General features: G+C 71.7%; 46 protein-coding genes and 1 tRNA gene (1 of these 47 running past the window's edge). 28 read left to right on the forward strand and 19 right to left on the reverse strand.

The annotated features are described in order from the left end of the window. A protein-coding gene (locus ABIC30_RS11025; protein WP_020090599.1) for a NupC/NupG family nucleoside CNT transporter crosses the window boundary here: on the reverse strand, positions 1-851 show its 5' portion. The gene continues 397 nt to the left of window position 1, outside the view; only the first 851 of its 1,248 coding nucleotides appear in the window; the start codon lies at positions 849-851; its stop codon lies beyond the left edge, outside the window. Between the two features lie 57 nt (positions 852-908). Next, entirely contained in the window at positions 909-1,568 is a 660-nt protein-coding gene (locus ABIC30_RS11030) for a TetR/AcrR family transcriptional regulator (protein WP_354454933.1), read from the reverse strand. Between the two features lie 102 nt (positions 1,569-1,670). On the opposite strand from ABIC30_RS11030, the gene ABIC30_RS11035 reads away from it, so the two are divergent. From ABIC30_RS11035 to ABIC30_RS11045, 3 genes are read left to right on the forward strand one after another with little or no spacing between them, the layout of a single operon-like run. After that, complete coding sequence (locus ABIC30_RS11035; protein WP_056531794.1) at positions 1,671-2,516, forward strand: SDR family NAD(P)-dependent oxidoreductase; 846 nt, start codon at positions 1,671-1,673, stop codon at positions 2,514-2,516. A 1-nt stretch (position 2,517) separates the two neighbouring features. Then, on the forward strand, positions 2,518-3,420 hold the full coding sequence (locus ABIC30_RS11040) for an alpha/beta hydrolase (RefSeq protein WP_354454935.1): 903 nt from the start codon (positions 2,518-2,520) through the stop codon (positions 3,418-3,420). After that, positions 3,417-4,883 (forward strand): flavin-containing monooxygenase, encoded by a 1,467-nt coding sequence (locus tag ABIC30_RS11045; protein ID WP_354454937.1) that lies wholly within the window; start codon positions 3,417-3,419, stop codon positions 4,881-4,883. Before ABIC30_RS11040 ends, ABIC30_RS11045 begins: the two co-directional genes overlap by 4 nt. A gap of 69 nt (positions 4,884-4,952) precedes the next feature. Here ABIC30_RS11045 and ABIC30_RS11050 read toward each other — a convergent pair whose 3' ends face one another. Next, entirely contained in the window at positions 4,953-5,606 is a 654-nt protein-coding gene (locus ABIC30_RS11050) for a protein-L-isoaspartate O-methyltransferase family protein (RefSeq protein ID WP_020090604.1), read from the reverse strand. A 317-nt stretch (positions 5,607-5,923) separates the two neighbouring features. Between ABIC30_RS11050 and ABIC30_RS11055 the strand changes: the two genes are divergently transcribed. Beyond that, on the forward strand, positions 5,924-7,198 hold the full coding sequence (locus ABIC30_RS11055; protein ID WP_187299647.1) for a PQQ-dependent sugar dehydrogenase: 1,275 nt from the start codon (positions 5,924-5,926) through the stop codon (positions 7,196-7,198). Next, on the forward strand, positions 7,198-7,788 hold the full coding sequence (locus tag ABIC30_RS11060) for a c-type cytochrome (protein WP_234082073.1): 591 nt from the start codon (positions 7,198-7,200) through the stop codon (positions 7,786-7,788). Before ABIC30_RS11055 ends, ABIC30_RS11060 begins: the two co-directional genes overlap by 1 nt. Positions 7,789-7,932: 144 nt before the next feature. On the opposite strand, the gene ABIC30_RS11065 is transcribed toward ABIC30_RS11060, so the two are convergent. Then, a complete protein-coding gene (locus tag ABIC30_RS11065; RefSeq protein ID WP_042671271.1) occupies positions 7,933-8,703 on the reverse strand; it encodes an MOSC domain-containing protein in 771 nt (256 codons plus the stop codon). Between the two features lie 198 nt (positions 8,704-8,901). On the opposite strand from ABIC30_RS11065, the gene clpB reads away from it, so the two are divergent. The 4 genes from clpB to ABIC30_RS11085 all read left to right on the forward strand — a co-directional run bounded on the left by clpB (position 8,902) and on the right by ABIC30_RS11085 (position 15,162). Further along, complete coding sequence (gene clpB, locus ABIC30_RS11070; protein WP_020090608.1) at positions 8,902-11,526, forward strand: ATP-dependent chaperone ClpB; 2,625 nt, start codon at positions 8,902-8,904, stop codon at positions 11,524-11,526. A 182-nt stretch (positions 11,527-11,708) separates the two neighbouring features. Beyond that, positions 11,709-12,158: a hypothetical protein gene (locus ABIC30_RS11075; RefSeq protein ID WP_020090609.1), complete on the forward strand. Its 450-nt coding sequence runs from the start codon at positions 11,709-11,711 to the stop codon at positions 12,156-12,158. Between the two features lie 334 nt (positions 12,159-12,492). Beyond that, positions 12,493-12,954: a hypothetical protein gene (locus tag ABIC30_RS11080; RefSeq protein WP_020090610.1), complete on the forward strand. Its 462-nt coding sequence runs from the start codon at positions 12,493-12,495 to the stop codon at positions 12,952-12,954. 258 nt (positions 12,955-13,212) lie between these two features. After that, on the forward strand, positions 13,213-15,162 hold the full coding sequence (locus ABIC30_RS11085) for a DUF4139 domain-containing protein (RefSeq protein WP_042671285.1): 1,950 nt from the start codon (positions 13,213-13,215) through the stop codon (positions 15,160-15,162). Positions 15,163-15,256: 94 nt separating this feature from the next. Here ABIC30_RS11085 and ABIC30_RS11090 read toward each other — a convergent pair whose 3' ends face one another. From ABIC30_RS11090 to ABIC30_RS11105, 4 genes are all read right to left on the reverse strand, one after another. Continuing rightward, a complete protein-coding gene (locus ABIC30_RS11090) occupies positions 15,257-16,153 on the reverse strand; it encodes an inositol monophosphatase family protein (RefSeq protein ID WP_026604536.1) in 897 nt (298 codons plus the stop codon). Then, positions 16,150-16,725, reverse strand: coding sequence for an NUDIX domain-containing protein (locus ABIC30_RS11095; protein ID WP_354454942.1), 576 nt, complete (start codon positions 16,723-16,725; stop codon positions 16,150-16,152). Before ABIC30_RS11095 ends, ABIC30_RS11090 begins: the two co-directional genes overlap by 4 nt. Before the next feature lie 7 nt (positions 16,726-16,732). Continuing rightward, on the reverse strand, positions 16,733-17,440 hold the full coding sequence (locus ABIC30_RS11100; protein ID WP_020090613.1) for a glutathione S-transferase N-terminal domain-containing protein: 708 nt from the start codon (positions 17,438-17,440) through the stop codon (positions 16,733-16,735). A gap of 115 nt (positions 17,441-17,555) precedes the next feature. Continuing rightward, entirely contained in the window at positions 17,556-18,494 is a 939-nt protein-coding gene (locus tag ABIC30_RS11105; RefSeq protein WP_020090614.1) for an SMP-30/gluconolactonase/LRE family protein, read from the reverse strand. Positions 18,495-18,852: 358 nt separating this feature from the next. Between ABIC30_RS11105 and ABIC30_RS11110 the strand changes: the two genes are divergently transcribed. Further along, positions 18,853-18,929 (forward strand) — tRNA-Pro (locus tag ABIC30_RS11110). Between the two features lie 25 nt (positions 18,930-18,954). Then, positions 18,955-19,266: an ETC complex I subunit gene (locus ABIC30_RS11115; RefSeq protein WP_020090615.1), complete on the forward strand. Its 312-nt coding sequence runs from the start codon at positions 18,955-18,957 to the stop codon at positions 19,264-19,266. Between the two features lie 16 nt (positions 19,267-19,282). Here ABIC30_RS11115 and ABIC30_RS11120 read toward each other — a convergent pair whose 3' ends face one another. Next, the gene (locus ABIC30_RS11120; protein ID WP_020090616.1) at positions 19,283-19,741 is read right to left on the reverse strand and encodes a nucleoside deaminase; all 459 of its coding nucleotides are present in this window, start codon (positions 19,739-19,741) and stop codon (positions 19,283-19,285) included. 93 nt (positions 19,742-19,834) lie between these two features. Next, positions 19,835-20,902, reverse strand: a complete 1,068-nt coding sequence (locus ABIC30_RS11125) for a spore photoproduct lyase family protein (RefSeq protein WP_020090617.1) — start codon at positions 20,900-20,902, stop codon at positions 19,835-19,837. Positions 20,903-21,208: 306 nt separating this feature from the next. On the opposite strand from ABIC30_RS11125, the gene ABIC30_RS11130 reads away from it, so the two are divergent. Further along, on the forward strand, positions 21,209-23,122 hold the full coding sequence (locus ABIC30_RS11130; RefSeq protein ID WP_020090618.1) for a putative bifunctional diguanylate cyclase/phosphodiesterase: 1,914 nt from the start codon (positions 21,209-21,211) through the stop codon (positions 23,120-23,122). Positions 23,123-23,143: 21 nt separating this feature from the next. Here the strand turns inward: ABIC30_RS11130 and ABIC30_RS11135 are convergent, their stop codons facing one another. After that, positions 23,144-23,368 carry a hypothetical protein gene (locus tag ABIC30_RS11135; protein WP_020090619.1) on the reverse strand — a complete coding sequence of 75 codons (225 nt, stop codon included), beginning with the start codon at positions 23,366-23,368 and terminating at the stop codon, positions 23,144-23,146. A gap of 279 nt (positions 23,369-23,647) precedes the next feature. On the opposite strand from ABIC30_RS11135, the gene ABIC30_RS11140 reads away from it, so the two are divergent. The 4 genes from ABIC30_RS11140 (at position 23,648) to ABIC30_RS11155 (ending at position 30,002) form a co-directional block, all read left to right on the forward strand. Then, positions 23,648-24,397: a collagen-like domain-containing protein gene (locus ABIC30_RS11140; RefSeq protein ID WP_234082070.1), complete on the forward strand. Its 750-nt coding sequence runs from the start codon at positions 23,648-23,650 to the stop codon at positions 24,395-24,397. Positions 24,398-24,808: 411 nt separating this feature from the next. Beyond that, a complete protein-coding gene (locus ABIC30_RS11145) occupies positions 24,809-26,422 on the forward strand; it encodes a TolC family outer membrane protein (protein WP_020090621.1) in 1,614 nt (537 codons plus the stop codon). 197 nt (positions 26,423-26,619) lie between these two features. Continuing rightward, the gene (locus ABIC30_RS11150; RefSeq protein ID WP_020090622.1) at positions 26,620-27,171 is read left to right on the forward strand and encodes a PopZ family protein; all 552 of its coding nucleotides are present in this window, start codon (positions 26,620-26,622) and stop codon (positions 27,169-27,171) included. A gap of 113 nt (positions 27,172-27,284) precedes the next feature. After that, positions 27,285-30,002, forward strand: a complete 2,718-nt coding sequence (locus ABIC30_RS11155; RefSeq protein ID WP_103984918.1) for a valine--tRNA ligase — start codon at positions 27,285-27,287, stop codon at positions 30,000-30,002. Positions 30,003-30,072: 70 nt separating this feature from the next. Here the strand turns inward: ABIC30_RS11155 and ABIC30_RS11160 are convergent, their stop codons facing one another. Further along, positions 30,073-30,438: a hypothetical protein gene (locus ABIC30_RS11160; RefSeq protein ID WP_103984919.1), complete on the reverse strand. Its 366-nt coding sequence runs from the start codon at positions 30,436-30,438 to the stop codon at positions 30,073-30,075. Positions 30,439-30,764: 326 nt separating this feature from the next. Here ABIC30_RS11160 and ABIC30_RS11165 point away from each other — a divergent pair, with 326 nt between their 5' ends. After that, positions 30,765-32,291, forward strand: coding sequence for a Do family serine endopeptidase (locus ABIC30_RS11165; RefSeq protein ID WP_020090625.1), 1,527 nt, complete (start codon positions 30,765-30,767; stop codon positions 32,289-32,291). A gap of 115 nt (positions 32,292-32,406) precedes the next feature. On the opposite strand, the gene ABIC30_RS11170 is transcribed toward ABIC30_RS11165, so the two are convergent. The 6 genes from ABIC30_RS11170 to hpnA all read right to left on the reverse strand — a co-directional run bounded on the left by ABIC30_RS11170 (position 32,407) and on the right by hpnA (position 39,449). Next, positions 32,407-33,105, reverse strand: coding sequence for a phosphorylase (locus ABIC30_RS11170; protein ID WP_103984920.1), 699 nt, complete (start codon positions 33,103-33,105; stop codon positions 32,407-32,409). 233 nt (positions 33,106-33,338) lie between these two features. After that, positions 33,339-35,336 carry a squalene--hopene cyclase gene (gene shc / locus ABIC30_RS11175; RefSeq protein WP_020090627.1) on the reverse strand — a complete coding sequence of 666 codons (1,998 nt, stop codon included), beginning with the start codon at positions 35,334-35,336 and terminating at the stop codon, positions 33,339-33,341. Between the two features lie 42 nt (positions 35,337-35,378). Next, positions 35,379-36,680 (reverse strand): hydroxysqualene dehydroxylase HpnE, encoded by a 1,302-nt coding sequence (gene hpnE, locus ABIC30_RS11180; protein WP_091679133.1) that lies wholly within the window; start codon positions 36,678-36,680, stop codon positions 35,379-35,381. Beyond that, the gene (gene hpnD, locus ABIC30_RS11185; protein WP_020090629.1) at positions 36,680-37,531 is read right to left on the reverse strand and encodes a presqualene diphosphate synthase HpnD; all 852 of its coding nucleotides are present in this window, start codon (positions 37,529-37,531) and stop codon (positions 36,680-36,682) included. The genes hpnE and hpnD overlap by 1 nt, the downstream gene beginning before the upstream one ends. Then, entirely contained in the window at positions 37,528-38,424 is an 897-nt protein-coding gene (hpnC, locus tag ABIC30_RS11190; RefSeq protein WP_103984922.1) for a squalene synthase HpnC, read from the reverse strand. Before hpnC ends, hpnD begins: the two co-directional genes overlap by 4 nt. Further along, on the reverse strand, positions 38,421-39,449 hold the full coding sequence (gene hpnA / locus ABIC30_RS11195; RefSeq protein WP_354454949.1) for a hopanoid-associated sugar epimerase: 1,029 nt from the start codon (positions 39,447-39,449) through the stop codon (positions 38,421-38,423). The genes hpnC and hpnA overlap by 4 nt, the downstream gene beginning before the upstream one ends. 519 nt (positions 39,450-39,968) lie before the next feature. On the opposite strand from hpnA, the gene rpsF reads away from it, so the two are divergent. The 10 genes from rpsF (at position 39,969) to ABIC30_RS11245 (ending at position 48,828) form a co-directional block, all read left to right on the forward strand. Further along, complete coding sequence (gene rpsF, locus ABIC30_RS11200; protein WP_020090632.1) at positions 39,969-40,430, forward strand: 30S ribosomal protein S6; 462 nt, start codon at positions 39,969-39,971, stop codon at positions 40,428-40,430. A 3-nt stretch (positions 40,431-40,433) separates the two neighbouring features. Then, complete coding sequence (gene rpsR, locus ABIC30_RS11205) at positions 40,434-40,685, forward strand: 30S ribosomal protein S18 (RefSeq protein ID WP_007561044.1); 252 nt, start codon at positions 40,434-40,436, stop codon at positions 40,683-40,685. A 128-nt stretch (positions 40,686-40,813) separates the two neighbouring features. Continuing rightward, complete coding sequence (locus ABIC30_RS11210) at positions 40,814-41,863, forward strand: DUF2232 domain-containing protein (protein ID WP_234082062.1); 1,050 nt, start codon at positions 40,814-40,816, stop codon at positions 41,861-41,863. A 41-nt stretch (positions 41,864-41,904) separates the two neighbouring features. Beyond that, positions 41,905-42,477, forward strand: coding sequence for a 50S ribosomal protein L9 (rplI, locus tag ABIC30_RS11215; RefSeq protein WP_020090634.1), 573 nt, complete (start codon positions 41,905-41,907; stop codon positions 42,475-42,477). Positions 42,478-42,789: 312 nt separating this feature from the next. Beyond that, entirely contained in the window at positions 42,790-44,277 is a 1,488-nt protein-coding gene (locus ABIC30_RS11220; RefSeq protein WP_020090635.1) for a replicative DNA helicase, read from the forward strand. Between the two features lie 226 nt (positions 44,278-44,503). Continuing rightward, the gene (locus ABIC30_RS11225; RefSeq protein WP_354454952.1) at positions 44,504-44,953 is read left to right on the forward strand and encodes a cupin domain-containing protein; all 450 of its coding nucleotides are present in this window, start codon (positions 44,504-44,506) and stop codon (positions 44,951-44,953) included. Positions 44,954-44,963: 10 nt separating this feature from the next. Next, a complete protein-coding gene (locus tag ABIC30_RS11230) occupies positions 44,964-45,866 on the forward strand; it encodes an SMP-30/gluconolactonase/LRE family protein (RefSeq protein WP_354454954.1) in 903 nt (300 codons plus the stop codon). Next, positions 45,863-46,777 (forward strand): VOC family protein, encoded by a 915-nt coding sequence (locus ABIC30_RS11235; protein WP_103984924.1) that lies wholly within the window; start codon positions 45,863-45,865, stop codon positions 46,775-46,777. Before ABIC30_RS11230 ends, ABIC30_RS11235 begins: the two co-directional genes overlap by 4 nt. Before the next feature lie 81 nt (positions 46,778-46,858). Next, positions 46,859-47,761: a prolipoprotein diacylglyceryl transferase gene (gene lgt / locus ABIC30_RS11240; protein WP_091977746.1), complete on the forward strand. Its 903-nt coding sequence runs from the start codon at positions 46,859-46,861 to the stop codon at positions 47,759-47,761. Continuing rightward, positions 47,758-48,828 (forward strand): class I SAM-dependent methyltransferase, encoded by a 1,071-nt coding sequence (locus ABIC30_RS11245; protein ID WP_354454957.1) that lies wholly within the window; start codon positions 47,758-47,760, stop codon positions 48,826-48,828. The genes lgt and ABIC30_RS11245 overlap by 4 nt, the downstream gene beginning before the upstream one ends. 41 nt (positions 48,829-48,869) lie before the next feature. Here the strand turns inward: ABIC30_RS11245 and ABIC30_RS11250 are convergent, their stop codons facing one another. After that, entirely contained in the window at positions 48,870-49,061 is a 192-nt protein-coding gene (locus ABIC30_RS11250; RefSeq protein WP_012322302.1) for a hypothetical protein, read from the reverse strand. A gap of 144 nt (positions 49,062-49,205) precedes the next feature. On the opposite strand from ABIC30_RS11250, the gene pgeF reads away from it, so the two are divergent. Then, on the forward strand, positions 49,206-49,973 hold the full coding sequence (gene pgeF / locus ABIC30_RS11255) for a peptidoglycan editing factor PgeF (RefSeq protein ID WP_103984926.1): 768 nt from the start codon (positions 49,206-49,208) through the stop codon (positions 49,971-49,973). The last annotated feature ends 425 nt before the right edge of the window (positions 49,974-50,398 follow it).

Here is a 50,398-nt window from a genome sequence, read left to right on the forward strand (position 1 = left end):
GTGCCGAACAGGCCGTCCGCCAGCGCGATCAGCCCGACGAAGGCGATCAGCATGGCCCCCACCGAGACCGCCACCGCGAGCCCCTTCTGAGTGCCGTCGGCCGCCGCCTCGATGATGTTGGCCGCCCGTGTCTCGCCGAACTCTACCCGGGTGGTGGCGATCCGGGTCGGCTCCGTCGAGGGCATCAGGATCTTGGCGTAGACGAGGCCCCCCGGGATCGCCATCACGGAGGCCGCGAGCAGGTAGGTCATGGGCACGCCGAGCGCCGCGTAGCCGGCCAGGATCGAGCCCGCCGTCGACGCGGCGCCGCTCGACATGACGGCGAACAGCTCGGCGCCGGTCAGCAGGGCGAGGAACGGGCGCAGGGCGACGGCGATCTCGCTCTGGCCGATGGCGATCGTGATCACCGCCGAGAACGACTCGATCGGCGAGGTGCCGAGGATCCGCCGGAGCACGGCGCCGAGCCCGCGGGCGAGCACCTGCATCACGCCGAGGTGGTAGAGCACGCCGATCAGCGCAGAGACGTAGAGGATCTGCGGCAGGACCCGCAGCGCCAGGATGAAGCCTGAGCCGCCGAACAGCTCGAACATCTTCGGCTCGACGAGGCCGCCGAACAGGAAGGCCGTGCCGCGGTCGCCGTAGGACAGCACGGTCACGACCGCGTCCGCGGCGGCGCGCAGCGCGGCCTGCCCGGCGGGTAGGAACAGGACCAGCGCGCCGAGGCCGACCTGCAAAGCCAGTCCCGTGAGGACCACGCGGGGACTGATCGCCCGCCGGTTGGTCGAGAACAGGAACGCGACCGCGAGCAGCACGAGCAGGCTGAGGCCGGCATGGGTCAGGCGGTCGAGCATCGCGTCCTTCGGGTCCGAGCTTGGCCGGAGCGCATGGAAGGATCGGGCCAGTGGCCGTCAAGTAGGGCTCTCGGGCGCGAGATAGGGCGCGAAGAGGTCGCGGACCTGCGCGAAGCCCCAGTCCCGATCCGCTTCCGTCAGGGCGGTGCCGCCCTGGAGACGGTGGCTCATCCAGTGGCTCGACACGATCCAGGCGTTGTCGATGAGTCGCCCGAGCGCGTCCGGGGAAACGCGCAGCCGCCCCGCCCGCACGGCCGCCTCGAACACGGCGCGGGCCAGCGCCTGGGTCTCGGCCCGCAGCGCGTGCACCCGGGCGCGCAGGGCCGGCGCGATCTCCACCATGGCGATACCGTCGCGGTAGACGCAGCGGTAGCGCCACATCAGGTCGAACCACGCCCTCTGGTAGGCGAGCAGCGCCTCCGGCGCCGCGGGATCGTCGGGCATCCGGCCCGCCACCGCCACGGCCTCGGTCTCGAAGGCCGCGAACAGGGCTTCGACGAGGCCGCGCTTGCGCGGGAAATGGTACTGCAGATTGCCCTCGCGGATCCCCGCCGCGGCCGCGATCTCCGCCGTCGTGACGTGGCCGAGACCGCGGGCGTTGAACAGCGCGAGGCTGACCGCGAGGATACGCGTCCGCGTATCGGGAGACGCGACCGCGGGATCGGCGTCCAGGCCGACCTCCTCGCGTTCGCTCCTCCGACCTTCGCCCCGCGACATCAACCCATCCCCATCTAGGGTGTTCACCCTAGACAATCCGGCCGGCCGGGCCTATCCCCCGAGGACGGTCCGATGCAGATCGGCGGAACGGGGAGGCGCGGTTTGGCACAGCGGTTCCAACTCGCGGGCGCGGTGGCCCTGATCACCGGGGCGGCGAGCGGCATCGGCGCGGCGCTGGCCGAGGGCCTCGCCGCGAAGGGCTGCACCCTTCTCCTGGTGGACCGAGACGAGACCGGCCTCGCGGCCGTCGCCGCGAAGATCCGCGGCGTCACGGTGGAGACGCGCGTCCTCGACCTCACGGATGCCGAGGGGATCCGCGCGCTGCCCGCCTGGGTCGCGGAGCGGTCCGGGCATCTCGACCTCCTCATCAACAATGCCGGCGTCGCCCTCGGCGGCCGGTTCGACGAGACGCATCTCGACGATTTCGAGTGGCTTCTCGACATCAACCTGCGCGCCGTCGTGCGGATGTGCCACGCCTTCCTGCCGATGCTCCGCGCCCGGCCGGCGGCGCAGATCGTCAACCTGTCGAGCCTGTTCGGTCTGATCGCGCCGCCGGGCCAAGTCGCCTACTGCACCAGCAAGTTCGGCGTGCGCGGCTTCTCGGAGGCGCTGCGGCACGAGTACGCCGGCACCGGCCTCGGGGTGACGGTGGTCCACCCGGGCGGCGTCGCCACCGCCATCTCCCGCAACGCCCGCGGCCGGCGGCCGCCGAGCGATCCGGAGGCTGCGAAGCGCGCGGCCGTAGAGGACGAGGAGGCGCGGGAGGCGTTCGGCAAGCTCCTGACCCTGGCGCCCGCCGACGCGGCCGCCGCCATCATCCGCGGCATCGAGGCCCGGGCGCCCCGGATCGTCATCGGCAAGGACGCGAAGAACGCCGCGCTGATCCAGCGGCTGATGCCGGTGGGCTACTGGAAGACAATCGTGCGCCTGTCCGGCGGGACGCTCTGAGATGGCGAGCCTGCGCGCGTATCTCGGGGCCTACATGGTCCGCAGCCGGGTCCGCGGCCCCCTGTCCCGGGCGCGGGACGCGGCCGCGTTCCGCCGGATCTTCGAGGCACCGACCTTCCCCGACCCCAAGGGCGTCACCTACGAGCCGGGCATCGTCGGTGGCGTGAAGGGCGAGTGGGTCCGGCCGAAAGCGGGCCCCGGCCGGCGGATGCTCTACATTCACGGCGGCGGCTTCATCGCCTGCTCGCCGCGGACGCACCGTCCGGTCACCGGCGCGCTGGCGAACCGGGGCTTCACGATCTTCGCGCCCGAGTACCGCCTCGCCCCCGAGCACCCGTTCCCCGCGGCGGTCGACGACGTCACGGCGGCCTGGGCGGCGTTCAGCGCCGAGGGCGCCGCCTGCGTGGCGGGCGAGTCGGCCGGCGGCAACCTCGCCCTCGTGCTGATGGGCGAGGCCCGCGCCCGCGGCCTGCCGATGCCCTGGGCGGCGGCCCTGTTCTCGCCGGCCACGGACTTCATGTCCGAGGACGGATCGCGGGTGACCAATGCGTGGCGCGACGCCATGTTCGACCCGCAGGCGCTCGCGGCGATCCGGCCGATGTATCTGGGCGCCGCCGATCCGGCCGATCCGCGGGTCTCGCCGCTCTACGGCGACCCGACCGGCTTCCCGCCGCTGCTGTTCCATGTCGGCGCCCGCGAGGTCCTGCGCGACGATTCCGTGCGCATGGCGGAGCGGGCCCGCAGGGCCGGCGTCGAGACGGAGCTCAAGCTGTTCCCGGTCGTGTCCCACGCATGGCAGTTCGCCGCCAGCATGCTGCCGGAGGCGCGGACCTCCCTCGACGAGGCCGCGGCCTTCCTGACGGCGCACGCGCCGCACACCCTGTCCGGGAGCACCCAGCGATGACCGAGCCCGCGGACGAGACCCTGGCCGTCCTGATCGTCGGCGCCGGATTCTCGGGGCTCGCGATGGCGATCCGCTGCCGGCAGGCCGGCATCGGCCCGCTGCGGGTGATCGAGAAGGCCGACGGCATCGGCGGCACGTGGCACGACAACACCTACCCGGGGGCGGCCTGCGACGTCCCCTCGCACCTCTACTCGCTGTCCTTCGCGCCGAAGGCCGACTGGAGCCGGATGTACGCGCCGCAGCCGGAGATCCTGGCCTATCTCCGGGACACCGCCGAGCGGAACGGCCTGACGCCCCTGATCCAGCTCGGGACGACCTTCACCGGCGCCACCTGGGACGCGGCGCGCGCCCTGTGGCACGTGGAGACCGACCGGGGACCGATCACGGCGCGCGCGATCGTCGCGGGCATGGGCGGGCTCCACCATCCGGCCTACCCGGATATCCCCGGCCGCGACGCGTTCGCCGGCCCCGCCTTCCACACGGCGGCCTGGGACCACTCCGCGGTGCTGGCCGGCAAGCGGGTCGGGGTGATCGGCACCGGCGCCAGCGCGATCCAGGTGGTGCCGGAACTCGCCGCCGTCGCGTCGCACCTGACGCTGTTCCAGCGCACCCCGCCCTGGATCATGCCCAAGAACGACCACGCCATCACGGAGCGGGCCCGGGAGCGCTACCGGCGCCTGCCGCTCAGCCGGCGGCTCGAGCGGGCGCGGCTGTTCTGGCTGCACGAAGTGCGGGCGCTGCTCGGCTTCACCAAGGTCTCGAAGCTCACCGGCCAAGCCGAGTCCCTGGCGCGGCACCATCTCGCCAAGGCGGTCCCCGACAAGGCCCTACGGACGAAGCTGACGCCGAATTACCGCCTCGGCTGCAAGCGGGTGCTGATCTCCGACGAGTACTACCCCGCGCTCCAGCGTCCGAACGTCACCCTGGAGACGGACGGCATCGCCCGGATCACCGAGACCGGCGTGACCACCGAGGCCGGGCGGCATCACGACCTCGACGTGATCGTCTACGCCACGGGCTTCGATGTGGCCGCGACCTTCGCGCGGATGCACCTCGTCGGCCGCGACGGCCGAAGCCTGACCGAGGCATGGTCCGGCGGCGTGGGCGCCTATCAGGGCATCACGGTCGCGGGATTCCCCAATTTCTTCATGCTGCTCGGGCCCAATACCGGGCTGGGCCACAACTCGGTCGTCTCGATGATCGAGATCCAGGTGCAGCACGTCCTCGACTGCCTGAAGGCGCTGCGCCGCGGGAGGCAGACCATCGAGGTCCGGCCGGAGGCCCAGGCCCGGTTCGTGGACCGGATCCACAGCCGCATGGCCGACAGCATCTGGCAGGCCGGCGGTTGCCGCAGCTGGTACCTCGACGCGACCGGGCGCAACAACACCCTCTGGCCCGACTCGGTGATGGCCTATCGCCGGAGCGCCCGCCGGGCCCGGCTGGGGGATTACAGGCTCGGCTGATCGGGGCCTGCGGCGCCGTCACGGATCCGCCCGCGCCGACGGGGGGCGGACGCGATCCGGCGCGCGCTGTCAGAACGCGAAGCCCGCCTCCGCCGCGAAGGCCTCGAGACCGGGCAGCGACGCGTCGAACAGCGGCCGAGCGCCGAACGCGTCGCCGGCGCGCACGAAGAGCGTGACCTTGGCGTTGCGGTGCGGACCGAACACGCAGACCAGGCGACCGTCGTCCTTGAGCTGGTTCAGCAGCGCCTGCGGCCGGACCTCGACCCGGCCGTTGATCAGGATGACGTCGAAGGGGCCCTGCTTGGGCGCACCGTCGGCGATCGGGCCTTCGATCACCTGGGCGGAGGCGCCGAGCCGGGTGCGCGCCGCCGCGGCGAGATCGGGCACCGATTCCAGCGCCGTGACCCGCGCGCCGAGCTCCGCCATGACGGCGGCGGCGTAGCCGTAACCGGTGGCGACGTCGAGGGCGGCGACGCCCGGCCGGACCCGCAGGGCCTGGATCATCCGGGCCACGACCATCGGGGCCGGCATGCAGCGAGTTTCGCCGCCGGCCTCGCCGAGGTTCAGGGTCTGGTCGATATACGCGAAGGGCTCGCGGCCCTTCGGCACGAAGGCCTCGCGCGGCACGGTGTCGAACGCGTCGAGCACCGTGTTGTCGTTCACGTCGAAGGTCCGCAACTGGCAGTCGACCATCATCCGCCGCGCCTGCGCGTAATCGATCATCGATACGTGTCCTCGAACCGGATCGGAACGCCGCGTCGGCCGGGCTCCAGCGGACGGCCGGCAGCCCCGGCCAAGCCTAAGCTTCCCGGACGGGGGGCGTTTTCGGAGATCATTGCCCAAAACGCAAGGTGAGCCGACGCGACAGCCGAAGATGGCCCCGGAGGACGCGGCGGCGCACCGAATCCCGGCCGACGTTACGGCGGCCGCGGAGTGTCGCCTCCCTGCCGCCCGGGCCGGTCACACTCCCCGGCGGACCGTTGAATAAAGAGTGCAGAGCGAGCGGGCGGTCCGCGAGGCCGCCGCCACCGGGAGACATCATGACGCCGATCAACCAGCCGATCCTGACCCGCGGCCTCGCCGCCGCCCTCGCCGGACTCAGTCTCGGCCTGATGGGATCCGGCCCGGTCGTCGCGCAGGAGACGCCCGCGACCGCCGCCCCGCCGCCCAGCGTCCAGGTCGATCGCGGCTCGGCGCTCTACGGCCGGCCCGAGGGCGGCGCCGCGGCCAAGCTCGCGCCGGTGGCCGGACCGCCTCTGGCGACCGCGGCCGCCAAGCTGCCGCTCGACAAGCTGAAGGTCCCGGAGGGTTTCAAGATCGAGGTCTACGCCAGCGGCCTCGCCAACGCCCGCGAGATGACCCAGGCGCCGGACGGCACGCTGTACGTGGGCACCCGGACGGTGGGGAAGGTCTACGCGGTGCTGCCGAACCCGGACGGTGACGGGAAGCGCGCGGTTAAGACCATCGCGACGGGCCTGCACCGGCCGAACGGCGTCGCGTACCACGACGGTGCCCTCTACGTGGCCGAACTCTCGAAGATCTGGCGCTACGACGACATCGCCAACCACCTCGACGGTGCGGCGAAGCCGACCCTGGTCTACGACGACCTGCCGAAGGACGAGGCCCACGGCTGGAAGTTCATCGCCATCGGCCCGGACAACAAGCTCTACGTCCCGGTCGGCGCGCCGGGCAACATCGTGATGCCGCCGGACACGCACGCGCAGATCCGGCGCATGGACCTCGACGGCAAGAACGCCGAAGTGGTCGCCCGCGGCGTGCGCAACACCGTCGGGTTCGACTGGAACCCGAAGACCAAGCAGCTCTGGTTCACCGATAACGGCCGCGACTGGGTCTCCGAGGACATCCCGAACGACGAGCTGAACGTGCTCACGGAGCCGGGCAAGCAGCATTTCGGCTATCCGTACTGCCACCAGGGCACGTTCACGGATCCGGAATACGGCTGGGGCCATGCCTGCTCGGAATTCACCGCGCCGGCGGCGCTCCTCGGCCCGCACACGGCCTCCCTCGGCCTGCGGTTCTACACCGGCACGCAGTTCCCGGAGGCTTACCGCGACGCGATGTTCGTCGCCCGGCACGGCTCGTGGAACCGCACGACCAAGCTCGGCGGCGACGTGGTCGTGGCCAAGCCCGGACCGGACGGCAAGACCGCCGCGGTTGAGCCGTTCCTGACCGGCTTCCTCCAGGACAACAAGTATGTCGGCCGGCCCGTCGACGTGCTGGTCGCCAAGGACGGATCGCTGCTCGTCTCCGACGACTACAACGGCGCGATCTACCGCGTCAGCTACGGCCGGTGATGCGCCGCCCCACCCGGGCAGCCCGCGGGCTGGTCCCCGCCCTCGGCGGGCTGCTGCTGGCGGGCGCGGCGCTCGCCGCCCCGGACGCGGCGATGCAGGAGCGCCTCGCCCCCTGCATCGGCTGCCACGGGGCCGGCACGTCGGCGACGGAGGGCGTGCCCTCGCTCGGCGGGCAGCTCCCGGACTACGTGGTCACGCAGCTCTTCCAGTTCCGGGAGAAGCAGCGGGAGGCGCCGCCGATGAACGAGGTCGCTGCCGGATTCTCCGACGACGACCTGCGCGCCTACGCCGACGCGGTGGCGACGCTGCCGCCGCCCGCCTGGTCCGGGCCACAGGCCGACGCGGCCCTGGCGGCGCGCGCGCAGGCGCTGGTCACCAAGCACCAGTGCAATTCCTGCCACGGGCCGGACCTCGCGGGCCGGGATGCGATCCCGCGGATCCGGGCGCAGCGGGAGGAGTATCTCGCCAAGGCGCTCGCCGGCTACAAGTCGAACGCCCGGCCCGGCTACGATCCCGCCATGAACGAAGTCGCGCAGGGCCTGAGCGAGGCGGATATCAAGGATCTCGCGGCCTACGTGTCGCGGCTCTGACACGACGTCTCTCTGGCCGCGCTCACCCGTGATCGCGAGCGCAGCGAAGTGACCCAGGGCGGCGCGCGGCGTGTCAGCGTGGCGCTGCCTCGCTCGCTTCGCTGCTCTCGCAACGACGGCAGCGCTGGGATCACCCGTCGCGCGTCACCCCACCACGCGCAGCGCGTCGCCCCGCGCCAGCGGCCCGCCGGCGATCACCTCCGCGTAGACGCCGAGGTCGCGGTGCCCGAGGCGTGCGTCGAGGGTCCAGGGGATGTCGCAGTCGCGCACGCCACTGACCGGGTCGACGTTGGTGGCGGCGCAGCGCACGGTCCGCTTGGTGATCTTGAGCCGCAACCCGCTCGGCGCCTCGACCACCTGCCCGACCATCTCCAGTTCGGCGAAGGGTTCGAGCCCCTCGACCAGCAGATTGCCGCGGAAGCGCAGCGGGTCCACGGGCGCGCCGAGGTAGTCCTCCACCGCGGCCACGCTCGCCCGGTTGATGAGCGACACGTAGCCGGTCGGGGAGTCGGTGAACCGGTACTGCGGCGGCGCGGCGAGGACCTTCGGCTCGCCCCGGAGGCTCTCGGGGACGTAGCGCCGCATCAGCTCCGCGAGGCCCTCGCGACCCGCCTCGGTGTCGAGCCGGAAGGCCTGCGGGTCGCCGTACCCCTCCACGGTCAGCGTCGCCGTGGCATCGTCGTAGCGGGTGCGCAGGCGGGCGAGCGCCTCGTCGCGCATGAGCATCAGGTACTTGGTCTTGGGCTGGTGGCGGGGCGCAACCGCGTTGAAGCCCGACGGACCGTTCTCGATGGCGTAGAGCCGGTCGCCCGGGAAGTGGCCGCTGGTCTCGAGCTCCGCCCGCTCGACGGGTTCGGGGCTCAGGCCCTTCACCGGGTAGCGATACAGGGCGCTGACATGAATCAATGCGGTCATGCGCGGAGCGTGGCCCTGAAATGATCCGGCGCGCAAGAGCTTCGCGGCCCCTTGTGGTGCTCAATTGCAACACCACATCGGGTCTACCGGCGGCCACCACGGCGCCGGGGCCCTCGCGCGGCGGATAGCCGGAGGGCGACGTTTCGGTGGCGCCGCGCCTCTCATCGGGCGGCGGATGCCGGTACGGGAGGGTTGTGCATGAACTTCGAGAAGTACACCGAGCGCGCCCGCGGCTTCGTGCAGGCGGCTCAGAACCTCGCGATGCGCGAGGGACATCCCCAGCTTCAGCCGGGCCACCTGCTCAAGGTGTTGCTCGACGATCCGGAAGGCCTCTGCGCCGGCCTGATCGACCGCGCGGGCGGCCAGTCGCGCGTGGCGCTCGCACAGACTGAGCAGTGGCTCGCCAAGCAGCCGAAGGTCTCCGGCAACGCGGCCGCCCCGCAGGCGACGCGCGAGCTGATGCGCCTGTTCGACACCGCCGAGAAGGCCGCCGAGAAGGCGGGCGATTCCTACGTGACGGTGGAGAGGCTGCTCCTCGCCCTCGCGGTGGAGAAGGATTCCGAGGCCGGCCGCGCGCTCCAGGCGGCGGGCGTCACCCCGGCCTCGCTCAACGCCGCGATCAACGCGCTGCGCAAGGGTCGCACCGCCGACAACGCCTCGGCTGAGAACGCCTACGACGCGCTGAAGAAGTACGCCCGCGACCTCACCGAGGCCGCCCGGGACGGCAAGCTCGACCCGGTGATCGGCCGCGACGAGGAGATCCGGCGGACTATCCAGGTCCTGTCCCGGCGCACCAAGAACAACCCGGTGCTGATCGGCGAGCCCGGCGTCGGCAAGACCGCGATCGTCGAGGGTCTGGCCCTGCGCATCGTCAACGGCGACGTGCCCGAGTCCCTGCGGGACAAGAGCCTCCTCGCCCTCGACATGGGCGCGCTGATCGCCGGCGCGAAGTATCGCGGCGAGTTCGAGGAGCGGCTGAAGGGCGTGCTCTCCGAGGTCACGGCGGCCGAGGGCGGCATCATCCTGTTCATCGACGAGATGCACACGCTGGTCGGCGCCGGGAAGGCGGACGGGGCCATGGACGCCTCCAACCTCCTGAAGCCCGCCCTCGCCCGCGGCGAGCTGCACTGCGTCGGCGCGACCACGCTCGACGAGTACCGCAAGCACGTCGAGAAGGACGCGGCGCTCGCCCGGCGCTTCCAGCCGGTCTTCGTGTCGGAGCCGACCGTGGAGGATACGGTCTCGATCCTGCGCGGCCTGAAGGAGAAGTACGAGCAGCACCACGGCGTGCGCATCCAGGATTCGGCCCTGGTCGCGGCCGCGACGCTGTCGAACCGCTACATCACCGACCGGTTCCTGCCCGACAAGGCGATCGACCTCGTGGACGAGGCCGGCTCGCGCCTGCGCATGCAGGTCGATTCGAAGCCCGAGGAGCTCGACAACATCGACCGCGAGATCGTCCGGCTGAAGATCGAGGGCGAGGCGCTGAAGAAGGAGACCGATTCCGCCTCCCGCGACCGGCTGGTCCGGCTGGAGAAGGAACTCGGCGACCTGGAGGAGCGCTCGGCGGCGATCACCGCCCGGTGGAAGGCCGAGAAGGACAAGCTCGGGACGGCCGCAGGCCTCAAGAAGAAGCTCGACGAGGCCCGCAACGACCTCGCCGCTGCGCAGCGCCAGGGCCAGTACCAGCGCGCCGGCGAGCTCGCCTACGGGGTGATCCCGGGCCTGGAGAAGCAGCTCGCCGAGATCGAGGCGAAGGCCGAGAACGGCCGCGACGCGATGATGGAGGAGGCGGTCACGCCCGCCCACGTCGCCGGGGTCGTCTCCCGCTGGACCGGCGTGCCGGTCGACAAGATGCTGGAGGGCGAGCGGGAGAAGCTCCTGGCCATGGAGGAGGCGCTGTCCAAGCGCGTCGTCGGCCAGCGCGAGGCGGTGGAGGCGGTCTCGACCGCGGTCCGGCGCGCCCGCGCCGGGCTTCAGGACCCGAACCGGCCGATCGGCTCGTTCATGTTCCTGGGCCCGACCGGCGTCGGCAAGACCGAGCTGACCAAGGCGCTCGCCGGCTTCCTGTTCGACGACGACACGGCGCTCGTGCGCATCGACATGTCCGAGTACATGGAGAAGCACGCGGTCGCCCGGCTGATCGGCGCGCCTCCGGGCTACGTCGGCTACGAGGAGGGCGGCGCCCTCACCGAGGCCGTGCGGCGCCGGCCTTACCAGGTCGTGCTGTTCGACGAGGTCGAGAAGGCGCACCCGGACGTGTTCAACGTCCTGCTGCAGGTTCTCGACGACGGGCGGCTCACCGACGGCCAGGGGCGGACGGTCGACTTCCGCAACACGCTGCTGATCATGACCTCGAATCTCGGGGCCGAGTATCTGGTGAACCAGCCCGCGGGCCAGGACACCGACGCGGTCCGCGAGGAGGTGATGGGCGTGGTCCGGGGCCACTTCCGGCCGGAATTCCTGAACCGGGTCGACGAGATCATCCTGTTCCACCGCCTCGCGCGGTCGGAGATGGGCGCGATCGTCGAGATCCAGCTCAGGCGCCTGCAGAAGCTCCTGGACGATCGCAAGATCACCCTGGAGGTCGACGAGGAGGCCAAGAACTGGCTCGCCGACAAGGGCTACGACCCGGCCTACGGGGCGCGGCCGCTGAAGCGGGTGATCCAGAAGAACGTCCAGGATCCGCTGGCCGAGCTGGTGCTCTCCGGCAAGGTCCATGACGGCGAGACGGTGCCGGTCCGCCTCGGCCCAATGGGCCTGATGATCGGCGACGTGACGGTCGGGGCCGAGCGCCGCCCGGTCAACGCGACGCTGAACTGATCGGCCGGACGGTCGAGGGGCGGCGCACCGGCACTCGGTGCGCCGCCCGGTCCGTCGCGCCTCTCGGACACGGGCCCTCACGAGGCGGCCCCCGCGGGAGGACGGGCGCGCCGCATCGACCGTCGATGCCGCGATGAGCTAGTGCGCTGGACAGAGCGGACGGGTACCCGAATCCTGGCGCCATGCGCCCTGCCGTCGCCGCCCTTCTCGTCGCCGTGCCGCTCGCCGCAGCGGCGGACGATCTCCCGCCGCCGGTGGCTGCGGCCATCGCCGAGGTCGAGGCCGCCTGCGGATCCGCGCCGGCGAGGATCGATCCGTTCGTCATCGACCGGCAGGACGTGAACGGTGACGGGGTGCCGGACTTCATCCTCAACGTCGGCGGCCTCCGATGCGGCGACGAAGAAGTCTCCCAGTGCGGCCTCATGGGATGCCCGAAGATCGTCCTCGCATCCTCGAAGAACGGGTTCGTCCTGGTGCTGGACATCTACGCGCACGACCTCCGGTTTCGCGCGCTGAATGGCCGGCCGGCGGCTTCGGCGAACGACGAGGGATGGAATTGCGGCTCGGTCCGGAGGGGGCCGGGCCGCACGACCTTCCTGTGGGACGGGACGCGCTTCGCCTGCGCCGAGTAGAGGTTGTCTGGCTTTCCGGCGCCGCAGGCAGGCGGTCGCTCCCCGGGTCGACGCTCCGGGAAGCGCCGGGCGAGCACAGGACCGGTCGCCCACCCTCGCTGGATGCGCGGATGTCCGATACGGCTTCGGCGCCCTCGCCGGTGACGTCGCCCTGTCGAGCGGCGCCCTCATTCCCGCTGTCGACCGTGCCCCCAGCGTCGCGGTCACCATCCGTCCGGACGGCGCGAACGCGCTGCGCGCCTGGGTCGGAGGAAGGCCCGGGGCGTAGCCTCCATCGGGGCCGCGATGAGCTAGTGCGCTGGACAGGGCGGACGGGCCTGAGGATCCTGGCCGCATGCGTCGCGCCCTCGCCGCCCTGGCTCTCGCCCTCCCGCCCGCCGTCCCGCTCACCGCCGCGGCGGACGATCTCCCGCCGCCGGTCGCGGCGTCGGCCGCGCGGGCCGAGGCGTCCTGCGGGTCCGAGCCGGCCACGCTCAAGCCGGGCTTCATCACCCGCCAGGACGTGAACGGCGACGCTGTACCGGACTTCATCCTGGATTTCGCGGCCGTCCAATGCGGCGATGACGGGTCCGCCGCGTGCGGCACCGCGGGCTGCGAGATGCAGGTCTTCGCCTCGACGACGGACGGGTTCGTGGACGCCTTCGACGCCGTCGCCCACGACCTCCGATTCCGCACGGTGGGAGGCCGCCCGGCGGTCATCGTCGATATGACCGGGGCGACGTGCGGACGATCCGGGCAGGATCCGTGCGGCGCGATCGCCGTCTGGAACGGCAGGACATTCGGCCGGACACGGTAGGGTGCATCCGCGGACCGCAGCCTTCCCCCATCGCGCCGCCGTTCCCATCCCGCCGCATCGGCGCCGCGACCCGGCGCGCCCCGGCGCGGACAGCACGGGAGGGGCGCCCGCGATCGGTTCACGCCCGCGCGCGTCACGAAGCCTTTGCCGGACGGCGCGCGGTCGGCCAGGGTGGGACCGCGTGCGGCGGGCGCGCCCTGACTGGAGCCAGACGAATTGATCCGATCGCATCTGACCTTAGCCGGAGTCCTCGTGTCCATGATTGCAGCCGCATCGCCCCTGATGGCAGCGCCCGACGGCATCCGCGCGGTGACCTTGTCGAGCGGCGGCCTGGCCGAAGTGACCCTGGTCCATGCCGTCGACGGCGACGGGACGATCGGGCTCAGCGTCCGGCCCGAGCAGGTCGACGACATTCTCAAGAGCCTCGTCGTGCGCGATCCCGTCGGAACCGTCGGCGCCCTGCGCCTGGACGGGGTGGATCAGGCCGACGAGACCCTGCGGACGATGCCGTTCACCGCGGACGACCTGTCCGCGCCGACCCGCCTCGTGGGCAAGCTGCAGGGCGTCCCGATCCGGGTCCAGAGCGGCGGGCGCACGCTCGAAGGGCGGGTGCTCGGCGTCTCCGAGCGGAATGCCGGGACCGGGACCGGCGACGTCTCGATCCTGACCGTCCTGACCGCGACCGGCACGCTCGAATCCGTGCCGATCGAGGACGGCGCCTCCGTGACGATCCTCGACCCGGCCATGGCGGCCAAGATCGCCGAGGCTATCGCGGCGGCCGGGAAGACCAAGGTCGGCGACGCCCACCGGGTCGAGATCGCCGTCTCCGGGCAGGGCCAGCGCGAGGTCCGGTTGACCTACGTCGTCGCCGCGCCCGTCTGGAAGACGAGCTACCGCATCGTCGATGGCGGCGGCGGGCGCGCGAACCTGCAGGCCTGGGCCATCATCGAGAACGCCCTCGGCGCCGACTGGACGGGCGTCGACGTCACCCTCTCGTCCGGGTCGCCGGTGGCGCTCCTCCAGCGCCTGCACAAGCGCTACTGGCGCAAGAGACCGGAGGCGCCGGTAATGGTCGAGGATGTCGGCATGCCGGACCTCGACCCGGGCACGGTCGCGTCGAAGTCGGTCGCGCGCCTGCGCGCCCCGGCCCCCGCCGCCGCGCCTCTTCCGGCCCCGATGGCGCGGATGGACACCCGCGACAGCCGCATGGAGGCCGCGGAACCGAGCTACGACGCCGCGGCCGCCACCGCGGGCGCCGCCGCCAGCGAGGGGGATGTCGCGGCGAACTTCACGCTGCCGCATCCGGTCGATCTGCGCGCCGGCGGCACGCTGTCGGTGCCGTTCCTCGATACCGAGATCGAGGCCGAGCGGGTCGCCCTCTGGAAGCCAGGCCAGGGGGTTCACCCGATCGCGGCCCTCCGGATCCGCAACAGCGCCGGCGCGACCCTGCCGGCGGGCCTCATCACCCTCTACGACCGCAAGGCCGGCTACCTGGGGGACGCCCGTCTGCCCGCGACGCCCGTCGGCGAGCAGCGGCTCGCCAGCTTCGCCCTCGACCGCAAGGTCGCCGTCCAGGCGGAGACCGCGCCGAGCGACGCCCTGACCAAGATCACCGTGGTCGACGGCGTGGCGCGCGCGACGGTGATCGCCCGGGAGGTCACGACCTACACGATCAAGGGTGCGCCGGACGCCGCCCGCTCCGTGATCATCGAGCATCCCCGACGGGATGGCTGGACCCTCACCGCGTCCGCTCGCGACGGCGAGACCCCCACGGCCTATCGCCTCAAGGTCGCGGTTCCCGCCGGCGGGACGGCCGAGACCCGGGCCGTGCTCGAGCGCGTCCGGATCGACGCCTACGACCTCGTCGACGCCGACGAGGCGCTGCTCGTCCGGTGGGCCTCCCTGGCGACCGACCCGGAGCTGGGCGGCAAGCTCAAGACCCTCTCCCAGGCCCGCGCCGAGGTCGCCGCGGCGACCCGGACCGTCGAGGAGATCGGCGAGCGCGCGGCGAAGGTGCAGGCGGAGCAGGAGCGCATCCGCAGCAATCTCGGCGCCGTTCCGAAGGACAGCGAGCTGGCGCGCCGCTATCTCAGCCGCATGGGTGCCCAGGAGGACGAGCTGGCGAAGCTCGATGCCGCCCGGACCCAGGCCGAGGACGGGCTCAGGGCGTCGCAGGCGCGGATCCGGTCGCTGATCGCGGCGCTCTGAGAGCGGTCCCGGATCCCCGCGCGATCCGGGACCGCCCGATCGACGGCCATCCCGGCCCGGACGCGGCCCGGACGCGGCCCGGCAGGGCCCTGTCCTAGGCGGGGCGGATGGCCGTCGCCAGATCGGCGGCCTGCGCGCGATCCCGGCACACCAGCCAGAGGTCGTCATGGGCCGACAGCTCGGCGTCGAACAGGTCCACGAAGTCCGCCGGCGGATCCCCGAGATCGGGCCAGTGGAACAGGCGGAAGCCCAGCGCCTCGAACAGCGGGAGGATCGGGCCCAGGTCCCACAATCGGTTGTTGCTCAGGGTCGCGTCGAGGCGCCCGGTGGCCAGGAGCGCGGCGTCCGAGATCGCCCCGCCCTCGCTCCAGGGGAACCAGCCGCGGCCGTAATCCAGGGTGTAGCGCTGCGCCGTCACCGACAGCCAGCCGACATGGCCGGTCCGGCGCTCCGGGCGCTCGAGCGGGCGCAGCGCCGTCGTCATGCGGCCGCCGCGGGTCGGGGCCCAGTAGGCGCGGCCCTCGCTCGCCGCCAGCAGGAGACCCTCCGTGGCTTCCGCCGGTACGCCCCCGGCCGGTGCGGAGCGGTCCTCGTTCCAGGCCGGCAGGCTCATGACGCACGCCCGGGGCCAGCCACCGCGGCAGGCCGCCACCATCACGCCCCAGCCCGACAGGCCGCCCGCGAAGGGCCGGGTCCCGTCGATCGGGTCGCCCACGAAGGTCCAGGCGTCGCGGGCGAGCAGCGCCCGGGCCGCCGCCTGTCCGAGATCCTCGGCGGTCTCCTCCTCGATCAGGTCGGGGCCGAACCGCGCGTGCATCAACCGACTGACGGCGAGGTCGGCCTCGGTCAGCGCCTGGCCGAGATCCGGACCCTTGTTGCTCATCGCGAGGCCTCGCGCCCGCATGGCGAGGGCCAGCGGGGCCGCCTCCTCGGCGAAGGCGAGCATCGCCGCGAGGACATCCGGCGCGGGTGCGGTGGGCGAGAGGGTCATGCGGCGAACAGTTCGGGGCTTCGGAGCATCAGGGCCTGGACGAGAACCAGGGTCTTGAGATCGGGCAGGCGGCCGGCCCGGGCCTGTTCCGCCAGCGCGGCCAGCGGCATCTCCACGGCCACCACCTGCTCGCCCTCCGCGTGCAGACCCCCGCCGGGGCCGACCCGGTCGGCCGCGGCGTAGGGTGCCAGGTAGAGCCAGAGGCGCTCCGAGGACACGCTCGGCATGCTGTAGGCGTGGGCGACCGGCTCCAGCCGGGTCAGCTGGACGCCCGCCTCCTCCATCGCCTCCCGGATCGCCGTCGCCTCGGGGGCGCCCCCGTCGAGGCCGCCCGCCGGGGCTTCGTCGAACTCGGCCGACTCACCCCAGAAGGCGGGCCCGACCCGCGCCTGACGGACGAGCAGCGCCACGCGCCGCTCGGGATCGTAGGGCAGCACGCAGGCCGCCTGCCCGTGGTCCTCCAGCGCCCGCCGCACGGTGCTGCCGTCCTGCAGCGTCAGCGTGGCGATGCCGAAGGTGTTCCAGCCGCGGTGGATCACCTGCAGCGGCAGGGCGGGCGGGATCTCGACCATGATCCGGTCAGCGCTTGGTGCTGGCGGCGGTCTGGCCGAACATCACCTTCTTGGCATCCTCGCTCATGGTCTTGCCGAAATCGGGATTGACCTCCGGGGCGCGGGCATAGGCCGCCTTGGTGGCGGGCCGCTCGGCGATCGCCGTGAACCAGCGCTTGAGGTTCGGGTGCTGGTCGAGGTTCTGCCCCTGCTTCTCCCACGGCACGATCCAGGGATAGCAGGCCATGTCGGCGATGGAGTAGTCCGGCCCGGCGACGAAGGCGCGGTCGGCCAGCCGCCGGTCGAGGACGCCGTAGAGCCGGTTGGTCTCGTTGACGTAGCGCTTGATCGCGTAGTCGATCTTCTCGGGCGCGTACTGCGAGAAGTGGTGGTTCTGGCCGAGCATCGGGCCGAGGCCGCCCATCTGCCAGAACAGCCATTGCAGCACCTCGGCCCGGCCGCGCGGGTCACCCGGGATGAAGCGCCCGGTCTTCTCGGCGAGGTAGAGCAGGATCGCCCCCGACTCGAACAGCGTGACCGGCGCGCCGCCGCCCGCCGGCTCGTCGTCGACGATCGCCGGCATCCTATTGTTGGGCGCGATCTTGAGGAAATCCGGGTTGAACTGCTCACCCTTGCCAATATTGACGGGATGAATGTGGTAAGGAACGCCCGCTTCTTCGAGAAACATCGTGATCTTATGGCCGTTCGGCGTCGGCCAGTAATGGAGTTCGATCATCGGCTGGTGTCCCGCTATGCCCCCGGCGGACGGGAAGTGGGTCGGCGCGCCGCTCCGGTCAAGCATGGTGCCGGCGACGACGCCGGCGGCGCACGCAGGGCTGGGCATCCGGGCCTCACCCGCCGGCGCAGCCCTGGACGTCGACGTGGACGGCGTAGAGCGACTGGCTCGCCGCCATGAACAGGCGGTTGCGGTGCCGGCCGCCGAAGCAGAGGTTGGCGCAGCGCTCCGGCAGCCGGATGCGGCCGATCGGCCGGCCGTCGGGGTTGAACACCATGACGCCGTCCAGTGCGTCGTCGCCCATGCCCCACCCGCACCAGAGATTGCCGTCGACGTCGCAGCGCAGCCCGTCCGGCGTGCCCGGCCCGGCATCGATCAGGACCCGCCGGTCGCGGAGCGTGCGGCCGGCGACCACGTCGTAGGCGGCGATCCGCCGGGTCGGCTGCCCGCGCGATTCCACGAGGTAGAGCACGCGGCCGTCGGGGGAGAAGCACAGGCCGTTGGGGCCGGCGAGGTCGGTGGCCACGGCCTCCAGCGCACCGGTGACCGGGTCGAGCCGGTAGACGTTCTGCGGCAGTTCGGGCTCGGCGCGCACGCCTTCGTAGAACCCGCCGATCCCGAAGGGTGGGTCGGTGAACCAGACCGCGCCGTCGGCCGCGGTCACCACGTCGTTGGGCGAGTTGAGCCGGCGGCCCTCGAATGCGTCCGCCAGGACGGTGATCGCGCCGTCATGCTCGGTCCGGGTGACCCGACGGCCGCCGTGCTCGCAGGTGACGAGCCGCCCCTGCCGGTCGCGGGTGTTGCCGTTGGCGAAGCCCGACGGCCGCCGGTAGAGGCCGACCGCCCCGCTCTCCTCGTCCCAGCGCAGGATGCGGTCGTTGGGGATGTCGCTCCAGAGCAGGTAGCGTCCGTCGCCGAACCAGACCGGCCCCTCGCACCAGCGGAAGCCGGTCGCGAGGCGCTCGACCGCCGCGTTGAACACCCGGTAGCGGGCGAAGGCGGCGTCGAGAATCTCGACCGCCGGGTCCGGGTAGCGCGGGCTCGGTGTCCACACGGGCAGGTCCCTGTCACTCGCGGCGATCGTTACCGTTCCGGCGCGGGCCGGCAAGGCCCGCCGCGCGGACGCGGGCGCAGCACCGCGGTGACGCTGCGGCGACGAGGGCCGGAAGCGCCCGGCACGGCGATCCGGGCGCACCATCCTCCACCCCCCAGTGATGGCAGGCGCCGGTTCGACAGCGGGGCGGTTCGGCCCTCGTCCCGGCCCGAACGCTACCGCGCCCCGATTTGTCTGACAAGTGGTACGCGACGGCCAGGCCGCCGCGAAGGGCCGATCCCGGAAGCGTCGGCGCGCACCGCGCCGCGCCTTGCGGGGGAACGGCGGAACCGCTACGGCATTGAGGCCGTGTGGCAGTCGGGGTGTGGCGCAGTCTGGTAGCGCACCTGGTTTGGGACCAGGGGGTCGTAGGTTCGAATCCTATCGCCCCGACCATTCGATCAGGAGCTTGTCGAGTCAGATGCCGAGCGCCCGCATCTTCCGTCCGTCTCGGGACGCCACGCAGTCGGGCCTCGCCCGGACCAAGCAGTGGATCCTGGAGTTCGACCGGACCAGCCCGCGCGAGATCGATCCGCTGATGGGGTGGAACGGGTCCTCGGACATGCTCCAGCAGGTGCGCCTGGAATTCGACACCGAGGAGGAGGCCGTGGCCTACGCGAAGCGCGAGGGGATCGCCTACCGCGTCGAGCAGCCGGCCAAGCCCGTCCAGCGCAAGGGCCTGTCCTACTCGGACAATTTCAAGTTCAACCGCACGGCGCCCTGGACCCATTGAGGCCGTCGCCGCCGCGTCAGGCCTCGCGGCGCGCCTTCCACGCTGGGTAGGGCGAATCGCCCGGCGGACGCAGCTGCGTGACGCGCATCGGCTGCGCGTCGAGGGGCTGGCAGAGCTCGGCGTAGATCGACGTGCTGCCGGCGCCGTAGGTCTCGGCCTCCTCGGCCGAGAAGGCGAAGTAGCCCTCCTTGAAGCCGGCCAGGCGCATCGCGGCGTGGCACATCGGGCACGGGCGGCCGCTCGCGTACATCACGCAGTCGCCGAGGTCGCGGCGGCCGAGGAGGCGGCTGGCCTCGCGCAGCGCCACCATCTCGGCATGGGCGCTGGGGTCGTTGGTCGCGTGCACGGTGTTGGCCGCGCGGACCAGCACGGTCCCCTCCCGCACGATGACCGCGCCGTAGGGCGCACCGCCCGCCTCGACATTGGCGGCGGCGAGGGCCACCGCCTCGCCGATATGGTCCTCGTGCGTCGACATGGACGGGCTCGACATGGACGGGCTCGACATGGCTGAGCTTTCCTCCGCTGGCGCGCCAACGCCGCGCGCGGCCGGAAGTTCAGCGCTCCGCGCTCAGAACGCGTAGCGCACCGTGCAGTAGGGCATCGTCTCGGCGAGCAGGGCCTTGAAGCGGGTGAGCCAGCGGCCCTTCCAGCCGGCCCGGTAGCGCAGGTTGGTGCCCCCGCCCTCCGAGACCTTCGCCTCCTGGATGTCCGGCCGCCAGAGCAGGTCCTCGGCCTTGGGGTGCCAGCCGAGATTGACCGCGTGCAGATCCGCGTTGTGGGTCAGCATGATGATCTCGCACTTGAGCTGCGCCTTGGCGGCGTCGGACAGCGTCGCGTCGATCTCGGCGAACAGCGCCCGCCAGTCGGCCTCCCAGCCCTCGTAGAGGATCACGGGCGAGAAGTTGGCGTGGACCTCGTAGCCGGCGGCCACGAACTCGTCGATGGCGGCGATCCGCTCGGCGATCGGGGCGGTGCGCACGTCCACGATCCGGGCGATCCGCGCCGGCATGAGCGAGAAGCGGACGCGCGTCTTGCCCTGCGGATCGTAGGCGAGGAGGTCGCGGTTGACGGCCTTGGTGGCGAAGGAGGCCTTGGCGTTGGGCAGGGTGCGAAACAGCGCGACCAGGGCGCGGACGCCGTCGCTGACCGCCGCGTCGACCGAGAGGTCGCCGTTCTCGCCGATATCGTAGACCCAGTGCTCCGGATCGATCGGGTCCGGCTCCGGCAGGCGCCCCTGGCGGCCGGCGTGGCGGGCGATCGCCGCGCAGGCCTGCTCGAGGTTCACGAACAGCGAGATCGGGTTGGAGAAGCCCTTGCGGCGCGGCACGTAGCAATAGGCGCAGGCCATGGCGCAGCCGTTGGAGGTCGAGGGCGCGATGAAGTGGGCGCTGCGGCCGTTGGGGCGCATCGCCAGCCCCTTCTTCACGCCGAGGACCAGCGTCGAGCGCTTGATCCGCACCCAATCCTCCACCGAGCCGGCGTTGCCGTGGAGTTCCGGGATGTTCCAGTGCGACGGCACGACGATGCGCGCGGCGTCGGGAAAGCGCGCCAGGATGTCCCGGCCCAGCGGGAAGTCGCCGACAGTGGGCTCGTGATAGATCGTCCGGATATCGAGCAGGTCGCGGGTCAGGGCCATGGACGATCCGGGGCCCGGAAGCGGCCCGCGACCCGATATGGTGCGCGGCGACGCGGCCGGAATGCCTTGCGACCCGGAGTCTCTCTTCGCGCGGCGCGCGAAAAGCTCGGGATCGGGCGCGGCGCGCGTTGATCGTTCAACGATATCTTACGATTCGGTGCCATGAGTCCCTCATCTTCGAGTGGACGTGCGATGATCGTTCGGGACCAGGAGAGATCCGAGCCGGGCTCACCCGGCTCCGGTGAATCTCTCGACCCTGCAGATCCGAGGTGGGGCGCGCTGATCCGGCGGGATCAGCTGGAGGCCATGCGCGGGAGCGTGCTGGCGGCCATCCCGGTCAACATGCTGCTCGGCGTGGCGAGCATGCTCGTCGCCTACAGGAGCGGGCACGGCACCGTGGGGGCCATCTGGTTCGCGGCGTCGACCAGCGTCAACCTCCTGCGAATCGCCCTCTGCCGGATCCCCTGCCTCGGCCTGGCGCTGACCGCCGACATGACGCCGAGCCTGGCCGCGGCCGCCGCGCGCTCCGTCGACCGGCACCTGCGCGTCTTCACGGTCGCGGCGTTCCTCTCCGGACTGGTCTGGGCCTGTCAGCCGCTCCTGTGCGACGGCTACACGACCGCCGAGACCCTGTTCTACCTGACCATCACCTGCGGCGTGACCGCGGGGGCGGTGACGCACGGGATCGCGTACGCGCGCATCCCCCTCGCCTTCATCGCCCTGCCGCTGCTGTCCGTCGTGGCCTGCCTCGCCTATGCCGGCGACTTCGACCGGAACTGCCTCGCGGCCTGCGTGCTGCTCTACTTCCTCGCCCTGACGCACACGGCGTTCCGCAGCGAGTCCGTGTTTCGCGAGGCGAGCCGGCTCAAGAACGAGGCCCACGCCCTCGCCCGGTCCCGCGCCGAGGCCCATGCCAGCGCCAGCGCCCTCGTGGACGAGATGCGGTGGCGCGCCACGCACGACGATCTCACCGGCCTGCTGAACCGCGCGGGCTTCCTCCAGGCGACGGAGAACCGGCTCCGCACCGGGACCCTCAGCCTGCTGATGCTCGACCTCGACGGGTTCAAGTTCGTCAACGACGTCTACGGCCACAAGGCGGGCGATCGGGTGCTCGTCGAGGTGGCGCGCCGGCTGAAGGACGCGCTGCCGGAGAACGGTCTCGCGGCCCGGCTGGGCGGCGACGAGTTCGCGGTGCTGTACGATCCCGTGACGTCGGGCGTGCCCGACGACGTCATGGCGGCGAACCTCATCGCCGCGGTGTCCCAGCCGTTCGACGGCTTCGACGCGGGCCGCCTCGGGGTCAGCATCGGCGTCCACGCGAGCGCGGAGCCGAGCTTCACCGAGATGCTGAGCTGCGCCGACGAGGCGCTCTACGCCGCGAAGGCCGCCGGGCGGAACCGCTACCGGGTGTTCGATTCGGGCCTGCGCGAGGGGCTGCAGATGCGGCGGGACCTGGAGCGCGACCTGTCGCAGGCCCTGGTCGAGAACGCCCCGAAGGTCTGGTTCCAGCCGATCTACGCGGCCGATGGCCGGACCCTGGTCGGGCTGGAAGCCCTGATCCGCTGGGAGCATCCGCGGCTCGGCTGGATCGCGCCCCCGGACCTGATCGCCGCCGCCGCGATGGCCGGCCTGACCGAATCGCTGCTCCGCTACATCCTCGAGCAGGTCTGCGCGATGCTGGAGATCCTGCATCGCCGCGGCCTGAGCGGCGTGCGCGTGGCGATGAACGTCTCACCCCGGGAGATGGCGCAGGTCCCCGTGGACGAGATCGTCATCGGGCGCCTGAACCTCCTCGGCCTGCCGCCCACCATGCTGGAGATCGAGATCACCGAGGAGACGGCCCTCGACATCGGCGCGGTGCAGGGCAAGCTGCAGGCGCTGTCCCGCGCCGGCATCCGGGTCGCCCTGGACGATTTCGGCATCGGCTACTCGTCGCTCTCCTCGCTGCGCCAGCTCAAGGCGGACCGGATCAAGATCGACCGGAGCTTCGTGACCGGCCTCGGGGCGAGCGACGACAAGCGCGGGCTCGTCCTCGCCGTCCTCGGCCTCGGCCGGCTGCTCGGGCTCGACGTGGTGGCGGAAGGCGTCGAGTCGGCTGAGGACCTGAACATCCTGCAGGCGATGGGCTGCCCGTTCCTGCAGGGCTACCATCTCGGCCGCCCGATGCCGGTGGAAGATCTGGAGACCACCCTGCTCAGCACCCGCATCGCCGCGGCCTGAGCCGGTGCCGGCGCGCGCGGCTCAGAACCGCCCGGCATCCGCCGGATCGCGGCGCATCAGCCGGCGCGCCGCCGCGCGCCACAGGCGGTCCGGAATCCCGTAGAGCCACACGAGCGCCGCGCACCCGGCGATCGCCAGCAGGAACAGCCAGGCCAGCGCCTCGAGGATGGGCCCCGGCGGCGTTCCGGACTCGGTCCGGTCGTACCAGAGCGGGTCCGTGTCCCAGGGCGGATCGTCGTTGTCCACGGCAGAACCCTCCACCGCGGGTCCGAATGCGGCCCGGGGCGCTCGCGCGGCGGTGACCGATGAATCGGTCCGCGTCACTCCTCTGCCGGCCCGGTCCGCACACGCCTGACCGGGTCCAGCGCGGTCACGCTACAGGCCCCGCCGCGCGCCCTTCGAATACCCATTTCGGACTACGGCCTTCGACCGGCCGCGCTTTTCCACATCCAACTTTCTCCGCAATTTATTGCTTAGTTTGCGGGCTATGGCATTCTGACCGTCTAAAAGACTGCGTGACCTGCCATGAGATCTGCCAAACGCCTGTGGCACGAGCGCTGGGCGCTGTGTTCGATGCTGGCCCTGTCGGCCGCCTGCGGGCCGCCGGCGCGGGCGGCGGACATGCGCATCGAGGCCGCCAAGATCACCGGCGGTGATCTCTGGATCATCGGTTACGCCGACGATCCGGGGGTGGAGATCACGCTCGACGGCCAGTTCCCCCACCGGACCGACAGCCGCGGCTATTTCGAGTTTCGCGTCGTCTATCATCCGGCCACCTGCATCGCGACGCTGCGGACGCCGAAACAGACCCGCAGCATCGTGGTCGGCGAGTGCGGCCAGCAGGGGCCGCAGGCGCCCGGGCTCGCCGGCCCGCGCGGCGAGACGGGTCCGCGGGGCGAGGCCGGGCCTCCCGGCGAGCGGGGCGCGATGGGACCGCCCGGGCCGCCCGGACCCCAGGGGCCAGCCGGCGCGGAGGGCGTCGCCGGACCGCCGGGCCCGCCGGGCGAGCGCGGCCCCATCGGCATGGCCGGCGCACCGGGGCTGATGGGGGCCATGGGCCCGCCCGGCCCGCCCGGGCCGCCCGGCGGCACCCGCGGGCAGCCGGCTTCCCCGAGCGCCGCGCCGAAACCGAACCCGTCGGCCGCGCTGGCAGGGCCGGCGCCGAAGCCGCGGCCGCCGGCGCGGGCGCGCCGCGCACCCGAGCCGGAATCCGCGCCCGAGGGACCGCTGGATCTGGAGCCCGACGCCGGCGGCGGCGGGATGGACCGCTACTAGGCGCGGACCGGTGTCGACCGCAGGGCCAGCCGCGGAACGGGCCACCCTGCCCGGCCAGGGGCGACGCGTCGGCCCCCAAGTCTCGCGTGGCTGCACGCCGGCAATAGTCTTTGGAAGAGCGTATTTATGCGACTTAACAACTCAATTCGCTCGCGTGCCGCGCTGTCCGCGCCGGGTGTGTCACCTTAATGCCCCAACGCCGCACATTCCGCCGCCAGACCCGCACCGAGGCGAGCCAAAGCGCCCGGTTTGCGCTAAGCGTGACGGTGGGGCGGGCTTGATCGGAGACGAGCGAAACGCCGTACCTTGGCCGTTTTCGTCTCGGACTTCCGGACCGAAAGAGACCGCAAGGGCTTGTTCATCGTGACACGACGTCCACCAGCGAGTTGCCCGACGTTCCGCCTGGCCGGGATGGTGTCCGGACTCGCGATGCTGGCTGCCATGCCGGCATCGGCCGAGACTCTGGAGAGCGCTCTCGCGAAGGCCTATCAGGGCAATCCGAGCCTGAACGCCAGCCGTGCGGGCGTGCGCGCTATCGACGAGAACGTGGCGATCGCGCAGTCGGGCTACCGGCCGACCGTCAACGTCAACGCCGCGATCGGCGTCCAGTACCTTCAGACGCGCTCGTCCAGCACGGTCGCGACGGCGGCCACCGGCGGCACGGCCGCGACCACCGCCGGATCGGCCCTCGGGACGACGGGCGGCGGCCTGGGCGGAACGGCGGGCGCCGGGACGACCGGGACCGGAACGACCACGGGGATCGGGACGACGGGGATCGGGACCGCGGGCGGCACCACCGGCATCGGAACCTCAGGTGCCGGGGCGGCGGGATCCGCGACCGGCGGCGAGGGCCTGTCCGGCGGCGCGACCTCCGACATCGCGAGCCAGGTCATCACCTCCCGGCGGACGACGCGCACCACCTACCTGCCGAGTTCCGCCAGCCTGAACGTCACGCAGACGATCTTCAACGGCTTCCAGACCGACAACACGGTCCGGCGCGCGGAGTCGCAGGTCTACAGCCAGCGCGAGAGCCTGCGCTTCACCGAGCTGTCGGTTCTGTACAGCGCCGTCCAGGCGTACATGAACGTGCTCAGCAACACGGCGACGCTGGAGCTGAACCGGAACAACGTCGAGGTTCTGGAAGAGCAGCTCCGCCAGACCCGGGACCGCTTCAACGTCGGCGAGGTGACCCGGACCGACGTCGCGCAGGCCGAGGCCCGACTGGCCGGCGCGCGATCGCAGGTCGCCCAGGCCGAGTCGACTCTCCGCACGAGCATCGGCGTCTACCGGCAGAATATCGGCGTCGAGCCGCGCCAGCTCGCGCCGGGTCGGCCGCTGGACCGGTTCGTGCCGCGCAGCCTCGATCAGGCGATCGCCGTCGGCCTGCGCGAGCACCCGCAGGTCGTCTCGGCCATCCACAACGTCGACGCGAGCGAGGCCCAGGTGAAAGTCCTGGAAGGCCAGCTCGCCCCGCAGCTCAGCCTGCAGGGCTCGCTCAGCCAGCTCTACGACCAGAACGGACCGAACCAGAGCTTCTTCGTCGGCTTCGTCGGCGGACGGCTCTCGATCCCGATCTACGAGGGCGGCCAGACCTACGCGCAGATCCGGCAGGCCAAGGAGTCGGTCGGCCAGGCCCGCATCCAGGTCGACCAGATCCGCGATCAGGTCCGCGCCCAGATCGTCGATTTCTGGGGCCGGCTCGAGGCCGCCAAGGCGCAGGTCATCGCCGCCCAGGCCCAGGTCCAGGCCAACGAGGTGGCGCTGAACGGCGTGCGCGAGGAAGCGCGCGTCGGCCAGCGCACGACCCTCGACGTGCTCAACGCGCAGCAGGAACTGCTGAACTCCCGGGTGAACCTCATCGTCGCCCAGCGTGACCGGGTCATCTTCTCCTACGGGGTGGTCCAGGCGATCGGACAGTTGACCGCGCGCTTCACGGCGCTCCCGGTCGAATACTACAGCGCCAAGGTTCACTACGATCAGGTCAAGGATCTCTGGTTCGGCCTGCGCACCCCGGACGGTCGCTGACGGCTTTTCCACGGGGAGTGTGTTGTGGGCGCGCTTGCCGTCACGAAACGGCATGGAATACTGATTGAACATCGATCCATTCGGGTCGCTTTCCAGTCTCCCATGCCCGAGTGCGCCTGCCGATGAGTGCAGCAAGCCCCAAGATCCCGGACTCGAAATTCCAGGACAAGGCTGCCGATAAGGCGCACGAGCCTTCGATGGAAGAGATCCTCGCGTCGATCCGGAGGATCATCGCCGACGATCAGGCCGCCAAGCCGGCCGAGGTCGCGGCGCCCGCTCCGGAGCCCGACGACGTGCTCGACCTCGCGGAGGTCGCCGAGCCGGTGATGCGCCCGCGCGTCGTCGAGCCGGAACCGGAACCCGAGCCGGCGCCGGACCTGCTCGACTTCGACGCGATCGACTTCGAGGACCCGGTGACCGCCGCGCCCGAACCGGAGCCCGAGCCCGAGCCCGAGCCGGCCCCGGAGCCGCCGCCCCCACCGCCTCCGCCCCCGCAGCCCGTGCTCCAGGCCGCCCGCGCGCCCGAGCCGGAGCCCGAGGCCCTGGTCTCTCCGGCCACGGATGCCAGCGTCAGCGGCGCGTTCAACCTGCTGGCCCACACCGTGCTGACGCAGAACGCCCGGACCCTGGAGGATCTCGTCAAGGAGATGCTCCGGCCGATGCTGAAATCCTGGCTCGACGACAACCTCCCGGCCGTGGTCGAGCGCCTCGTGCGCGCCGAGATCGAGCGGGTGTCGCGCGGCCGCTGAGCCGGCGGCCTGGGTACGGCGGCCGCGGGCCGCCGTCCGCGTGTTGACGGGAGCGGCGTGACGGTCGAAAGCGGGGCCACCCCCGTTTGGACAAGCGCCGGCCCGTACCCGCGATGATGGACAAGACCTTCGAGCCCACCTCCGTCGAGGCGCGGATCTCCGCCGCCTGGGCCGAGGCGGACGCCTTCCGTGCCGGCCGGCCCGAGCGCGCCGGGGCCCCGCCGTACTGCATCGTGATCCCGCCGCCGAACGTGACGGGCTCCCTGCACATGGGCCACGCCCTCAACAACACGCTGCAGGACATCCTCTGCCGCTTCGAGCGCATGCGCGGCAAGGACGTGCTCTGGCAGCCGGGGACGGACCATGCCGGCATCGCCACCCAGATGGTGGTCGAGCGGCGGATGATGGAGCGTCAGGAGCCCGGCCGCCGCGAGATCGGCCGCGCGGCCTTCGTCGAGAAGGTCTGGGCCTGGAAGGCGGAATCCGGCGGCGCGATCGTCAACCAGCTGAAGCGGCTCGGCGCCTCGTGCGACTGGTCCCGCGAGCGCTTCACCATGGACGAGGGGCTGAGCCGGGCCGTGCTCAAGACCTTCGTCGACCTGCACCGGCAGGGCCTGATCTATCGCGACAAGCGGCTGGTGAACTGGGACCCGAAGTTCCAGACCGCGATCTCGGACCTGGAGGTCCAGCAGGTCGAGACCAGGGGCCATCTCTGGCACTTCGACTACCCGGTGGTGGACGAGGCCGGCGCCGAGACCGGCGCCGTCATCACGGTGGCCACCACCCGCCCCGAGACGATGCTGGGCGACACCGGCATCGCGGTCCATCCCGAGGACGCGCGCTACACCGCGCTCGTCGGCCAGCGCGTGCGCCTGCCGCTGGTCGGGCGGCTGATCCCGATCGTGGCCGACACCTACTCGGATCCCGAGAAGGGCACGGGCGCGGTCAAGATCACGCCCGCCCACGATTTCAACGACTTCGACGTCGGCCGCCGCCACGGACTCGGCCTGATCAACGTCCTCGATCCCGAGGGCCGGATGCTGCTCGACGGCAACGCCGAGTTCCTCGACGGCGTCGCGCCCGAGCCGGAGGCCCTGGCGCTCCACGGCCTCGACCGGGCGCAGGCCCGCAAGGAGGTGGTGGCGCTGATGGAGGCGCGCGGTCGGCTGCGCGCGATCGAGCCGAACACCCACGCGGTCCCGCACGGCGACCGCTCGGGCGTGGTCATCGAGCCCTACCTGACCGACCAGTGGTACGTGAACGTCAAGCCGCTCGCGGAGCGCGCCCTCCAGGCGGTGCGCGACGGGCAGACCAAGTTCGTGCCCGAGAACTACGAGAAGATCTTCTTCCAGTGGCTCACCAACATCGAGCCGTGGTGCATCTCGCGCCAGCTCTGGTGGGGCCACCAGATCCCGGTCTGGTACGACGACGCCGGCGGCATCTTCGTCGCCGAGAGCGAGGCCGAGGCGCAGGCGGCGGCCGACGCGCAGCACGGCCGGCCGGTCGCGCTCACCCGCGACGCGGACGTCCTCGACACGTGGTTCTCCTCGGCGCTCTGGCCGTTCTCGACGCTGGGCTGGCCGGACACGACCCCGGAACTCGCGCGCTTCTACCCGACCAACACCCTGGTGACCGGCAAGGACATCCTGTTCTTCTGGGTCGCCCGGATGATGATGATGGGCCTGCACCTCACCGACCGGGCGCCCTTCGACACGGTCTACCTGCACACCCTGGTGCGGGACGCGTCGGGCGCGAAGATGTCGAAGTCGAAGGGGAACGTCGTCGATCCCCTGGAACTGATCGATCAGGTCGGCGCCGACGTCCTGCGCTTCACCCTCTGCGCCCTGGCCGTCCAGGGCCGCGACATCAAGCTGTCCACCGACCGTGTCCAGGGCTACCGCAACTTCGCGACCAAGCTCTGGAACGCCGCCCGCTTCGCCGAACTGAACGGCTGCCGCCTCGACCCGGCCTTCGACCCGCGCTCCGCCACCGGCGCGATCAACCGCTGGGCGCTCACCGAGGCGGCCCGCGCGGTCGACGAGGTCGCGGGCGCCCTCGAGGCCTTCCGCTTCAACGACGCGGCGGCGGTGGCCTACCGCTTCGTCTGGAACATCTTCTGCGACTGGTATCTCGAGCTCGCCAAGCCGGTGCTCCAGGGCGAGAGCGTCGATCCGGCGATCCGGGCCGAGACGCAGGCGAGCGTGGCGTTCCTGATCGATCAGGTCGCCAAGCTGCTCCACCCGTTCATGCCGTTCCTCACGGAGGAGCTGTGGGCGATCAAGGGCGCCGACCTGTCGGAGCGCGGCCTGCTGACCCTGGCCGCCTGGCCGGACCTCGGCGGCCTCGCCGACGCGGCCGCGGAGGCCGAGGTCGGGTTCGTGGTCGATCTCGTCAGCCAGATCCGCTCGGCGCGGTCCGAGACCAATGTCCCGGCCGGCGCGCAGATCCCGCTGGTGATGGTCGGCGCCGCCCCGGAGGTGAGAGCGCGGGTTGAGGCGTGGCGCGACACGCTCCTGCGTCTCGCTCGGCTGTCGGAGATCACCTTCTCCGAGACGCCGCCGAAGAACTCGGTGCAGCTCCTAGTGCGCGGCAGCGTCGCCGCGCTGCCCCTTGAAGGCGTGGTCGACCTCGCGGCCGAGGTCGCGCGCCTGAAGAAGGAGCAGGGCAAGGCGCAGGGCGAGATCAAGAAGATCGACGCGAAGCTCGGCAACGCCGACTTCGTGGCCCGGGCGCCCGAGGAGATCATCGAGGAGAACCGGGAGCGCCGCGAGAGCGAGTCGGCGCGGCTGGCGAAGATCGAGGAAGCTCTGGTCCGGCTCAGCGGCGACTGAGCGCCCGTCCGGGAGCGCTCCGACGTGTCAGGCCCGCCCCGGGGGTGACCCGGCCCCGGAGGCTCGCCCGTCAGCGTCGGGTGCCGAGGGTTCCGGTGAACGCCCGCGGCCCGCCCCAACTGGCGGCGGACGCGTCGTTCGGGGTCCAGAAGCCGTCCTGCGACGCGCCCCGCGGATGCAGGGAATAGTCCGGTGGAACGTAGCCGCCCGACTGGTTCCAGTAGCCGGGCCGGAAGTTGGCCGCCGATTTCGCAACGCGCTCATCTCCGGGGCGGCGCGTATCGACGCTGTACGTTCTCTCGGAAACGCTGCGCAGCGCGCGACTTGCGACGGCGGGCTTCGCGTCGAAGTAATCACGGTAATCCGCGTACGACTCGACCGCCAGCGCGCCGACAGTCGATCCGAAGAACATGGCGGCCGCCAACAGCACCTTCATTGTCAATTCCTCTGCCTACACACTCGGATCTGGCGGCACCGAGATTGCGCCGGCCCGCCGAACTGAGCGGTATTTAAGATCGACTCCCGGAAACTGCGGTGCTGGGCGGCACGAGCCCGGATCCGGCTCGGCCAGCGCCGCGACGTCGGGCCTCCGGTCTCGGTCACGCGCCGCGATCGCGCTGGGGCTCCGCGAGCGCTCGGCTACCTGTCCAAACGGTAATTTGATCGCCACGCCCGGGTCAGGCGCCGCCCCTTAGACAGATCCCATCGATGGCCGCGACCGCCGGCGTCGTCCCGATCAGTCCCGAGAGGTTGAGACCCCCCATGACCGAGACCCGTCCCACTGGCCGCACCTCGCGCCGCGCCCTCGCCTCCGTGGCGGCCGCCGCGCTGATCGCCGGCGGTGCCATCGGCAGCGGTTATCTGCCGGCCGCGACCCCGGCCTACGCGCAGGCGCTGCCCAAGTCGCCGATCGAGGCCCCCGAGCACCCGCCGGGCTCGTTCGCCGGTATCGTCAACAAGGTGAAGCCGGGCGTCGTCTCGGTGAAGGTGAAGCTCGACGACTCGGCGAGCAGCGACGACGACGACGGACCGAGCCAGGGGCGCAACCTCCAGAACGTGCCGCCGCAGCTGCGCGAGTTCTTCAAGCGCTTCGGCCAGAACGGCCCCGGCGGGATGCAGCCCCAGCATCAGGGCCCGCGCGGCGCTGTCGGCTCCGGCTTCATCATCTCGGCCGACGGCTACGTGGTCACCAACAACCACGTGGTCGACCATGCCAAGACCGTGCAGGTGACGCTGGACGACGGGCGCACTCTTGACGCCAAGGTCATCGGCAAGGATTCCAAGACGGACGTCGCCCTGCTGAAGATCACCGAGGGCTCGAACTTCCCGTACGTCCAGTTCGGAAAGGCCGCGCCGCAGGTCGGCGACTGGGTCGTGGCGATCGGTAACCCGTTCGGCCTCGGCGGCACCGTGACCGCCGGCATCGTCTCGGCCCGCGGCCGCGACATCGGCGCCGGCCCCTACGACGACTTCCTGCAGATCGACGCCCCGATCAACAAGGGCAACTCGGGCGGCCCGACCTTCAACGTCAACGGCGAGGTGGTCGGCATGAACACCGCCATCGCGTCCCCGTCGGGCGGCAGCGTCGGCCTCGCCTTCGCGATCCCCGCCGAGACCGTCCAGGCGGTGGTCGACCAGCTCCGCACCGACGGCAAGGTCGCCCGCGGCTACCTGGGCGTCCAGATCCAGCCCGTGACGCAGGACATCGCCGAGGGCCTGGGCCTCGACAAGGCCAAGGGTGCCCTGGTCGACCACGCCGAGAACGGCACCCCGGCGGCCAAGGCCGGCCTGAAGGCGGGCGACGTGATCGAGAAGGTCAACGGCGACACGGTGGACAGCGCCCGCGAGCTGTCGCGCAAGATCGCCGGCCTGAAGCCGGGCGCCAAGGTCGAGCTGAGCTACCTGCGCGGCGGCAAGACCGACACCGCCACGGTGACGCTGGGCACGATGCCGACCGACGGCACCAAGATGGCGAGCCGCGACGACGACTCGGGCAACGGCCAGCCGCGGCTCGGCCTGCAGCTCGCCCCGGCCGGCGATGTCGGCCTGTCGGATCAGGGCGTCGCGGTGGTCCAGGTCGATCCCGACGGCCCGGCGGCCGCCAAGGGTATCGAGGCGGGCGACGTGATCCTCGACGTCGGCGGCCAGAGCGTGGCCCGTCCGTCGGACGTGGCGACGCAGATCCGGGCGGCCGAGTCGAGCGGGCGCAAGGCCGTGCTGATGCGGGTGAAGAGCGGCAAGGGCCAGACCCGGTTCGTGGCGGTCTCGCTCAACAAGAAGGCCGGCTGAGGCCGGTTTCTCCCGGCGCGGGGTCCGCCCCGCGCCGTCTCGTGGTGACCTCCGACTCGCGCCGGCCGTACAGGCCGGCGCTTTTTCGTGGCTCACCTGACCGCGTTCGCGGGTCTCAGCGACCCGGGACCGGTATGCCCAGTCCCGGCCCGAGCCGCGTCCGGCACCGTCCCAGCGCCGCGAAGGCGGCGTTCGAGTCCCGGGCGAGGCGCATGAGGTCTCCCAGGCGTGCCCGGCCGCGCGCGAAGGCGAAGAACACCGCGGCGATGTCGGGCTCGCCGTCCGGCGTGAGGGCCGAGGCCGCGAAAACCGGGAGGGCCTGGTCGGCCGGATCGCAGATCACCCGCACGGCCGCGAAGGGCAGGCCGTGCCGGCCCGCGAAGGACGCGGCCACGTGCGATTCCATGTCGACGGCCGCGGCGCCGGTGGTGGTCCGCAGGTCCGTCTTGCCGTCGACCGCGAGCACCGCCGTGTCGACGCCCGCCAGATCCGCCGGGATCACCCGCGGCCCGACGCCGGACAGGAGGTTGAGCAGCGTGGCCGACAGGTCGAGATCGGCGGCGCGCCGCCCCTCCTCGCTCACCACGCCGGTGCCCACCACGACGTCGCCGGGCCGGAGCGAGGGATCGAGGCCGCCCGCGATGCCGAAGCTGACAACCGCCCGGCAGCCGGGCTGGCCGCGGGCCTCCAGGAGCTGGCGGAGCCGGTAGGGATTGCCGCCGGCTCCCACGGCCTCGACCCCCGCCCCCGCCGCCATGCGGCGCTCGCGGGCGAGGCCGGTAACGGCCAGGACGGGTGCGGCGGGATCGATCATGGCGCGCTCGTGGACGAGTCCGGCGAGGTCCGCAAGAAGGCGCGAGCGCCGAGGCGGGGTCCGGGCCGGATCCGACGCGGGGGGCGGTTCGTCCGGTCCCGCGGGATCGCTGTCTGAGGAGGCCACGTGTCTCGTACCGGGGCTCGCGGATCGGCTGTCGGGACGGTCGAGCGCGCCGCGATCCGGCGGAGCGGAGCCGGCCCGCCGGGCCGGCCCCAGGACGTCGGCGGACGTCACATGCCGAACTGGACGCGCCGGCTGTTGCCACGCTTGAGGTTGCGGAAGCGCGCCATCGCCCAGAGCGGGAAGAACTTCGGGTAACCATGGTACCGCAGGTAGAAGACCCGCGGGAAGCCCGTGGCGGTGTAGCGCTCCTCCTTCCAGAACCCGTCCGCGCCCTGCGTGCGGGTCAGGAAGTTGATGCCCCGGGTCACGGCCGGGTCGTCGACCGCGCCGGCCGCCATCAGGGCGAGGAGCGCCCAGGCGGTCTGCGAGGCGGTGGACGAGCCGGGCTCGAAGGCCGGGTCGATCTTGTACGAGGAGGCGTCCTCGCCCCAGCCGCCATCCGGGTTCTGGATCCGGATCAGCCAGGACACGGCCTTCTGGATGCGCGGATCGGCGGAGTCGACCCCGGCGGCGTTGAGGGCGCAGAGCACCGACCACGTGCCGTAGATGAAGTTCATGCCCCAGCGGCCGTACCACGAGCCGTCCTCCTCCTGATCATTCAGGAGGTAGTTCACGCCGCGGTCGAGGGCGCGGGAGGTCTCCCGGGTCTCGCCGAGCTGGGACAGCATCCCGACCACGCGGGCGGTCACGTCCGCGGTCGGCGGGTCGAGCAGCGCGCCGTGATCCGAGAACGGGATGTGGTTGAGGTACATGTGGTTGTTGTCGGCGTCGAACGCCGCCCAGCCACCGTCCTCGGATTGCAGCCCCTCGACCCATTCCCGGGCGCGGGCGATCGCGGCCTTGTAGTCCGGCATGCCGGCGACGAGGCCGTGCTGGTGCATGGCCCGGTCCATCGCCATCACCACCACGGCGGTGTCGTCGAGGTCGGGATAGTGGGCGTTGGCGTACTGGAACGCCCAGCCGCCCGGCCGGACCTTCGGCTTGCGCGCCGCCCAGTCGCCGACGATGTCGAGCACCTGCCGAGGCTTCAGCCAGTCCAGACCGGCGCGGGCCTGGGCCTCGGCCTCGGGGCCGCCGGCCTCGAGCAGCGCGTGGCTCGCGAGCGCCGTGTCCCAGACCGGCGAGACGCAGGGCTGGACGTAGGCCTCGTCGGCCTTCTCGACGACGAGCTTCTCGATGGCGTCGCAGGCGACGCGGACCTGCGGGTGATCGGGCCGGTAGCCCATCACCTCATACATCAGCACCGAGTTGACCATGGCGGGGAAGATGGCGCCCAGGCCGTCCTCGCCGTTGAGGCGCTCGCTCACCCAGGCGCGCGCCATCTCCATGGCGCGCTGCCGGCTCTTGCGCGGCAGGTGGTTCTCGACCCGCTGCAGCACCCGGTCGATGAAGCCGAAGATCGGGGTCCAGGGCCACGTGGCGTGGGGCGAGCCCGGCCAGGAGCGGACGCTCTCCGGCGGGGTGACGAACAGCTCCTGCACGCTGATGCCGCGGGGATTGCGCGCCCGGGGCTTGGTCGCCTGCAGCACGAACAGCGGCACCACGGTGGTGCGGGCCCAGTAGCTGATCTTGTCGAGGTGGAACGGGAACCACTTCGGCAGGAACATCACCTCGACGGGCATCACCGGCACGGCGCGCCACGGCACCTCGCCGTAGAGGGCCAGCATGAAGCGGGTGAACACGTTGGCGTTGGCCGCGCCGCCGCGGGACAGGATGCCCTCGCGCGCCCGGCGCATGTGCGGCGCCTCGATGTCGTCGCCGATCATCTTGAGGGCGAAATACGCCTTGACCGTGCAGCTCATGTCGAACGGCCCCTCGTGGACGAGGGCCCATCCGCCGTGCCGCCCCTGGGTGCGGCGGAGGTAGTTGCCGATCTTGGCCTCGAGGTCGCCGGGGACCCGCGTGCCGCGGAAATGGTGGAACAGGATGTACTCGGACGGGATCGTGGCATCCGCCTCGAGCTCGAAGCAGATGTGCCCGTCGTCGTGCGCCAGGGCGGTCAGCGCGCGCGTCGCCTGCGCCACGCCGCGCTCGACGTCCTCGAGCGAGATCCCCTGAGTCTTCGAGCGCTGCAGCGCCTCGACTTTGCTAACGGCCTCTCTCATAGTCCTCGCCTCGAACGACCGCCTCGCGGCGGAAGCCATGCCTCAAGCTGCGCCGCGCACCTGGGTTCCAGCACGCGCGGCAGATCCCGCACGCAAGGAACGTGCGGCCGTCTGGCCAGAGCGGATCGCTCCCTCGATCGTCGACGGCAGGCCGGTGGCGGTCCAATCGCCTGCCAGGACGAGATTGTCGTAGGCGGTTTCGGCCTTCGGGCGCCGCGCGGCTTCCGCCGGCGTCGCCGCGAAGGTCGCACGCTTCTCCTTTACGATCTGCCAGCTGGGCAGGTCGGGTGCAAGGTTGCACAACTGTGCGATCTCGGCCCAGATCTGCCGCGCGAGGTCTTCGCGGGGCACGTCGAGGAGCCGGTCGGCACCGCTGATCGTGACCGAATACCGGTCGGGATAGGCGAAAAGCCACTCCGTGAGGCTGTTGACCACGCCGAGGACGAGCGGGCTGCCGGGCTTCGGCACCAGCGCGAAATGCGCGTTCACGATAGAGCGGAATTCCACCGGTGCGAGGAGACCGGGCAACACCTCCCGGGCGACCCACGGCGGCAGCGCCAGCACGACGCCGTCCTCCGGACCGAGGGTCTCGGCACCGTCCGAGAACACGAGCTGCCCGACGCGGCCGTCCGCGAGGTCGAGGCCGCGCAGGCGCCGGCCGAGGCGGATCTCGCAGCCGCGGCTCGTGAGGTAGCGGATCGCCGGATCTACGAAGGCGTAGGACAGCCCTTCGACGGCCACGAGCGGGCGGCAGGCCTTGCCGCCCGCCCCCAGGGTCTCGCGCAGGATCCGCGCCGCCAGTCCGACGTCGCTGTCGCGGGGCTCGGTGTTGAGGGCCGCGAGCAGCACCGGGTGCCAGAGGCGCCGGTAGAGCGTGCCCTCGCAGGCCATGTGGGCGCCGATCGTGCCGCCCGCGCCCTCCGCCTTGCCGGAGGCCGCGCGCAGGATCCCGAGGGGCGCGAGGTAGTCCCGCGCCCGGGTGCCGGGGACGCGGCGGGCCGGGCTCATGACCCACCAGGGCAGCCGCCCGGCATTGGGCCGAAGCCGCCAGCGCTCGCCGGTCTTCAGGTCGGCGAAGTCGAACTCCGCCACGTCCGGCCCCACCAGGGCGTCGGCCGGCGCGCCGATCGTCCGGAGGAACCCGAGGGAATCGGCGTTGCCGGACAGGAGCAGGTGGTTGCCGTTGTCGATGGTCAGGCCGAGGGCCGGGTCGTAGTACGAGCGGCAGCGGCCGCCGGCCTGCTTGGCGGCCTCGTGCAGGACCACCCGGGCGCCGGATTCGGCGAGCGCGACGGAAGCGGCGAGGCCGGCGAGGCCGGCGCCGACGACGTGGACGGTGCCCATCAGATCAGGCCGTGCCGGACGACGACGCCCAGCAGCGCGAGCTTGCCGGGCTTCACCCGGGCGCGGGGCATCGCCCAGCCGCGCGCGAGGACCGCCTTGAGGTAGAGGTGATAGGCGGCGGCCATCAGCCGGGCGGCCTTGGTCGCCTTGCGGGGGCTGCGCCGGATAATTTCCCAGGTCGCCTGGTAGTGATCCTCGGCCTCGCGGGCGAGGGAGATGCAGACCTCGCCGATGCGGGGGTGGCCGATCGCCTCTGCCGGCGTCGGGTCGGTGAGGCCGATCGCCCGGAGCTTCTCGCGCGGCAGGTAGAGGCGGCCGCGCTCGGCATCCTCGTCGATGTCGCGCAGGATGTTGGTGAGCTGGAGCGCGCGGCCCTGGTGCCACGCCAGCCGGATGCCGTCCGCCTCCGGCATGCCGAAGATCCGCACCGACAGCCGGCCCACCGCGCTGGCGACCCGGTCACAGTAGAGGTCGAGGGTCTCGGCGTCGGGGGCGACGATGTCCTCGACGGCGTCCATCGCCATGCCGTCGATGACCGCCTGGAAATCCTCGCGCTTCAGGCCGAATCGGCGCACGGGCTCCACGAGGTCGCGCACCCGCGGGGCCGGGCGGCCGGCGTAGAGCGCGTCGATATCGGCCCGCCAGCGGTCGAGCTCGACCTGCCGGACGGCTCGGGTGCCGCCGTCGTCGGCGACGTCGTCGACGGCGCGGCAGAAGGCGTAGACGGCGTACATCGCCTCCCGCCGCTCCTTCGGCAGCAGGCGCATCGCCGTGTAGAAGGAGGAGCCGGCGGCGGGCAGCGCCGGGGCGGCGCTCGCGTGGTCCTGGGCGGGCGTGGCGGTGGCGGTCACGAGCGGATTCCCTGAGCCGCGGCCCGGACGGTCCGGCCGCGGAAGGGCCGGCGCGCCAGGGTGGCGGCGACGCCGCCCAGCGCCGTCAGCGCGAAGGCGGCCTTGCCGTGATGGACTTTCTCCGAGAGCGGGTCGCGCTCCAGCAGGCCCCGGCTCAGCACGACGGCGAGCCGGTGGATGGCGGCGATCTCCAGAGACAGGCGCAGGTCGTCGATCAGGTCCGGCAGGACCGCGCCCTCGTCGAGGAGGTCGAGGCAGCGCTGCGCCAGCTCGCGGATCGCGGCCCGGAGCTGCGGCGGCGCCTTCTCCTCCCCGAGCATCCCCACGGTGGCACCGTGGCGGTCGAGGCAATCCTGCGGGAGGTAGACCCGGTCGAGCGCCGCGAAGTCCTTGCCGCAATCCTGGAGGTGGTTGATCACCTGGAGCGCCGCGCAGATGGCGTCGGACGCCCGGTAGACCCGGGCCGGGTCTTCGCCGTGCACGTCGAGGACGTAGCGGCCCACCGGCATCGCCGAGTAGCGGCAGTAGTGGATCAGCTCGTCCCAGTCCGCGTAGCGGTTCTTGCGCGCGTCCATGCGGAACGCGTCGAGGAGTTCCAGGGCGTGCCGGGACGGCAGGCCGCGGGCCGCGAGCTCGCGCTTCAGCGGCTCGGCCTCGGGATCGGACGGCCCGGCGCCGGTGAGCGCGTCGGCGAGGCGATCGAGCAGCTCGATCTTGCGCTCGGGCGACAGGGCGGCGTGATCGGCCACGTCGTCGCCGGCGCGGACGAAGTTGTAGAACGCCAGGATCGCGCCCCGGTGGCGGGGATGGATCAGGTGCGAGGCGACGGGGAAGTTCTCGTCGCGGTGCCCCTTGCCGGAGCGCGTCGCGGTGGCGGAATCGAGGGTGCTCATGCGAGGTAGCCCGCCTCCCGGAACCACGTGATCGCGTCCGACAGGCCCTCGCGGTACGGCCGGGCCGTGTAGCCGAGTTCGGCGCGCGCCTTCCTGTCCGAGAAGAACATCCGGTAGCGCGACATGCGGATCCCGTCGATCGTCGCGAAGGGCTGCCTGCCGGTGACCCGCGCGGCGAGTTGCGCGAAGAACGCCACCGGGTAGACGGCGGCCCGGGGCAGATTCACGGTCGGCGGCTTGCGCCCGACCATGCCGGCGATGTCGGCGAGCATCTGCGAGAGGAACACGTCCTCGCCGCCGAGGATGTAGCGCTCGCCGATGCGGCCCTTGCGCAGCGCCAGGAGGTGTCCCTGGGCCACGTCGTCCACGTGGGCGAGGTTGAGCCCGGTATCGACGAAGGCCGGCATCTTGCCGAGCGCCGCCTCCTGGATGATCCGGCCGGTCGGCGTCGGCTTGACGTCGCGGGGACCGATCGGCGTCGACGGGTTGACGATCACCGCCCGCAGGCCGTCCCGGGCGACCATCTCCTCGACCACCCGCTCGGCCACGACCTTGCTGCGCTTGTAGGCGCCGATCGCGGTCTCGGGCGTCAGCGGCATGGTCTCGTCGGAGGGCGTGACGCCGTCGGCCGGCGGTTTGATCGTCGCGACGCTCGACGTGTAGACGACACGCTCCACGCCGGCCTCGAGCGCCGCGCGCATCATCAGGCGCGTGCCGTCGCGGTTGGTGCGGACGATCTCCTCCATGTCCGGCGCCCAGAGCCGGTAATCGGCCGCGGCGTGGATCAGGTAGCGCTGGCCGCGCATCGCCGCCGCCACGGCGGCCGGGTCGCGCATGTCGCCCTCGGCGATCTCCACGTCGGTCCAGGCGAGGTTGCGGCGGGGGCTCGACGCGCGCACGAGGATGCGCACCGGGAAGCCGGCCCGGCGGAACACGTCGACCAGGGCTGAGCCGAGGAAGCCGCTCGCGCCGGTGATCAGCACGGGACCGACCTCGGACGGGCCGGAAGCTGGGGCCTCTGCCATCGCGGATCTGGAGGATTACCGAAAACCAGTGCGGCCGGGGATCCCCAGCCGCGCCGCGCTTGTGTCATCGAACCGCCCGAGCGGCAAGCTTGAGCGGTGCCGGACAGGGTCGCGCCGCGGCGCGGCACGCGCCCGTGGGCGTGTTCCGCACAACAGGCGGGGCCGTCCCGGCAGGGCCCGGCACGGGACGCGCGGCCCGAATCCCCGCGGCCGCGGGGAGTTCGGGCCCGCCACCCAAGCCGCGACCCACGACGCGACCTTGCCACGACCTTGCCAGGTCGCGAAAAACCGACTATGCGCCGCCCCTCGCGTTCGCTCCGGCCGGGGGCTGAACGGACGGTGCCGCTCGCGGCACAGGGCTCTCCCAGATCCCGTCGTCCGGTGTCTCCGCCTTCGATCAACCGCTCGGGCCTGAAAATCGGCTCGAAGGGCTTGGCGCCGAGCGTAGCGCGAGATGAACCGGCCCGAATCAGCCGCCTTCCGGCGGCCGGGCTCCTTTTGACGATGAAAGGCCCGACAATGCCTCTCTACGAGCATGTGCTCTTGGCCCGCCAGGACGTGACGTCCCAGCAGGTCGAGACGATGATCGACACCTACAAGGGTGTGATCGAGCAGAACGGTGGCCGTCTCGAGAAGATCGAGATGTGGGGCGTGAAGTCCCTCGCCTACCGGATCAAGAAGAACCGCAAGGCGCACTTCGCCCTCCTCAACATCGACGCCCCGCCGGCCGCCATCGCCGAGATGGAGCGCCAGATGCAGATCTCCGAGGACGTGCTGCGCTTCATGACCATCCGGGTCGAGGAGCTCGATTCCGAGCCGTCCGCCATGATGCAGAAGCGCGACCGCGACGACCGCAAGGATCGCGAGCGCGGCCGTCGTCGCGATGACGAGGGCTTCGGCGGTGGCGGCTTCGGCGGCGACCGTGGTGACCGCGGCGATCGCGGTGACCGCGGCGAGCGCAGCTTCGGCGGGGAGGGCTAACCCATGGCATTCGGTGCTGGTGCGGGCGGCGGACGCCGTCCCTTCTTCCGTCGTCGCAAGACCTGCCCGTTCTCCGGCGCGAACGCGCCGAAGATCGACTACAAGGACGTCAAGCTCCTGTCCCGCTACGTGTCCGAGCGCGGCAAGATCGTGCCGTCGCGGATCACCGCGGTCTCGGCCAAGAAGCAGCGCGAGCTCGCCCAGGCGATCAAGCGCGCCCGCTTCCTCGGCCTGCTGCCCTACGTGATCAAGTAGGCCATCAGAACCCGCCGGCCCGGCATCTGCCCGGGCCGGCCCTCCCAGAGGGCGGCTCGCGCCGCCCGATCGTTGGGGCGCGTAGCCGCCTCTAACCCTGCCGTACCGGCAGCGGGACAGCGGAATTCATGGCACAGCACATCGGCATCGGTATCGGCGCGGGCCTCGTCTCCGCACTCCTGTTCGGGGTGCTGCTGAAGGCGACGCCGCTCGCGATCCTGCTCTACCTCGTGGCGCCGCTTCCGATCCTGATCGTCGGCCTGGGCTGGAGCCACAAGGCCGCGCTCGCCGCGGCCGCCGCCGGCAGCCTCGCGCTGGTCCTGGTGATCGCGCCCTTCCTGGGACTGGCCTTCGCGGCCTACATCGCCCTGCCCGCCTGGTGGATCGCCTACCTCGCGCTCCTCGGGCGCGAGACGCCCGCCGGCCTCGAATGGTACCCGACCGGCCGCCTGCTCGGCTGGATCGCCGCCACGGCCGCCCTCGCCTTCATCGCCATCGCGGTCCTGTCGTCGCCGAACCACGCCGCCTTCGACGCGCAGCTGCGCGGGCTCGCCCAGACCCTGGTCCAGACGCGGCTGCCCTCCGCCCGCCCGTCCCCCGAGACCCCGCGCGCAGATGCCCCGCGCGCCGACGCGCCCTCGACCGGCGGCGAGGCGGGCGGCAAGGACGGGGCGGCGACGCCCGGTCCGGCCCCGCAGGCCGACGCCGACCCGGCGGACGTGACGCGGGCCGAGGTGGCGGACGCCCTCGCCCGCGTCGTGCCCGCCTTCGCGGCGAACGGCCTCGCCCTGCTGCTGGCCTTCTACCTCTGGGCGTCGGCCCGGATCGTGAAGATCTCCGGCCGCCTGCCGCGGCCCTGGCCCGACATCCCCTCGACCGCCATGCCGCGCAGCACGCTCGTGGCGGTCGCGGCGGCCGTCGGGATGTGCTTCGCGCCCGGCTATGTCGGCGTGTTCGGGGTCGCGCTGCTCGGCGCGTTCAGCGCCGCCTTCGCCCTCCAGGGGCTCGCCGCCTTCCACGACCGCTCCCGCGGCCGGCCGGGGCGCGGGCTCATGCTGTTCGGCATGTACCTGATCCTGTTCGTGACCCAGGGCATCGCCCTGGTCGCCCTGACCCTGTTCGGCCTCGCCGACACAGCCCTCGACCGCCGACGCCCCAAGGGCGATCCGGCGCCGTGAGACCCCGGCCCGCGTGGCCGAACACCTGAAGGAGAAAGACCATGGAAGTGATCCTGCTCGAGCGCGTGGCCAAGCTGGGCCAGATGGGCGAGACCGTGAATGTCCGTCCGGGCTTCGCCCGCAACTTCCTGCTCGCCCGCGGCAAGGCCCTGCGCGCGACGGAAGCCAACAAGAAGCACTTCGAGGCCCAGCGCGCCCAGCTCGAGGCTCGCAACCTCGACCGCAAGAAGGACGCCGAGGTCGTCGCCGAGAAGCTGAACGGCCAGAGCTTCGTCCTCATCCGTCAGTCCGGCGAGACCGGCGTTCTGTACGGCTCGGTCTCGACCCGCGACCTCGCCGAGGTCGTCGCGAAGGAGGGCTTCACGGTCGATCGCGGTCAGTTCACCCTGAACCAGCCGATCAAGACGCTGGGCCTTCACACGGTCCCGGTGGTGCTGCACCCCGAGGTCGAGGTGGAGATCACCGTCAACGTCGCCCGCAGCCCCGAGGAGGCCGAGCGTCAGGCCCGCGGCGAGTCGGTGACCGAGCGCGAGGCGTTCAACCTCGACGACCTCGGCCTCGAGGTCGGTCAGGCGCTGGCCGATGCCGGCGAGGGCGCCGACGACCGCGGCTGATCCCCGGTTGCAGGCTTGACCGGCCGGCCAACCGGCCGGTCGGGCCTGCGGCGGCGTGGCCGAGCCGCGAGGCCGACCCCGCCGTGTATACCGGTGAACACTGGGGATGATGGTCCCCGAGACTTGACACGTTCCAGTTTTGTTCCAGCATGGACGCCCGCCCCTCGCGAGAGTCGGCGGGCGTCCGCTTTTCCGCGCCCCGGCCCGGCAGAACCGGCCGTCGGCTAGGCTTCGGTAACCATACCGGCGCCAAGGTCGTGCGGTGTGATCCTGGCGCGCCCGCCGCGGCGCCTGATACGGAGTCGTCCGCCGATGGCCTTGCCCAATGCGCTCACGGCCAAGCTCGAAGCGGTCCAGGCCGAGTACCGCGTCGCCCCGCACAACATCGACGCGGAGCAGGCGCTGCTGGGCGCGATCCTGGTGAACAACGACGCCTATTATCGGGTGTCGGACTTCCTGCTGGCCGAGCACTTCATGGAGGATGCCCACCAGCAGATCTTCACGGTGGCGGCCTCCCTGATCAAGGCCGGCAAGCTCGCCACGCCCATCACCATGAAGACCTATCTGGGCGACGCCGATTTCGGCGGCCAGACGGTGATGCAGTACCTCGCGCGCCTCGCCGCCGACGCGACGACGGTGATCAACGCCGGCGAGTACGGCCGCACGATCTACGACCTCGCCATCCGCCGCCGGCTGATCACCATCGGCGAGGATCTGGTGAACGGCGCCTACGAGGCGCCGGTGGAGCAGGCGCCCCGGGACCAGATCGAGGAGACCGAGCGACGGCTCTACGAGCTGGCCGAGGCCGGACGCTACGACGGCGGCTTCCAGAAATTCTCGGACGCGCTGACCGCCGCGGTCGACATGGCCGCCAAGGCCTACCAGCGCGACGGCAAGCTCTCGGGCATCGCCACGGGTCTGTCCGACCTCGACGCCAAGATGGGCGGCCTGCAGCCCTCCGATCTGATCATCCTCGCGGGCCGCCCGGCCATGGGCAAGACCTCGCTGGTGACCAACATCGCCTTCAACATCGCCAAGGCCTACCGCGGCGAGAAGCAGCCGGACGGCACGACCCGGACCGTGAACGGCGGCATCGTGGGCTTCTTCTCGCTGGAAATGTCGGCCGAGCAGCTCGCCACCCGCATCATCGCCGAGCAGTCGGGCGTGCCCTCGTACAAGATCCGCCGCGGCGATATCCGTCCGGAAGATTTCTACAAGATCACCGACGCGGCCCGGGACATGCAGACGATCCCGTTCTACATCGACCAGAGCGGCGGCATCTCGATCGCCCAGCTCGCCGCCCGGGCCCGGCGCCTGAAGCGCCAGAAGGGCCTCGACCTGCTGATCGTCGACTACCTCCAGCTCCTCTCGGGCTCGGGCAAGCGCAGCGACAACCGCGTGCAGGAGATGACCGAGATCACGACGGGCATGAAGGCGCTCGCCAAGGAGCTGGCGGTGCCGATCATCGGCCTGTCCCAGCTCTCCCGTCAGGTGGAGAACCGCGACGACAAGCGCCCGCAGCTCGCCGACCTGCGCGAATCGGGATCGATCGAGCAGGACGCCGACGTCGTCATGTTCGTGTTCCGCGAGGAGTACTACGTCGGGAACAAGAAGCCCCGCGAAGGAACCGAGGAGTTCTTCGCCTGGGAAGCCGAGATGCAGCGCGTCCACGGCAAGGCCGAGGTGATCCTCGGCAAGCAGCGTCACGGTCCCACCGGCACCGTGGAGCTGCAGTTCGACGCGAACATCACCCGGTTCTCGAACCTCGCGCAGACGGACCGGATCCCCGAGCAGATGTGAGCGTCGCGCCGTCATCGCGAGCGCGGCGAGGCGAGCCGGGCCGGCGCGCGATCGCCGAGTGTGGCGCCGGCTGGATTGCTTCGCTGCGCTCGCAAGGACGGTGAGGAGCTTTGCTGACCAGGACTCGGAGCGATGTCCCGGTCGTTCTGGCCTTCGTCGGGAGCCGCGAACCATCGCCAAGCCCGGCCGTTGTGGGAGGGTGTGTCCCGCCGCGGCAGGAGCGACGATGAGCGAGCCGACCCCTCCGAAGATGCCGTACTGGCACGTCTACACCGATGCGGAGGGTGTCAGCCGCCAGGAACTGTTCCACCTCGAGCGGTTCAACTTCGAGGGGATCAACCCCGAGACCGCGCCCCAGTGGAACGACAAGATGGATCCCGCGCCGTCGGTCGTGACCTTCACGGTCCTGCCGGTGGGCTGGGTCGGCGAGTGGCACGAGAATCCCCGGCCGCAATGGATCGCCGTCCTGTCGGGCCGCTGGTTCGTCGAGACGATGGACGGCCACCGGGTCGAGATGGGCCCGGGCGAGCTGATGATGGGCGAGGACCAGAACACGAAGGCGCGCGACGGCCGGAAGGGCCACCTGTCCGGCACGGTGGGCGACGAGCCCTGCACGATGATCGTGACCGGGCTCCAGGTCGAGCCGACCGTCAATCAGCCCGGCCGCTTCAAGTAGGGGCGGTTCCATGGACGGCTTCGAACTCACGCAGCCGCGCTTCAAGGCCTACATCCTGCCGAACGCGCCGCTGCAGAAGCTCGCAGACGGGTTCCGCTGGACCGAGGGCCCGGTCTGGTTCGGCGACCGCGACGAGCTCCTGTTCTCGGATCTCCCCAACAACCGGGTGATGCGCTGGTCGGAATCCGCCGGCCTGAGCGTCTACCGCGAGGCGAGCGACTTCGAGAACGGTCACGCCCGCGACCGCCAGGGGCGGATGCTGTCCTGCTCGCACCGCCGCCGGCGCATCCATCGGACCGAGCTCGACGGGCGGGTCACGGGCCTGGTCGAGCATTACCGGGGGCGACGCCTGAACTCGCCCAACGACATCGTCTGCAAGTCGGACGGGACGATCTGGTTCTCGGACCCGCCCTACGGCATCCAGACCGACTACGAGGGCGGCAAGCAGGAATCCGAGCTGCCCGCCGCCGTCTACCGCTTCGATCCGCGCGACGGCTCGCTGCGGGTGGTGACCGACGACTTCCAGGGGCCGAACGGGCTCTGCTTCTCGCCCGACGAGCGCAGGCTCTACATCGTCGAGACCGGGCTGCAGTTCGACACCGATCCGCTCCAGCACGTGCGCGTCTTCGACGTGGCCGAGGACGGCAGCCTGTCGGGCGGAGACGTGTTCTGCCGGATCGCGCCCGGTAACGCCGACGGCATCCGGTGCGACGAGCACGGCAATGTCTGGTCGAGCGCCGGGGACGGGGTCCACTGCATCGACCCCGGCGGCGAGCTGGTCGGCAAGATTTTCGTGCCCGCGACGGTCGCCAACCTCACCTTCGGCGGACGCAACGGCAGCCGCCTGTTTCTGTGCGCCTCGCAGGCGCTCTACGCGATCTACGTGAACGTGCGGGGAGCGCCGCTCCTGTGAGCGGCACCGCTCCCGAGGGCGGCGTGCGGGCCCTCGCGGGGTTCGGCCGCACGGTCGCGGACCTCGCCGTCACGGAGGCCTTCTACCGGGACGGGCTCGGCTTCGCGCGGGCCGCCCCGCCGGAGCCGGTTCCCGCCGCGCAGGCGGAGGCGATGGGGCTTGCGGACCGGCGCACCACCCAGCTGCGCATGCGCCTCGGCGGGCAGACCGTGACCTTCCTGGCGGTCGATCCGCCCGGCGCGCCCTACCCGGCCGATCCCGCGGCGACCGACCCGTTCTTCCAGCACCTCGCGATCCCGGTCCGCGACATGGAAGCCGCGGCCGCGCGACTGGCACGGCTCGCCCCGACGCCGATCAGCCGCGGCGGGCCGCGGCGCCTGCCGGCCTCCACGGGGGGCGTGATCGCCTACAAGTTCCGCGACCCCGACGGGCATCCCCTGGAGCTGATCTTCTTCCCCGACGGCCCCGCGGCCGCCCGCTGGCGCGACCCGCCGGGCCTGTTCCTGGGGATCGATCACTCGGCGATCACCGTCACCGACCTCGACGCCACCCTGGCCTTCCTGACCGGCCCCCTCGGGCTGGCGGTGACGGAGCGCGGCCTGAACCGCGGGCCGGAGCAGGCGCGCCTCGACGGAGTCGACGATCCGCAGGTCGACGTGATCGCCCTGGCGCCGCCGGACCCCGCGCCGCACGTGGAGCTCCTGCATTACCGCACGCCCGTGACCGAGCGGCGGCTCGTCGTCGAGCCCGCCGACCGGGCCGCCACCCGCTACCTGTTCACCGCAGCGGATCCGCGGGCCCTGTCGCGGCGCCTGCGCGAGAGCGGGCGAACGCCGCGGACCTCCGCCGACGGCACGGCAGCCTACTGCGCCGGCCCGGACGGACACGGCTTCTTGTTCGTGCGCGGCTGAGGCCTCCGTTCCGGGAGCGTGCCTCGGGCTTGACGCGTCGCCCCTCCGGCGTCCAATCCGGCCGCCCCGGAGGTGAGTTAGATGCCGCTCCTCGCCCTGCCCTTTCCGGCCATCGATCCGGTGGCGATCGCGATCGGGCCGATCACGATCAAATGGTACGCGCTCGCCTACATCGCCGGCCTGATCGGCGGCTGGTACTACGCGCGCCGCCTCGTCATGGCCGACAGCCTCTGGGGCGTGGTGAAGCGCCCGCAGGTCGTCGACATCGACGACCTCGTCGTCTGGGTGGCGCTCGGCGTCGTGCTCGGCGGGCGGATCGGCTACGTGCTGTTCTACAATCTGCCGATGTACATCGCCGATCCGTGGGAGATCCTGGCGATCCGCAACGGCGGCATGTCGTTCCACGGCGGCTTCATCGGGGCCATCCTGGCCTTCGTGCTGTTCGCCCGCGGGAAAGGTCTCAACGCCTACACGCTCCTCGATATCGGCGCCGTGGTGGTGCCGATCGGCCTGTTCTTCGGCCGGATCGCCAATTTCGTGAACGGCGAGCTCTGGGGCCGCGTGGCGCCGGACTTCCCCTACGCGATCGTGTTCCCGAGCGGCGGCCCGCTGCCGCGCCACCCGAGCCAGCTCTACGAGGCCGCCACCGAGGGCCTGCTGCTGTTCATCGTGATGGCGGTCAGCGTCCGCCGGTTCGGCTTCCGCAAGCCCGGGCTCCTCGGCGGCATCTTCGTCCTCGGCTACGCGCTGGCCCGGACCTTCTGCGAATTCTTCCGAGAGCCGGATCGCCAGCTCGGCTTCCTGTTCGGCGACCATCTCGGTCCGATGGGCGGCGGCGTGACCATGGGCATGCTGCTGTGCGTGCCGATGATGATCGTCGGCCTGACCTACATCGTGCTGGCCGCGACCGGCCGGACACGGCCCCGCCATCCGGTGGAAGCGCCGGCCGCCGAGGCCGCCCGCAAGGCGGCCGTCGAGGCGTGACCCCCCTCGGAACCGAGATCGCGGCGCTGATCCGGCAGAACGGGCCGATCGGCGTCGACCGCTACATGGCCCTCTGCCTCGGCCACCCGGTCCACGGCTACTACCGCACCCGCGATCCCCTGGGCGCTCAGGGCGACTTCACCACCGCGCCCGAGATCAGCCAGATGTTCGGCGAGCTGCTCGGTGCCTGGACAGCCTACGTCCGCGGCCCGATCGGGTCGCCGGATCCGCTCCTCCTGGTGGAGCTGGGGCCCGGCCGCGGCACGCTGATGGCGGACGCGCTGCGCGCGCTGCGGGCAGCGCTCCCGGGGGGGCGCGTGGCACCGCACCTCGTCGAGACGAGCCCGGTGCTGCGGGCCGCGCAGGCGCGCGCCCTCGCCGGGACCGGTGCCGCGTGGCACGACAGCGTCGAGACGCTGCCCGAAGGGCCGGCGATCATCCTGGCCAACGAGTTCTTCGACTGCCTGCCGGTGCGACAGTTCGAGCGCCGGCCGTCGGGCTGGCACGAGCGGCAGATCGGTCTCGATCCGGCGGGCGGCCTCGCTTTCGGCCTGTCGCCGGAGCCGGTCCCGGGCCTCGCGGCGGACGGCCCGGACGGCGCGCTGATGAGCGTGCCGGCGGCCGGGCTCGCGCTGATCCGCGCGCTGGCGCAGCGGCTGTGTTCCGAAGGCGGCGCCCTGCTGGCCATCGATTACGGCCATGTGCGTCCGGGCTTCGGCGACACCCTCCAGGCGCTGGCGGGACATCGCTTCGCCGACCCGCTGGCGGAGCCCGGCGAGGCGGACCTGACGCATCACGTCGATTTCGCCGCCCTCGCCCAGGCGGCGCGGGCCGAGGGCGCCGCGATCCACGGCCCCGTCGATCAGGGCGACTTCCTGGCCGCCCTCGGACTCGGGGCCCGTGCCGAGCGTCTGAAGGCACGGGCGAGCCCCGCGCAGGCCGCCGCGATCGACGCTGCGGCCGCGCGCCTGACCGATCCGGCCCGGGGCGGGATGGGAAGCCTGTTCAAGGTGCTGGCGGTGAGCGGCCCGTCCGTCGGGCCGCTCCCGGGATTTCCGGGGCTCTGAGCCGCCGGGACGATGCGCGGCCCCGTACGGGCCGGCTACTCTCAGCCGAAGGAGCCGAAGCCGGAATCGGTCTGGCTGGCGGGCCGCGGAGTCGGCGGCGCGGGCGGGTTGAGGTCGGTCGGGTCGAAGGCGGCGGGCTCTCCCGTGACGGGGTGGGCAGGCGCGCTCGGAATCCGGGGCTCTTCGGCCTCGGGCGTCTCTGGCAGGGCGTCGGTCTCGATCCCTCGTGACATCGCGATCCTTCTCAAGGCGGAGCCGGATCGGCTCCGTACTGCAATGCAGCAAGAATCTGACGGTTGAACGACATCGTCAAGGGTCCGCCCTTGCGCTATCGGGGCGCGACAGGGGCAAGCGCGAGGCCGACCGTGACCGCAGGCATGTTCATCGAGGCGCCGGAACTCTCCGCCCATGCGGGCGTGCGCCACGCCTTCTTCACCCGCGTCGGCGGGGTCTCCGAGGGCCTGTACGCGTCGCTCAACGGCGGCCTCGGCTCCCAGGACGCGCCGGAGCGCGTCGCCGAGAACCGGGCGCGGATGTGCGCGCAGTTCGGCCTGCCGCGGGACCGGCTCGTGAGCCTGTATCAGGTCCACTCGGCCGATGTGGTCACCGTCGAGGCCCCCTTCGCGGCGGAGCGGCCGAAGGCTGACGCCATGGTGACGCGGATTCCGGGCCTGGCGCTCGGCATCGCCACCGCGGATTGCGGGCCGATCCTGTTCGCGGATCCCGAGAACGGCGTCGTCGGCGCCGCCCATGCCGGCTGGAAGGGTGCGCTCACCGGCGTGATCGGCGCGACCGTGTCGGCGATGGAGGCGCTCGGGGCGCGGCGCAGCCGCATCGTCGCCGTCCTGGGACCGACGATCGGTCAGGCCTCCTACGAGGTCGGTCCGGACTTCGTCGCGCGCTTCGGGAGCGATGCCCCCGGCATGGAGCGCTTCCTCGGCCCCGGCACGCGGCCGGGGCACGCCCAGTTCGATCTTCCGGGCTTCATCCTGGCCCGGCTCGGCGAGGCCGAGATCGGCGAGGCCACCGCACTCAATCTCTGCACCTACGCCGATCCGGAGCGGTTCTACAGCTACCGGCGGACCACGCATCGCGGCGAGGCGGATTACGGCCGCCTGATCTCCGCGATCACGCTGGTGCCCTGACGAGCCAGTGCGGCCTCGGACAGGGGCTGCGACACTTTGTCGATTCCCGGCCCGAAAAAAAGCGTAGCCGTAAATGAACCTTGGCCATTCGACCGCGTTTAGGGGTCAAGGTGCCGGGGAAAACGGCGGGTTGCCACAAGGGGCCGCGAGAGCGGTCGGCGACACCGCGGAGCGCAAAGCAACCCTGGAACCGCTGGAACGCAGCCAGATCCGGTTCCGCAACCGTCCGCCCGTGGGACGGCGCGGACCACCAGTGAGGACCAGATCATGAAATCCATGCTCCGTGTGACCACGGCCCTCGCGGGCGTCGCCTTCGCGGGTTCGGCCTTCGCCGCCGACCTGCCGCGCCGCGCCGCCCCGCCGCCGGTGTTCACCCCCGTCCCGGTCTTCACCTGGACCGGCGCCTACTTCGGTATCAACGCCGG

Source organism: Methylobacterium sp. 1030, from assembly GCF_040544715.1.
Lineage (GTDB): Bacteria > Pseudomonadota > Alphaproteobacteria > Rhizobiales > Beijerinckiaceae > Methylobacterium.

What these genes read in the sequence shown, in the direction of transcription:
- ABIC30_RS11030 (WP_354454933.1), bottom strand. Translation starts at nt 1,568, where the DNA reads ATGTCGCGGGGCGAAGGTCGGAGGAGCGAACGCGAGGAGGTCGGCCTG.
- ABIC30_RS11040 (WP_354454935.1), top strand. Translation starts at nt 2,518, where the DNA reads ATGGCGAGCCTGCGCGCGTATCTCGGGGCCTACATGGTCCGCAGCCGG.
- ABIC30_RS11045 (WP_354454937.1), top strand. Translation starts at nt 3,417, where the DNA reads ATGACCGAGCCCGCGGACGAGACCCTGGCCGTCCTGATCGTCGGCGCC.
- ABIC30_RS11050 (WP_020090604.1), bottom strand. Translation starts at nt 5,606, where the DNA reads ATGATCGATTACGCGCAGGCGCGGCGGATGATGGTCGACTGCCAGTTG.
- ABIC30_RS11055 (WP_187299647.1), top strand. Translation starts at nt 5,924, where the DNA reads ATGACGCCGATCAACCAGCCGATCCTGACCCGCGGCCTCGCCGCCGCC.
- ABIC30_RS11060 (WP_234082073.1), top strand. Translation starts at nt 7,198, where the DNA reads ATGCGCCGCCCCACCCGGGCAGCCCGCGGGCTGGTCCCCGCCCTCGGC.
- ABIC30_RS11065 (WP_042671271.1), bottom strand. Translation starts at nt 8,703, where the DNA reads ATGACCGCATTGATTCATGTCAGCGCCCTGTATCGCTACCCGGTGAAG.
- clpB (WP_020090608.1), top strand. Translation starts at nt 8,902, where the DNA reads ATGAACTTCGAGAAGTACACCGAGCGCGCCCGCGGCTTCGTGCAGGCG.
- ABIC30_RS11075 (WP_020090609.1), top strand. Translation starts at nt 11,709, where the DNA reads ATGCGCCCTGCCGTCGCCGCCCTTCTCGTCGCCGTGCCGCTCGCCGCA.
- ABIC30_RS11080 (WP_020090610.1), top strand. Translation starts at nt 12,493, where the DNA reads ATGCGTCGCGCCCTCGCCGCCCTGGCTCTCGCCCTCCCGCCCGCCGTC.
- ABIC30_RS11085 (WP_042671285.1), top strand. Translation starts at nt 13,213, where the DNA reads ATGATTGCAGCCGCATCGCCCCTGATGGCAGCGCCCGACGGCATCCGC.
- ABIC30_RS11090 (WP_026604536.1), bottom strand. Translation starts at nt 16,153, where the DNA reads ATGACCCTCTCGCCCACCGCACCCGCGCCGGATGTCCTCGCGGCGATG.
- ABIC30_RS11095 (WP_354454942.1), bottom strand. Translation starts at nt 16,725, where the DNA reads ATGGTCGAGATCCCGCCCGCCCTGCCGCTGCAGGTGATCCACCGCGGC.
- ABIC30_RS11100 (WP_020090613.1), bottom strand. Translation starts at nt 17,440, where the DNA reads ATGATCGAACTCCATTACTGGCCGACGCCGAACGGCCATAAGATCACG.
- ABIC30_RS11115 (WP_020090615.1), top strand. Translation starts at nt 18,955, where the DNA reads ATGCCGAGCGCCCGCATCTTCCGTCCGTCTCGGGACGCCACGCAGTCG.
- ABIC30_RS11120 (WP_020090616.1), bottom strand. Translation starts at nt 19,741, where the DNA reads ATGTCGACGCACGAGGACCATATCGGCGAGGCGGTGGCCCTCGCCGCC.
- ABIC30_RS11125 (WP_020090617.1), bottom strand. Translation starts at nt 20,902, where the DNA reads ATGGCCCTGACCCGCGACCTGCTCGATATCCGGACGATCTATCACGAG.
- ABIC30_RS11130 (WP_020090618.1), top strand. Translation starts at nt 21,209, where the DNA reads ATGCGCGGGAGCGTGCTGGCGGCCATCCCGGTCAACATGCTGCTCGGC.
- ABIC30_RS11140 (WP_234082070.1), top strand. Translation starts at nt 23,648, where the DNA reads ATGAGATCTGCCAAACGCCTGTGGCACGAGCGCTGGGCGCTGTGTTCG.
- ABIC30_RS11145 (WP_020090621.1), top strand. Translation starts at nt 24,809, where the DNA reads ATGGTGTCCGGACTCGCGATGCTGGCTGCCATGCCGGCATCGGCCGAG.
- ABIC30_RS11150 (WP_020090622.1), top strand. Translation starts at nt 26,620, where the DNA reads ATGGAAGAGATCCTCGCGTCGATCCGGAGGATCATCGCCGACGATCAG.
- ABIC30_RS11155 (WP_103984918.1), top strand. Translation starts at nt 27,285, where the DNA reads ATGATGGACAAGACCTTCGAGCCCACCTCCGTCGAGGCGCGGATCTCC.
- ABIC30_RS11160 (WP_103984919.1), bottom strand. Translation starts at nt 30,438, where the DNA reads ATGAAGGTGCTGTTGGCGGCCGCCATGTTCTTCGGATCGACTGTCGGC.
- ABIC30_RS11165 (WP_020090625.1), top strand. Translation starts at nt 30,765, where the DNA reads ATGACCGAGACCCGTCCCACTGGCCGCACCTCGCGCCGCGCCCTCGCC.
- ABIC30_RS11170 (WP_103984920.1), bottom strand. Translation starts at nt 33,105, where the DNA reads ATGATCGATCCCGCCGCACCCGTCCTGGCCGTTACCGGCCTCGCCCGC.
- shc (WP_020090627.1), bottom strand. Translation starts at nt 35,336, where the DNA reads ATGAGAGAGGCCGTTAGCAAAGTCGAGGCGCTGCAGCGCTCGAAGACT.
- hpnE (WP_091679133.1), bottom strand. Translation starts at nt 36,680, where the DNA reads ATGGGCACCGTCCACGTCGTCGGCGCCGGCCTCGCCGGCCTCGCCGCT.
- hpnC (WP_103984922.1), bottom strand. Translation starts at nt 38,424, where the DNA reads ATGAGCACCCTCGATTCCGCCACCGCGACGCGCTCCGGCAAGGGGCAC.
- hpnA (WP_354454949.1), bottom strand. Translation starts at nt 39,449, where the DNA reads ATGGCAGAGGCCCCAGCTTCCGGCCCGTCCGAGGTCGGTCCCGTGCTG.
- rpsF (WP_020090632.1), top strand. Translation starts at nt 39,969, where the DNA reads ATGCCTCTCTACGAGCATGTGCTCTTGGCCCGCCAGGACGTGACGTCC.
- rpsR (WP_007561044.1), top strand. Translation starts at nt 40,434, where the DNA reads ATGGCATTCGGTGCTGGTGCGGGCGGCGGACGCCGTCCCTTCTTCCGT.
- ABIC30_RS11210 (WP_234082062.1), top strand. Translation starts at nt 40,814, where the DNA reads ATGGCACAGCACATCGGCATCGGTATCGGCGCGGGCCTCGTCTCCGCA.
- rplI (WP_020090634.1), top strand. Translation starts at nt 41,905, where the DNA reads ATGGAAGTGATCCTGCTCGAGCGCGTGGCCAAGCTGGGCCAGATGGGC.
- ABIC30_RS11220 (WP_020090635.1), top strand. Translation starts at nt 42,790, where the DNA reads ATGGCCTTGCCCAATGCGCTCACGGCCAAGCTCGAAGCGGTCCAGGCC.
- ABIC30_RS11225 (WP_354454952.1), top strand. Translation starts at nt 44,504, where the DNA reads ATGAGCGAGCCGACCCCTCCGAAGATGCCGTACTGGCACGTCTACACC.
- ABIC30_RS11230 (WP_354454954.1), top strand. Translation starts at nt 44,964, where the DNA reads ATGGACGGCTTCGAACTCACGCAGCCGCGCTTCAAGGCCTACATCCTG.
- lgt (WP_091977746.1), top strand. Translation starts at nt 46,859, where the DNA reads ATGCCGCTCCTCGCCCTGCCCTTTCCGGCCATCGATCCGGTGGCGATC.
- ABIC30_RS11250 (WP_012322302.1), bottom strand. Translation starts at nt 49,061, where the DNA reads ATGTCACGAGGGATCGAGACCGACGCCCTGCCAGAGACGCCCGAGGCC.
- pgeF (WP_103984926.1), top strand. Translation starts at nt 49,206, where the DNA reads ATGTTCATCGAGGCGCCGGAACTCTCCGCCCATGCGGGCGTGCGCCAC.